General features: G+C 49.1%; 58 protein-coding genes (2 of these 58 cut by a window edge). 16 read left to right on the top strand and 42 right to left on the bottom strand.

The window, feature by feature from the left end; all coding sequences use genetic code 11:
• The 18 genes from C792_RS0101815 to kynU form a co-directional block, all read right to left on the bottom strand.
• On the bottom strand, positions 1-528 hold the 5' portion of the coding sequence (locus tag C792_RS0101815; protein ID WP_017547736.1) for a KinB-signaling pathway activation protein. It extends 252 nt beyond the left edge of the window; 528 of the gene's 780 nt are visible here — the first part of the coding sequence; it begins with the start codon at positions 526-528; its stop codon lies beyond the left edge, outside the window.
• A gap of 15 nt (positions 529-543) precedes the next feature.
• Positions 544-1,590, bottom strand: a complete 1,047-nt coding sequence (locus C792_RS0101810) for an Mrp/NBP35 family ATP-binding protein (RefSeq protein ID WP_017547735.1) — start codon at positions 1,588-1,590, stop codon at positions 544-546.
• A gap of 130 nt (positions 1,591-1,720) precedes the next feature.
• Positions 1,721-2,671 carry a mechanosensitive ion channel gene (locus C792_RS0101805; protein WP_017547734.1) on the bottom strand — a complete coding sequence of 317 codons (951 nt, stop codon included), beginning with the start codon at positions 2,669-2,671 and terminating at the stop codon, positions 1,721-1,723.
• Between the two features lie 690 nt (positions 2,672-3,361).
• The gene (locus tag C792_RS0101795; protein ID WP_017547733.1) at positions 3,362-4,456 is read right to left on the bottom strand and encodes an NAD/NADP octopine/nopaline dehydrogenase family protein; all 1,095 of its coding nucleotides are present in this window, start codon (positions 4,454-4,456) and stop codon (positions 3,362-3,364) included.
• 11 nt (positions 4,457-4,467) lie between these two features.
• Positions 4,468-6,024, bottom strand: coding sequence for an amidohydrolase (locus C792_RS0101790; RefSeq protein WP_017547732.1), 1,557 nt, complete (start codon positions 6,022-6,024; stop codon positions 4,468-4,470).
• Between the two features lie 67 nt (positions 6,025-6,091).
• Positions 6,092-6,907, bottom strand: coding sequence for a pyrroline-5-carboxylate reductase (gene proC / locus C792_RS0101785; protein WP_017547731.1), 816 nt, complete (start codon positions 6,905-6,907; stop codon positions 6,092-6,094).
• Positions 6,908-6,987: 80 nt separating this feature from the next.
• A complete protein-coding gene (gene trhA / locus C792_RS0101780) occupies positions 6,988-7,671 on the bottom strand; it encodes a PAQR family membrane homeostasis protein TrhA (RefSeq protein WP_017547730.1) in 684 nt (227 codons plus the stop codon).
• A 35-nt stretch (positions 7,672-7,706) separates the two neighbouring features.
• Positions 7,707-8,852 (bottom strand): UTP--glucose-1-phosphate uridylyltransferase, encoded by a 1,146-nt coding sequence (locus C792_RS0101775; protein ID WP_017547729.1) that lies wholly within the window; start codon positions 8,850-8,852, stop codon positions 7,707-7,709.
• A gap of 111 nt (positions 8,853-8,963) precedes the next feature.
• The gene (locus C792_RS0101770) at positions 8,964-10,265 is read right to left on the bottom strand and encodes a pyrimidine-nucleoside phosphorylase (protein ID WP_017547728.1); all 1,302 of its coding nucleotides are present in this window, start codon (positions 10,263-10,265) and stop codon (positions 8,964-8,966) included.
• A gap of 17 nt (positions 10,266-10,282) precedes the next feature.
• Entirely contained in the window at positions 10,283-11,419 is a 1,137-nt protein-coding gene (locus tag C792_RS0101765) for a glycosyltransferase family 4 protein (protein WP_017547727.1), read from the bottom strand.
• Positions 11,420-11,435: 16 nt separating this feature from the next.
• Positions 11,436-12,584 carry an NAD-dependent epimerase/dehydratase family protein gene (locus tag C792_RS0101760; RefSeq protein ID WP_017547726.1) on the bottom strand — a complete coding sequence of 383 codons (1,149 nt, stop codon included), beginning with the start codon at positions 12,582-12,584 and terminating at the stop codon, positions 11,436-11,438.
• Between the two features lie 185 nt (positions 12,585-12,769).
• Positions 12,770-14,989: a TRAP transporter permease gene (locus C792_RS0101755; RefSeq protein WP_017547725.1), complete on the bottom strand. Its 2,220-nt coding sequence runs from the start codon at positions 14,987-14,989 to the stop codon at positions 12,770-12,772.
• A complete protein-coding gene (locus tag C792_RS0101750) occupies positions 14,979-15,521 on the bottom strand; it encodes a DUF1850 domain-containing protein (RefSeq protein WP_017547724.1) in 543 nt (180 codons plus the stop codon). The genes C792_RS0101755 and C792_RS0101750 overlap by 11 nt, the downstream gene beginning before the upstream one ends.
• Positions 15,511-16,506, bottom strand: a complete 996-nt coding sequence (locus C792_RS0101745; protein WP_017547723.1) for a TAXI family TRAP transporter solute-binding subunit — start codon at positions 16,504-16,506, stop codon at positions 15,511-15,513. Before C792_RS0101745 ends, C792_RS0101750 begins: the two co-directional genes overlap by 11 nt.
• 137 nt (positions 16,507-16,643) lie before the next feature.
• The gene (locus C792_RS0101740; RefSeq protein ID WP_017547722.1) at positions 16,644-16,964 is read right to left on the bottom strand and encodes a hypothetical protein; all 321 of its coding nucleotides are present in this window, start codon (positions 16,962-16,964) and stop codon (positions 16,644-16,646) included.
• Positions 16,965-16,984: 20 nt separating this feature from the next.
• Positions 16,985-17,827 (bottom strand): tryptophan 2,3-dioxygenase, encoded by an 843-nt coding sequence (locus tag C792_RS0101735; protein WP_017547721.1) that lies wholly within the window; start codon positions 17,825-17,827, stop codon positions 16,985-16,987.
• The gene (kynB, locus tag C792_RS0101730; RefSeq protein ID WP_017547720.1) at positions 17,820-18,452 is read right to left on the bottom strand and encodes an arylformamidase; all 633 of its coding nucleotides are present in this window, start codon (positions 18,450-18,452) and stop codon (positions 17,820-17,822) included. Before kynB ends, C792_RS0101735 begins: the two co-directional genes overlap by 8 nt.
• A complete protein-coding gene (gene kynU / locus C792_RS0101725; protein ID WP_017547719.1) occupies positions 18,452-19,717 on the bottom strand; it encodes a kynureninase in 1,266 nt (421 codons plus the stop codon). Before kynU ends, kynB begins: the two co-directional genes overlap by 1 nt.
• A gap of 147 nt (positions 19,718-19,864) precedes the next feature.
• On the opposite strand from kynU, the gene C792_RS0101720 reads away from it, so the two are divergent.
• Entirely contained in the window at positions 19,865-20,587 is a 723-nt protein-coding gene (locus C792_RS0101720) for a 3-ketoacyl-ACP reductase (protein ID WP_017547718.1), read from the top strand.
• A gap of 30 nt (positions 20,588-20,617) precedes the next feature.
• The gene (locus tag C792_RS0101715) at positions 20,618-21,049 is read left to right on the top strand and encodes a hemerythrin domain-containing protein (protein ID WP_017547717.1); all 432 of its coding nucleotides are present in this window, start codon (positions 20,618-20,620) and stop codon (positions 21,047-21,049) included.
• 67 nt (positions 21,050-21,116) lie between these two features.
• Here the strand turns inward: C792_RS0101715 and C792_RS0101710 are convergent, their stop codons facing one another.
• Positions 21,117-23,468, bottom strand: a complete 2,352-nt coding sequence (locus tag C792_RS0101710) for a glycogen/starch/alpha-glucan phosphorylase (RefSeq protein ID WP_017547716.1) — start codon at positions 23,466-23,468, stop codon at positions 21,117-21,119.
• Entirely contained in the window at positions 23,465-24,949 is a 1,485-nt protein-coding gene (gene malQ / locus C792_RS0101705) for a 4-alpha-glucanotransferase (RefSeq protein ID WP_017547715.1), read from the bottom strand. The genes C792_RS0101710 and malQ overlap by 4 nt, the downstream gene beginning before the upstream one ends.
• Before the next feature lie 126 nt (positions 24,950-25,075).
• Here malQ and C792_RS0101700 point away from each other — a divergent pair, with 126 nt between their 5' ends.
• From C792_RS0101700 to C792_RS0101675, 6 genes are all read left to right on the top strand, one after another.
• Positions 25,076-25,768, top strand: coding sequence for a YjjG family noncanonical pyrimidine nucleotidase (locus C792_RS0101700; RefSeq protein ID WP_017547714.1), 693 nt, complete (start codon positions 25,076-25,078; stop codon positions 25,766-25,768).
• Positions 25,769-25,850: 82 nt separating this feature from the next.
• Positions 25,851-26,777, top strand: a complete 927-nt coding sequence (locus C792_RS0101695; protein WP_017547713.1) for a metal ABC transporter solute-binding protein, Zn/Mn family — start codon at positions 25,851-25,853, stop codon at positions 26,775-26,777.
• Between the two features lie 13 nt (positions 26,778-26,790).
• Positions 26,791-27,516, top strand: coding sequence for a metal ABC transporter ATP-binding protein (locus C792_RS0101690; RefSeq protein ID WP_017547712.1), 726 nt, complete (start codon positions 26,791-26,793; stop codon positions 27,514-27,516).
• Entirely contained in the window at positions 27,513-28,391 is an 879-nt protein-coding gene (locus tag C792_RS0101685) for a metal ABC transporter permease (RefSeq protein WP_017547711.1), read from the top strand. The genes C792_RS0101690 and C792_RS0101685 overlap by 4 nt, the downstream gene beginning before the upstream one ends.
• A complete protein-coding gene (locus C792_RS0101680) occupies positions 28,388-29,479 on the top strand; it encodes a metal ABC transporter permease (protein WP_017547710.1) in 1,092 nt (363 codons plus the stop codon). The genes C792_RS0101685 and C792_RS0101680 overlap by 4 nt, the downstream gene beginning before the upstream one ends.
• 46 nt (positions 29,480-29,525) lie before the next feature.
• Positions 29,526-30,179, top strand: coding sequence for a metal-dependent transcriptional regulator (locus C792_RS0101675; RefSeq protein WP_017547709.1), 654 nt, complete (start codon positions 29,526-29,528; stop codon positions 30,177-30,179).
• A gap of 73 nt (positions 30,180-30,252) precedes the next feature.
• On the opposite strand, the gene C792_RS0101670 is transcribed toward C792_RS0101675, so the two are convergent.
• On the bottom strand, positions 30,253-30,693 hold the full coding sequence (locus tag C792_RS0101670) for a MarR family winged helix-turn-helix transcriptional regulator (RefSeq protein ID WP_017547708.1): 441 nt from the start codon (positions 30,691-30,693) through the stop codon (positions 30,253-30,255).
• 172 nt (positions 30,694-30,865) lie between these two features.
• On the opposite strand from C792_RS0101670, the gene C792_RS0101665 reads away from it, so the two are divergent.
• Positions 30,866-32,428 (top strand): BCCT family transporter, encoded by a 1,563-nt coding sequence (locus C792_RS0101665; RefSeq protein WP_017547707.1) that lies wholly within the window; start codon positions 30,866-30,868, stop codon positions 32,426-32,428.
• A 55-nt stretch (positions 32,429-32,483) separates the two neighbouring features.
• Here C792_RS0101665 and C792_RS0101660 read toward each other — a convergent pair whose 3' ends face one another.
• From C792_RS0101660 to C792_RS0101615, 10 genes are all read right to left on the bottom strand, one after another.
• A complete protein-coding gene (locus C792_RS0101660) occupies positions 32,484-32,963 on the bottom strand; it encodes a Dps family protein (RefSeq protein ID WP_017547706.1) in 480 nt (159 codons plus the stop codon).
• A gap of 90 nt (positions 32,964-33,053) precedes the next feature.
• A complete protein-coding gene (locus tag C792_RS0101655; RefSeq protein WP_017547705.1) occupies positions 33,054-33,716 on the bottom strand; it encodes a Crp/Fnr family transcriptional regulator in 663 nt (220 codons plus the stop codon).
• Positions 33,717-33,740: 24 nt separating this feature from the next.
• On the bottom strand, positions 33,741-35,636 hold the full coding sequence (locus C792_RS0101650; RefSeq protein ID WP_017547704.1) for a heavy metal translocating P-type ATPase: 1,896 nt from the start codon (positions 35,634-35,636) through the stop codon (positions 33,741-33,743).
• A gap of 29 nt (positions 35,637-35,665) precedes the next feature.
• On the bottom strand, positions 35,666-35,884 hold the full coding sequence (locus C792_RS0101645) for a heavy-metal-associated domain-containing protein (RefSeq protein ID WP_017547703.1): 219 nt from the start codon (positions 35,882-35,884) through the stop codon (positions 35,666-35,668).
• A gap of 150 nt (positions 35,885-36,034) precedes the next feature.
• Positions 36,035-36,817: a Cof-type HAD-IIB family hydrolase gene (locus C792_RS0101640; protein ID WP_017547702.1), complete on the bottom strand. Its 783-nt coding sequence runs from the start codon at positions 36,815-36,817 to the stop codon at positions 36,035-36,037.
• Positions 36,818-36,896: 79 nt separating this feature from the next.
• On the bottom strand, positions 36,897-37,619 hold the full coding sequence (locus C792_RS0101635) for a hypothetical protein (protein WP_017547701.1): 723 nt from the start codon (positions 37,617-37,619) through the stop codon (positions 36,897-36,899).
• Between the two features lie 57 nt (positions 37,620-37,676).
• Entirely contained in the window at positions 37,677-38,384 is a 708-nt protein-coding gene (locus tag C792_RS0101630; protein WP_017547700.1) for a TMEM164-related integral membrane acyltransferase, read from the bottom strand.
• A gap of 211 nt (positions 38,385-38,595) precedes the next feature.
• On the bottom strand, positions 38,596-38,715 hold the full coding sequence (locus C792_RS15145) for a YrhK family protein (protein WP_425413712.1): 120 nt from the start codon (positions 38,713-38,715) through the stop codon (positions 38,596-38,598).
• A 75-nt stretch (positions 38,716-38,790) separates the two neighbouring features.
• Positions 38,791-39,783 (bottom strand): zinc-binding dehydrogenase, encoded by a 993-nt coding sequence (locus C792_RS0101620; protein ID WP_017547699.1) that lies wholly within the window; start codon positions 39,781-39,783, stop codon positions 38,791-38,793.
• 96 nt (positions 39,784-39,879) lie between these two features.
• On the bottom strand, positions 39,880-40,287 hold the full coding sequence (locus C792_RS0101615) for a hypothetical protein (RefSeq protein ID WP_017547698.1): 408 nt from the start codon (positions 40,285-40,287) through the stop codon (positions 39,880-39,882).
• A 154-nt stretch (positions 40,288-40,441) separates the two neighbouring features.
• Between C792_RS0101615 and C792_RS0101610 the strand changes: the two genes are divergently transcribed.
• Complete coding sequence (locus C792_RS0101610; protein WP_017547697.1) at positions 40,442-41,401, top strand: threonine ammonia-lyase; 960 nt, start codon at positions 40,442-40,444, stop codon at positions 41,399-41,401.
• A 109-nt stretch (positions 41,402-41,510) separates the two neighbouring features.
• On the opposite strand, the gene C792_RS0101605 is transcribed toward C792_RS0101610, so the two are convergent.
• Both C792_RS0101605 and C792_RS0101600 read right to left on the bottom strand, forming a co-directional pair.
• A complete protein-coding gene (locus C792_RS0101605; protein ID WP_017547696.1) occupies positions 41,511-42,506 on the bottom strand; it encodes an LLM class flavin-dependent oxidoreductase in 996 nt (331 codons plus the stop codon).
• Between the two features lie 15 nt (positions 42,507-42,521).
• Complete coding sequence (locus tag C792_RS0101600) at positions 42,522-42,803, bottom strand: DUF3219 family protein (protein ID WP_017547695.1); 282 nt, start codon at positions 42,801-42,803, stop codon at positions 42,522-42,524.
• A 191-nt stretch (positions 42,804-42,994) separates the two neighbouring features.
• On the opposite strand from C792_RS0101600, the gene C792_RS14835 reads away from it, so the two are divergent.
• Positions 42,995-43,174 carry a hypothetical protein gene (locus C792_RS14835; protein WP_156811610.1) on the top strand — a complete coding sequence of 60 codons (180 nt, stop codon included), beginning with the start codon at positions 42,995-42,997 and terminating at the stop codon, positions 43,172-43,174.
• Between the two features lie 24 nt (positions 43,175-43,198).
• On the opposite strand, the gene C792_RS0101590 is transcribed toward C792_RS14835, so the two are convergent.
• Positions 43,199-43,636: a VOC family protein gene (locus C792_RS0101590; RefSeq protein WP_017547693.1), complete on the bottom strand. Its 438-nt coding sequence runs from the start codon at positions 43,634-43,636 to the stop codon at positions 43,199-43,201.
• Between the two features lie 114 nt (positions 43,637-43,750).
• Positions 43,751-45,601, bottom strand: a complete 1,851-nt coding sequence (locus tag C792_RS0101585; RefSeq protein ID WP_017547692.1) for a purple acid phosphatase family protein — start codon at positions 45,599-45,601, stop codon at positions 43,751-43,753.
• 417 nt (positions 45,602-46,018) lie between these two features.
• Between C792_RS0101585 and C792_RS0101580 the strand changes: the two genes are divergently transcribed.
• From C792_RS0101580 to C792_RS0101560, 5 genes are all read left to right on the top strand, one after another.
• Complete coding sequence (locus C792_RS0101580) at positions 46,019-47,656, top strand: peptide ABC transporter substrate-binding protein (RefSeq protein ID WP_026090176.1); 1,638 nt, start codon at positions 46,019-46,021, stop codon at positions 47,654-47,656.
• 65 nt (positions 47,657-47,721) lie between these two features.
• A complete protein-coding gene (locus tag C792_RS0101575) occupies positions 47,722-48,660 on the top strand; it encodes an ABC transporter permease (RefSeq protein WP_017547690.1) in 939 nt (312 codons plus the stop codon).
• Positions 48,650-49,579 carry an ABC transporter permease gene (locus tag C792_RS0101570; protein WP_017547689.1) on the top strand — a complete coding sequence of 310 codons (930 nt, stop codon included), beginning with the start codon at positions 48,650-48,652 and terminating at the stop codon, positions 49,577-49,579. The genes C792_RS0101575 and C792_RS0101570 overlap by 11 nt, the downstream gene beginning before the upstream one ends.
• 5 nt (positions 49,580-49,584) lie before the next feature.
• Positions 49,585-50,628, top strand: coding sequence for an ABC transporter ATP-binding protein (locus tag C792_RS0101565; RefSeq protein WP_017547688.1), 1,044 nt, complete (start codon positions 49,585-49,587; stop codon positions 50,626-50,628).
• Complete coding sequence (locus C792_RS0101560) at positions 50,628-51,545, top strand: ABC transporter ATP-binding protein (RefSeq protein ID WP_017547687.1); 918 nt, start codon at positions 50,628-50,630, stop codon at positions 51,543-51,545. The genes C792_RS0101565 and C792_RS0101560 overlap by 1 nt, the downstream gene beginning before the upstream one ends.
• A gap of 32 nt (positions 51,546-51,577) precedes the next feature.
• Here C792_RS0101560 and C792_RS14105 read toward each other — a convergent pair whose 3' ends face one another.
• From C792_RS14105 to C792_RS0101525, 7 genes are all read right to left on the bottom strand, one after another.
• Positions 51,578-52,363: a YhfC family intramembrane metalloprotease gene (locus C792_RS14105; RefSeq protein ID WP_017547686.1), complete on the bottom strand. Its 786-nt coding sequence runs from the start codon at positions 52,361-52,363 to the stop codon at positions 51,578-51,580.
• Positions 52,364-52,443: 80 nt separating this feature from the next.
• Positions 52,444-54,492 (bottom strand): heavy metal translocating P-type ATPase, encoded by a 2,049-nt coding sequence (locus tag C792_RS0101550; protein WP_017547685.1) that lies wholly within the window; start codon positions 54,490-54,492, stop codon positions 52,444-52,446.
• A 30-nt stretch (positions 54,493-54,522) separates the two neighbouring features.
• The gene (locus C792_RS0101545; protein ID WP_017547684.1) at positions 54,523-55,071 is read right to left on the bottom strand and encodes a YdhK family protein; all 549 of its coding nucleotides are present in this window, start codon (positions 55,069-55,071) and stop codon (positions 54,523-54,525) included.
• 166 nt (positions 55,072-55,237) lie between these two features.
• Complete coding sequence (locus tag C792_RS0101540; protein ID WP_017547683.1) at positions 55,238-55,747, bottom strand: YfiT family bacillithiol transferase; 510 nt, start codon at positions 55,745-55,747, stop codon at positions 55,238-55,240.
• 85 nt (positions 55,748-55,832) lie between these two features.
• On the bottom strand, positions 55,833-56,279 hold the full coding sequence (locus C792_RS0101535) for a YaiI/YqxD family protein (protein ID WP_017547682.1): 447 nt from the start codon (positions 56,277-56,279) through the stop codon (positions 55,833-55,835).
• 84 nt (positions 56,280-56,363) lie between these two features.
• A complete protein-coding gene (locus C792_RS0101530) occupies positions 56,364-56,798 on the bottom strand; it encodes a DUF3995 domain-containing protein (protein WP_017547681.1) in 435 nt (144 codons plus the stop codon).
• A gap of 51 nt (positions 56,799-56,849) precedes the next feature.
• Positions 56,850-57,671 carry the 3' portion of an SDR family oxidoreductase gene (locus C792_RS0101525; RefSeq protein ID WP_017547680.1) on the bottom strand. Its footprint extends 48 nt past the window's final position, so only the last 822 of its 870 coding nucleotides appear in the window; its start codon lies off the right edge, out of view — the gene reads right to left on this strand; its stop codon occupies positions 56,850-56,852.

The following is a 57,671-nucleotide window of genomic DNA, read 5'->3' as shown; positions in this document are numbered from 1 at the left end:
TGATCTGTATATCCATGACGTATCTTCCACACTCAAAAACGGAATGAGTGTTATTGAAGTCATAAATATCATATAGAAGAGAGCCGGGATGAAGATGTTCGTACCTTCCGAGTATTTGTTCTTCATTCCCGCTACAATAAAGCCCGCTGCAACGACAAGGACCGGAATCCAGATGAAGCTCCAGACCTGACCGGATTCAAGGCCAAACCTGTAGAATCTCAAATAGAAAAGGTCGAAGATTGCGTACATCACAAGCAGGAGCTGGACATACGGCCATATTCTCCCGAATATCCCCATGCCGAGTGGATGGAGGAACAAGTATATGAAGAAAGCAACCTGGCTGACTGTTGCAATGAGCAGTCCGTAGCCGAGGAACCATACAAGTCCTGCCAGGAATTCGCCGATCTGTCCTTCGAACAGATACCGTGTGACATTCTGGTACTCAGTGATCAGGCTGACTGCTGCAGTGATGATCATCCCGAGCAGGAGTGTCCTGAAGTAAAACTTAACTAGATATTTTGATGTCATGTTCTACTTCCCCGCCTATTCACTTTCCCGGATTACATTTTCTGCAATGCTCTGATACACTTTTCCGATTTCATCATCTCCATAGACAGAAGGTGCGAAATCAGATTCATCCCATTCCGGCTGACCGAGAGGAAGCTGTCCGAGCATCGGTACACCCAGTTCCCTGGCGAGCTTCTCGCCACCGCCTTTGCCAAAGATGAATTCTTTCTCACCGGTATTTTTGCTTTCGAAATAACTCATATTTTCTATGACTCCGATGATTTCATGATCTGTATGCTGTGCCATCGCCCCGGCCCTTGCAGCTACAAAGGCAGCCGTCGGGTGCGGTGTGGTAACGATGATTTCCTTACTGTGCGGCAGCAGCTGATGGACATCCAATGCCACATCTCCCGTACCCGGAGGCAGGTCGAGAAGCAAATAGTCGAGCTCCCCCCACCTCACTTCGTCAAAGAAGCTGTTGATCATCTTGCCGAGCATCGGCCCTCTCCATATGACAGGCGTGTTTTCCTCTACAAAAAAAGCCATTGAAATCACTTTGACCCCAAAGCGTTCCACGGGGATGAGTGTTTTATCCTCGATTGCCGGTTTGTCAGTGATGCCCATCATGTCCGGAACACTGAAACCATATATATCTGCATCGATCAGGCCGACTTTCTTCCCTTGATTGGCAAGCGCAACTGCAAGGTTTACCGCAACTGTCGATTTTCCGACCCCGCCTTTACCGGAGGCGATGGAGATGAATTCCGTATCGCTTTCCTTGAAACGGTTCTCAACTTCGCTGCCTGCAGTCCCGCGGTGGCGTTCGATCGTTTCTTCATCCAGTTCTCCGAACCTGAGCCCGACTGAATCAGCCCCCGCTTCTTTGACAGCATTTACAATCTTCATCTGAAGGTCCAGCTGCTCCTGCCCTCCCAGACGGCCGATTGCAACCTTGATGCTTACGTGGTTCTTTTCTTCTTTGATGCTGATCTCCTGAATGCCTTCTGTCTCTGCAATCGGTACATTCAGTATCGGATCATTTATATTTCCAACGATTTCTTCAACTTGATCTCTGGTGATCATTCAAAAATTCTCCTTTACGCCTATGGTTAATATATTCATGATAACACAACATACTATTTATATAATCAAAAAAATCCAAACACTTTATGTATAAAGTGTTTGGATTCGAATTAAATTCAATCACATTCTGTTACTGGTTGCCACGGTCTTCTTTTTGTACTTTGTCTTCAAATTTATGCAGCTGTTTTTCGGCGAATGTTCTGCCACCGATGCCAAAACTGATTGCAAAGGCGATGGCCGCTGCGCCCAGGATGAACAGGAAGGCGAGGTTGACAATGCTTTGTGCAAAATTCAGCTGATCGAGTGTCATGAATACTGCCACGATGATGATAAGGTATTTTGCGATTTCACCAACGAATGCATTTCCTGTACTTTTAGTGATGACAGTGGACAGCAGGTTGCCCCCGATAAAACCGAGTGCGAGGATTATGAGTGCCGAAATCACCAATGGAATATAGGCGATGATTGCCGTTCCAATCGTATTGAACACTTCAAGGTTAAGTACACTCAGCGCCTGCACCACGAAGAACAGGCCGATCAGTACTGCAACAACCCATCCAAGAGCGCTTGGAATATCTATGCCCTCTTTGGATTTGTCGCCGAAATTCACATAGGAATTGAATTTGCCTGCGTTCAGGCTCTTAAGCAGATTCGTGACAAGTTTCCCCAGTATTTTAGCCAGGTACAGCCCGAGCAGAACCAGCACGGCTGCAACAAAGAACCTCGGAATGAAGTTCAGCACTGCAGTCATCATTTCCCTTATGGGATCTGAAACGGACTGCATGTTCAGAGCATCAAATACCGGCGGAAGGAACAGAATGAAGACTAGGAAGTAGGCAAGTTTGCCAAGCGTCGCTATCAGTCCTTCCGACTCCCGCTTCGCTTCATCCGGGCTGCTCAGCCCTTTCTTCTCAAGCCATTTGTCGAAACCGACTGCTTTGAGTCCTTTCACGATAATGTTCTTGACGATTACTGCGATGATCCATGCTAAAAGTAAGAACAGAATTGCACTGATAAGATTTGGAATAAAGTTAATAATACTGTTCAACACGGACATGAATTGGTCTCCGATGCTATTCATGTATAACTCCTCCTTATTTGTAGTCTATTTTCTTATAACCTAAGTACAATTGCGATAAACAGGATATCATAATTTTTTTCTGTATGATGTCAAAAATTTTCATCCGTGCGGAGGGGAGAAGGTTAAATAGTCTGATAACGGATATACATAGCATAATAATTTCAGAAGGACCGATGTCAGGCTCCATTATAATTTCTACACAGCGGGGCTTGGGAAAGCAGCATTCGGTCTGCCACATATATTCGACCGGTCAATGGTCGCGTAAAACCCGTGGAATTCTGTGACATTCGTGGATAATACGAAGACTGCCACGGCATTAACGGTGAACATAAGATTGACGGAAAAAAGATGAACTCGGTGTTCTGCCCGGCGCCCGGAAAAATCTTGCTTACGGCAATCAGGAAGATTATTTTGACCACCCGGATACAATCGGCTGGGTCCGTTTCGGCACTGAGGACATCCCAGGTTCGGGATGTGCCGTTGTCATCTCCACTGGATTGGAGGAAGGGTATAAAAAGATGCATGTCGGCGAAACACATACGGGGGAAATACGGGTGGATCACACCGAAAATCGTCCTGACGAAATTATAATCGACGAAGAGGGGAGCGGAGTATTTTATGCACACAGCCCGCCTGTGAGCGTATACGGGAAAAAGATGGTTTTAAAAAACGGGCCATGCGGCCCGTGCCCTATTTGGTATGATCATATTCCATCAATGCATTGAGCCGGGCAGCATCCGCATCTTCAATGCCCAGTTTCTTGAGCGTGACGCCTTCGCTGAAATAATCCCTTCCGAGCAGTACACCGGCCAGTGTGATGACAGCATCCATCACAGGGGTCTCCACACCGGATGCATCACCGATGCTCGCCCAGAGGACGAGCCCGTTGGACACATCTTCAGTCACATATCTGCTTTCAAGATCTCCCGGTCCTTTTATATCCGCGAGCACCGGGGAATGATTATACTGTTCCCGAAGCAGTCCTGACTTTTCGAAGTAGCCGCTCCTCACGCTGCGCTCCGATTTTGACATCGCTTCAAAACCCAGCATCCTGCATATCTGCTGCCGCTCCGCATCGATTTTGTGTATGACGTTCACTGTATGCTCGGTAATCCCCTCTTTATACAGATAGAAGTCATCACCGGCAGCGTCGATGCGGCCGGCATTGAGAATAGACGGTCCGGGATGGCTTTCCGGATTGCCGTTGTTCAGTGTCGTTTCTATGATACTTTTCGCCGGCTTCAGATGATCATACATCCGTCCCAGGACCTCCAGCATTTCTTCTGTGAACCGTGAAGGATATGCCGCAAAAAGGTTGTGTTCATTGTATGAGAGCAGCGTCGCTTCATTCGTCTCCTGATCATATCTGGATGCATATGTGAGTGACATCGTTTCACCGACTTTGACATCGATATCCCTTTTCATATTATTCAGCACACGTTTGAATCTCAGGCTGCTCATTGCACTCGCACTGTTTATAAATACATACTGGCCATCTTCAAGATAAGGGGCGAGTTTTTCGGCAATCGGCTCAACGGCTGTTGCCGGTATCGTCAGCATGATGACATCTCTGCCGCGCACCGCTTCCTCCACCTCTCTGGTAAACTTATGGATTTTGACCGGTTTGCCGTTGAATTTGATTATGCCGGTCTCCGCAATGCTGGTGAGGTCCCTCTGTGAATTCCCCGACTGGTGCAAAGTGACCTCATGTCCTTTTGCCGTCATATCAGCAGCTGCAGTAATACCACCGTTTCCGGCTCCGAAAATACTGATTTTAAGTGCCATACTTGATCCCCCTATTCATTGATCTGATATACTGTATCACCATCTATTACAGTCCTTGTCACCCGTGCATCAAGCAGTTCGTCAGCGTCAATCTGCATGACATCCCTGTCGAAGACGGCAAAGTCCGCATAATACCCGGCACTTATCCTGCCGGCCCTGTCTGTTTTATAGGCAATCTCCGCAGGGTTTACCGTATACATTTTAAATGCTTCGAAACGGTTTACCCGTTCAGCTTCATTGTACACTCCGCTGCTGCCCTTGCGCGTTACCAGTGTATGGATGCCAAGCAGAGGGTTGACGTCTTCTATTGGCGCATCCGACGAGCCGCCAAGGATAAGCCCGTTATCCTGCATCGTTTTGAAGGCGTACAGATATTGTGCACGTCCCTCTCCAAGATGTTCCATTACCCATGGCATATCCGAAGTCAGGAAGGTGGGCTGGATATCACATATGACATCCAGCGCCTTCATGCGCTGAATGAGCCCTGCATCAAGCAGGCTGCAGTGAATCAGCCGGTCATGCTTCCCTTCGGGTGCCGGATATTCCTCAATCGCATCGAGCACCAGTTCGCATGCCTTATCGCCGATCATGTGGACCGCAATCGCATCATTGTTTTCCCTTGCACGCTTCACCATTGTCAAAAGTGCTTCCCTGGAATGGATCTGCAGCCCGCAGTCCTCCGTGCCAACATAAGGTGCTTTGAGAAGGGCCGTGCTGCCACCGAAAGCACCGTCCATGAAAATCTTCATTGCATCCTTTTCAATCCAGTCTTCGAGATAGTCAGGGTCGTCCCGGACCATCTGAGGGTACACTTTTTCATTTCTCAGCAGATTGACCCTGAATTTCTTCCTGTCCGGGCCGATGGTCTCAAGATAGGCCTTGAACGGCATTTCATAAGGTCCGTAGTTGGACATATCCTCCGTGTGTGCGCCGGCGATGCCGTAACTGTACATATGATCAATGGCTGTGGCGAGGTCACTCGACAATGACCTGACATCATCATCCACCGTCCGATCCCTTATGAGGTCAAACGCTGTATCATACACCCAGCCGGTGAGTTCCCCGTTCCCGTCCCTTTCAAAATAGCCGCCTTCCGGATCTTTTACGCTTTGGTCGATGCCCAGAAATTCCAGGGCCATTGTATTCACGAATCCGGCGTGATGGCAGACACGTGTGACAAGTGTCGGCTTATCCGTCAGACGGTCGAGTTCAAAACGGTCCATGCGGTATTTATCCGAGAGATTGTTTTCATCATATCCAAGAATCAGATTCCATTGCTGATCCGTCCTGAATTCACCGATCAGGCGCTTCATCTCGGTGATATCATCTGTATGATGCAGCGCCAGGGATTTCAGCTTCTTGCCGAGCATGATGAGATGGATATGTGCATCCGTGAGGGCGGGCAGCATCGTCTGACCATCGAGATCGATTTTAAAATCAGCCTCCGCCTCCAGTTCGCCGTGGCCGCCGGTCCTGACAATCCGTCCCTTATCCGCCAGAACCGCTTCTGCCGTCTCCCCTTCGCGGTTCATCGTATATATGATGCCGTTATAATACAGTGTTTTCACAAGACCCCTCCTAGAAAAAAATACTTCATATATAGCTTATATGAAGTACCACTATTCCTTAACTCTTTTATTCGTCCGCGTCGTCTTTGCTGAGTTCCTGACTCCGGGTTGCAGCTGCATTGAGCGTCCTGGACAGGATTTCCTTGATCCCTTCTCCGTCCAGTGCATCAAGCCCCGCTTCTGTCGTACCCCGTTTTGAAGTGATGTTCCTGCGGAGCTGGCTGAATGGCAATTCGGAATCCTCAACCATCTTACCTGCGCCGATCACGAGGTTCGTTGTCAGGAACATTGCTTCCTCTTCGCTGAATCCGAGATCCATGAGGCTTTCCGCATATTTTTCATATATATAATAAAGGAACGCAGAACCCGACCCCGTCGCTGCAGTGATGTTGTGCATCTCCTCTTCCTCTTCGACCACAACTGTCGTACCGAAGCTTTTCATCAATTCGACCAATTCATCCTTATTCGGGAAATTTTCAGAATAGGTGATTCCGCTGACGGAATGCTGCACCATGGCATTCGTGTTCGGCATGATCCTGGCGATCGGATTTTCAGTCTTAAGTTCGCGTCTGATCGTCTTTATCTGGGTGCCGGCCATAACAGATACGATCTTTGTCTTTTCCTCAAGGTGCGGCCGGATCCTTTTCGCAACATCCGGGAAACTTTGCGGCTTGCTGGCAAGAATGACATAGTCCGCCCCCTCGAGCAGTTCCATATCATCATATGAAATATTCACACCGAGGTTTTCCTTGAAGAACATGATCTTCTCTTTCTGGCTTCTGCTCGTAAGGTAAATCTGTTCCGGCTTGACGACGCGATTTTCAATCATTCCGATAAAGATGGCACTCGCCATGTTCCCCGCACCATAAAAGACAATTTTCATCGAATCAACTCCATTTATTTTTTTGCGCAACAGTTCCTATCATAACAAACTGAATAAAAAAATCAAAAATCGATAAATATTCAGGCATGGATGAAAAATACAATGCCGATATAATGCAATGTGCTTCCGGCGATTATGAAGAAATGCCATATCATATGGAAGTACCTGCGGTTTTTCTGCGCATAGAACCAGGCGCCCACTGTGTATGCCACCCCTCCCAGGGCGAGCATAAGCAGGAACATCCAGTGTGTATTGACAATGATGGCCGGGAAGAAAATCACTGCCATCCACCCCATTACAAGATAGAAGGTCAGGCTGACCTTCGAATTCACTTTCGGGCTCAGCACTTTGTACAGGATACCGAGGACTGCTGCAGCCCACTGCACTATGAGGGTGATGATCCCCCATGTGCCGCCGATAACGGAAAGTGCCACGGGAGTGTATGTACCGGCGATCGCTATATATATCAGGCTGTGGTCAAGCAGCCTCATGATGTATTTATGCTGGGTGTTATGCGCCATCGAATGGTAGAGCGTCGACGTAAGGAACATCAGCAGGATGCTGATGACGAACACCGAACCTCCCAATGCATGGAGCGCGCCGCCGTCTGCATACATATATACGGCGGTGAATGGCAGCATGAAGATGAACAGGAGTGCGGCCACACCGTGGCTGACACTGTTACCGACTTCTTCTCCGAAAGAGAGGGGGACGATATTTCTCAGAGACCCTTCCAGTTTCCTGGTCATCTTTTCCTTTTCCATGAGGATGTCTCCTCTATACCGGTGTTTTTTCTCCGTCATACAATCCCTTCGTCTTTCAGATCATTGTATGCTGTTTCGATGCTGTCTTTACCCACTTTGTTCTTAAGAGGCGAGAATTCACCTTTACGGTCCACCTGCAATGTCTTGTGTTTACGCGCGTGACGGAATGCGTCGAAGTAGAACTTCTCGAATTTCAGCACCTCATCTTTGACGAGCAGCAGATTTTCATTCATATGCTCCAGTTTTTTCACAGCAAGATGATAAGGCACTTTCGCCGCAGCCGCTCTGTCGAGATAGTCCATGCCGAACACGTGGATGCCGATGTTGCCGTTCTGGAATTTTTCCCCGATACCTTCGGGCAGTTCTGTATATTCTACGACACTCTTTTCTCCGTTGACGAGACTCAGACGGCCGACACTCTCACCTGGTTTCGGGAGAATCGATTTTGAAGTCACATCGTTGTCCTCCCTGACATGCAGTCCGACAAGAATCGGATCAAGCACTTTGACCACTGCATTGTCCACGTTGTTCATGAACACATGCCTGATGCCACGGTCCTTCATGTCTTCAAGCATGCCGCTTTTTTTGAGCGCGCTGAAGATGCCTCCGTTGCCGTTTGGAGTAAGCATGATATCCTTGTTTTCCGTCAGAAGCAGCCCGCCGTCTTTGGACAGGGCCGGGAAATGCTCCTGTCGGAAGAAATGGATATTGTCCTCTTCAAATCCGAAGTTGTTGTGTTCCCGGAAAAAATCAAGTGTCTCTGTATGATTGATATCACTTGTCATGATGTACCAGTGGACAGGCCGTCCATAAGCATGTCCGGCCGCTTTGATCTGTTTCGCCTGCAATTCAAAAAGAGAAAGCCCGTCAAAGGAAAACGTGCCTTTCGGCCCGGGATGTTCAAGACGTGTGCCCTGGCCGCCCGCCATGAGGAGCACAGCCACTTCACCGTTTTTAATCGCTTCTTTTGCCGTATCTGTCAGGTGCTCTGTATCCAGTTCCTCCCTTCTTACAAAAGGAACTTCTTCTACGGTCGTCATGTCCACCGGCTCCGGATTCACATATACCTCTTCATATGCCTCACGGATTTCATCAAGCGGCAGTGTTCCAAACTGCTCCTCCACTTTCTGCTGGTAGTTTTCCGCCAGCCTGTCAAACTGGGGTATCCATTCTGTTATCATTGCTCTGCCTCCATACTTCTATTTCTTTCATTATAATCCAATTGTGCACGCCCTGTAAAAAATAAGCCGCATTAAAAAAGTACCGGAAATTCCGGTACTTCACACGCCTCTCTATTCAGTGATCACCTGTTTGATGAGTGAGATGTTCACTTCTTTATCGCCTATTTTGTAGTTATCGAGGATTTTATCTTTGACATCCCCTACATTTTCCCGGTTTGAGTGGATAACAGCCAGTGTCTCGCCTTCCTCCACACGGTCGCCGACTTTCTTCTCGAGCATCAGACCGACCGCAAGGTCGATGACATCATCTTTTGTCTGCCGTCCGGCACCAAGCATCGCCGAAGCAACACCAAGCTCCTCAGCGGCAATCTCTTCGACGTATCCTGAATACTCCGCCTTCACTTCAATTTTATACTGTGCCTGCGGCAGTTTTGAAACATCATCCGCAACAGATGCGTCACCGCCCTGGTTGGACAGGAACACTTTGAATTTTTCAAGCGCACTGCCGTCATCGATGACCTGATGCAGCTTTTCTTTCGCTTCGTCGAGCGTTTCCGCCTTGCCGCCGAGCACCGTCATCTGGGCGCCGAGCTCCATGCAGAGGGCAGTCAGATCTTCAGGCCCTTCCCCGCGGAGCGTTTCAATCGCCTCTTTCACTTCAAGGGCGTTACCGATGGCATGGCCGAGCGGTTCCGCCATGCTTGAAATGATCGCCATCGTCTTTCTGCCCACGTTGTTGCCGATGGATACCATCGCCCTGGCAAGTTCAACAGCATCCTCTTCGCTCTTCATGAATGCACCGTCGCCTGTTTTGACGTCGAGGACGATTGCATCGGCCCCGGCAGCGATCTTCTTGCTCATGATCGAGCTTGCAATCAGTGGGATAGAGTTAACCGTCGCCGTCACATCACGCAGGGCATAAAGTTTTTTGTCGGCTGGTGTCAGATTGCCGGACTGGCCGATCACCGCCACCTTGTCCCGGTTGACGATATCTGCGAATTCCTTCTCAGTAATCTCGACATGGAACCCCTCCACTGCCTCGAGCTTGTCGATGGTACCGCCGGTATGACCGAGTCCGCGGCCGCTCATTTTCGCAACAGGCACATCGAGTGCCGCCACGAGCGGGGCCAGGACGAGTGTGGTTGTATCACCTACACCGCCCGTGGAATGCTTGTCCACTTTTATACCTTCAATTGATGAAAGGTCGATTTCATCCCCCGATCTGACCATTGCCATCGTCAGATCCGCCCGCTCATCCTCGGTCATATCCCGGAAGAATAAAGCCATCATCAGACTGGATACCTGGTAATCAGGTATATCCCCAGCCGTGTAGCCTTTGATGAAGAAATCGATCTCCTCTTTCGTCAAAACTCCGCCATCGCGCTTCTTTGCTATCAAATCCACCATTCTCATCACTTACACATCCTTTATCAAGCCTTTTTGTCACCCGTCGAATGCCTGTCTCTCGCATCCATGTAAAAATCAATCAGTCTCTGGGACGTCTTGTCCCAGGCGTAGCCCATCGCTTCCCTGCGGGCGTTCTGTTTCATCTCGGCAAGCTTATCTTCATCTTCCAATACTTCCACGGCTCTGATCATGCTCTTCAGGTCCTCGTTCTCAAAAAGCATGCCGTTCACTCCATCAGTGACCTGTTCGTTTGTCGGTCCGCTCTTGGCGGCGATGACAGGCAGGCCTGAAGCCATGGATTCAAGTATGACAAGTCCCAGCGTCTCCGACACGGACGGGAATATGAAAGCATCGCCGGAGGCGAATGCCTTCGACAGTTCTTCACCGTGCATGAAACCGGTGAACACGGTATTCGTGCCTTCAAACTTCTTCTCGATTTCATTACGTGCGGGGCCATCGCCGACAATTGCCAGGCTGATATCCTCCCGGGCATCGAGTAGCGGCAGAAGCTTATGGATTTCTTTTTCCACGGCAAGCCTTCCTATGAACACAAGCAGTTTGTTTTCCGGTTTGCCGCCGCTCAGCCTGTTGCGCATCTCATTGTCCCTGAAACCGGGATGACGGTTTATCACATCCACTCCGCGGGGAATGATATCCAGGCGTTTTATACCTTCGGCATCCAGTTCATCCCTGATTGCGCGGGAGGTGACCAGATTGAGGTCTGCATTTTTATGGTTGCGTCTGATGTACCACCAGAGCAGAGGTTTAGCGGGTTTATAGACTGTATAGTAATCCAGGTACTTCGGCAGGTGCGTATGGTATGAAGAAACGAGCGGTATATTGAGCTTCTGTGCTGCCCTGACAGCACTTGTCGCAAGCAGGACAGGATTGACTGCATGCACGACATCCGGTTCAAAATCTTTCAGTATATGATATACCCTGCGGGAAGGAAAACCCCATTTGCGGTATCTGTAAAAAGGGAAAGTGACCGGTTTGATACCGACCACTCTTGCCCCCTTATAATCATGCACGCCGAGGTCAGGCGCGATGACCAGGACCTCATGCCCCTCCCGCATGAAGTAGTCAATGGCTTTTGTCAATCTTGTAACAATACCGTCTGTCGACGGCAAAAATGTTTCGGTGACAATCGCAATCTTCATGCCATTACCTCTTTCTTTACTTCCACGTAACTGTCGGCAGCACATTGTCCACGATGATGCGGTCCTTATGTTCGATTGCTTCCTGAAGAATTTCCTTCAGGACGTCCTGGGTCAGGAGATGCGGCTCAAGACCAAGATCGATCAGGTTGGTGTTGACCGCATTATAGTAATGGTCTTCATTTTCAACACGCGGATTTTCGATATTCGCAACGTTGGCATCGATGCCGAGCTCCTTTGCGGCATCCCTTGTCTTTTCAGCGAGATCCTGTACAGAGAAGGATTCCGTGAATTGGTTGAACACGCGGAATTCGCCCTGATCGGCGGGGTTTTCCGCTGCGATCTCAATGCAGCGCACTGTGTCTTTGATGTGCAGGAATGCACGCGTCTGGCCGCCTGAACCATACACTGTCATATCGTGGCCGATTGCTGCCTGGATGAGGAAACGGTTGAGTGCGGTTCCAAATACGCCGTCATAGTCCAGCCTGTTCGCAAGCGCAGGGTCTTTTTTCGTTTCTTCGGTGTTGAGTCCGTAAACGATGCCCTGGTTCAGGTCCGTTGCACGGATGCCCCAAATCTTACATGCGAACATGATATTGTGCGTATCATGCACTTTCGTCAGGTGATAGAAGGAACCCGGCTGTTTAGGGAACGGCAGCGTATCTTTCCGTCCTTTATGTTCAATTTCAATGTAACCTTCTTCGATGTCGATATTCGGCTGACCGTACTCACCCATCGTACCGAGCTTGATCAGATGACAGTCAGGTTCGAATTCCTTGATTGCATATAGAACGTTGAGGTTGCCCAATACGTTGTTCTGCTGCGTATAGACCGCATGTTCACGATCGATCATGGAATAAGGTGCTGAACGCTGTTCTGCGAAATGCACGAATGCTTCCGGGCGTTCGTTTTTGAATACGAGACTCAGGAAGTCATAGTGGTTGAGGTCGCCTTCATAGATTTTAATCTCTTTTCCTGTCAATTCCTTCCATTTCTCTACACGATCCTCCAAAGAGGCAATCGGCGTAACAGAGTTGGAATGCAATTCATTATCTATTTTACGACGTACCATGTTATCCAGGATAGTCACTTCGTGACCCTTTTCAGATAGATAGAGTGCAGTCGGCCATCCGCAGAAACCGTCTCCCCCAGCTACAATAATTCTCATTTGAACATCCTCCGCTTCAGTATTAGTTAATTTATACATAGTATACCGCTAGTATACATATAACATTATAAAGATGTTTACTGAATGTCACAAATTTTTATGATTTTATACCAGATAAATTGTGGCAGGAATGTAAAGGATTCAAATCAAAACCGGCACCTGATTTTACAGGTGCCGGCAGTTCACTATGCAGCCTGAGCTGCTCCCTTTTTCTTTTTGTACATTTGAAAAAGGACAATAATGATGAACAGGCTGAATGCCACCGCATCAGTGACAAAATCACTCTGTATGAACAATAGTGCCGTAACAACTGTGGCCACCCTCTCAACTATATTCAGCCTGGCGAACATATATCCCTGGATGAATGCCGCAAAAGTTGCCATGCCGATACCAGCCGTAACAACTGACCAGACCATCTCAAATGCCGAGGCTTCGGTGATTAGCAGTATGGTCGGATTGATTGCGAACATGAAAGGGAGCAGCAGTGCCGCAGAGTCATATTTGAACCCCTGAACCCCGGTCCGTATCGGTCCAGCGTTGGCTATGCCGGCCGTGGCGTAGGCAGGCAGATTGATCGGCGGTGTATCATCAGCCAGCACCCCGTAGTACAGAACAAACAGATGTGCGACAATGACCGGCAGGCCAAGGCCTGTAAGTACCGGTGCGATTACCGCTGCAAGAACTACGTATGTGGCAGTCGTCGGCAGTCCCATTCCCAGAAACAGACAGGCAAACACTGTCAGGACAAGTGCAATATAAACCTGGGTGTTATCCGTAATCATGAAGCCCGGCAGCCACGACTCAATCCTGCCTGAAAAATCAATGACTATGCGCGTAAATTTAGTGGAAAGACCGCTTGTTGTGATAACACCGATCAGTATACCGGCCGTGGCACAGGCAACGATGATACTGAGTGCATTGCGGGAGGCATTATCCAGACCTGACACCAGCTCTTTCATGCCGTATTTCTCAGCATCCGAGCCATAATTGGCGGATTTTCTGAAAACGGCGAATATGAGGGAGACAATGATTCCTCCAAGAACCATCGTAAAGATCGGGTCGCGCCAGCGTATCATCTCTGGGCTGAAGAGACTGATTCCAATCAGATCATTCAACCCCATGAGTCCCTGATTGACAAGCCCTATCAGGAACTGCATCGACAATGTGACTGCCAGCAGGATTGCTGCATACAGCAACCCCCTGCCCAGACTCTTTTTGAACTGGTAGGCAAAAAGCGCGATTACGATCATCGCTGTGATGGAATAGAAAGCGGCGGCGTTGACCGAAGTCCTTTCAATAACCAGATAATACAGCAGGATGAAGACCGGAATCATGAGATACCCCTGGTTGATGAGCAGTTTCCTGCCGGAAGACATCTCCGACCTGTCTATACCTTTGATGTTGCGCTTGCTCGCTTCAAAATGCACCATGAACAGTATGCCGACATAGGCAAGCAATGCCGGTATGAAAGCACTGGTAATGATTTCATAATAAGGAATTCCGGTGAATTCCACCATGATGAAGGCTGCTGCGCCCATAACCGGCGGCAGGAACTGGCCGCTCGATGATGAAGCGACTTCAACACCGCCCGATACATGCGGAGGGTAACCAACTTTTTTCATCAGAGGGATTGTGAAGGTGCCCGTCGTCACTGCATTTGCCGTGGAACTCCCTGAAATACTGCCCATCATACCGCTTGCAACAACACTGGCTTTCGCCGGTCCCCCTTTATATTTCCCCACTGCACGCATAGCTAGGTTGATGAACATCTTTCCTGCCCCCGTCGATTCCAATATGGCTCCGAAAAGTATGAAGATGAAGACGAATTGGGCAGATGCATATATCGGCGTACCAAAAATTCCATTACTGCGATACACTATTTCATATATGAACCGTGAAAAATCACCACGATTATGATAAAACTGGCCGGGCATGAATTCACCGACGAAAAAATAGAGGATGAAGAAACCTGCAATGATCACCAGAGGAAGACCGACTACCCTCCGGGTCGCTTCAATCACCAGAATTATAAAAAGCGTGCCGACCACAAGGTCTATTTCAGTCGGGCGGGCAGAAAGTATGGCTTCCGCCTCCTGCCTTTCTATGAGATATACCCCAGCTGCAAATGTTATCGCAGCTATCAGGAAGTCATACCAGGGTATCGTTCTCTGCTTTAACCCTTTCCTGATCGGAAAAATAAGAAAAACCAGTGTCATGCCAAGTATCAGGTGTATGATCAGGAATGTCCTGGACCCGATTCCCGGAAGACCGAAACCGGCTACATACAGATGGAACAGCGCCAGACCTATGGCCACAGTGCTTACAAGCAGAGCCAGGTTTCTGCCAAGCTCCCTGTCACTTCCTTCCAATTCCTGTATCATCTTCTGCTGCGCTTTATCGTCCAATATTTCCTCCCCCCTTAAAATAGCCCCTGACTATTCTAATTTCGAGATTTTTTTCTGCATACGGCGGCTCCGATATTGTGATTACCTCCCCGCCGACTCTTACATGATGGGGAAATACTGATGACGGCCTCACTTTGAGACTGCCGCCATGCACTTTGCGATCGATATTCCGGATGATGAATTTCCCGTCCTCGATTTCCACATCATCCCCTTCATAAGGCATTCCCGCGCCGAAGGATTCAGTATGACTTTCCATCGTGTAGACTGCCTCACCCCTGACTTCGAAAATTTCCTTTACCGGAGACCGTTCCACGGAATGTATATAGGTGACGGCAAAGCGCTCACCATCCTCCACCCTTGTCCGGTGGAGTATCTCTCCTGATTCCAGCTCCGCCAGGATCAGATATGTGGGCCTGCAGACATAAAGGGCCACCACAATTCCGATGACTGTGCCCCCGATAAGGGCTAAAAAGACATTGCGTGAAAACAATGTCTTTTTACTGCCCGTTCCCTGCAAATTTTTATTGTTCATCGTAGTACGCTGCTGCACCCGGGTGAAGATCGATGGACATGCCATCCTGCGCAGTATCCACTGACAGTTCTTCCCCCCTTACATGCGCATTGGCGATTTCATCCAGGTTATCGAAAATAGCACTGGTAATCTCCTGCATCTGGTCTTCAGGAATATCATTGGAAGCGATGAGCATCGCCTGTACTGCAACTGTTGTCGCCGTACTGTCAAAATTGTCATAGGCATCGGATGGGATATCCTCCTGGACATAATATGTGTATTCCTCCATCAGAGAATCGATGGCATCCTGATCCAGACTGACAATCCTTACATCCGCACTCGCACTCAGCTCCTGAATCGCCCCGGTTGGTGTACCGGCTGTAACGAATGCCGCATCCACATTACCGTCCTGAAGGTTGGTTGAAGCGTCTGCAAAATCCAGCGCCTGGGCGTTGATATCATCCACACTCAACCCGTGCGCTTCCAGAATCTGTGTCGCATTCGCCTCTGTGCCTGAGCCTACATCACCGATTGCAACCCTTTTGCCCTCCAGGTCCGCAACAGATTCGATACCTGAATCAGCAAGTGTTACCAGTTGGATCGTCTCATTGTAAATAGTGAATACACCGCCGTAATTATCCAATGTTTCCTCGAACATGTTCATCCCTTCTGCACCATAATAGGCGATATCATTCTGCACAAGCGCCAACTGCGCCTCACCGTTATTCAGCTGCTCAGCATTCGAAACCGATGCCCCCGAGGACACTCCGGTCGCAGTAACCCCGTCCACATTGGCATCGATGACATCAGCAAGTGCAACCCCGAGCGGAAAGTAGACACCTGCTTCACCGCCGGTAAGCAGCGTTATGTTCTCCACCCATCCTTCATTGGAAGCTGCATCTTCGGATTCTTCCGAGGAACCTGAATCTCCCCCGCCTCCTCCACATGCTGCCAAGAACATAGCCATCGCGAACACAAGTACTAAAAACCAAGAGAGTTTCTTCATTTACAAGTCCCCTTTCAATTTTTTTCCTTACTTACACCATATTGTAACATATAAACGCTCCCAATAAACGGAATTTTCTGATTTATTTTAAGTTCTTCTACATCAAAAAGCACCTGGAATTCCAGGTGCTTCCTCTGTCATTTTGCAGTTGTGGTCCATTCTTTGCTGTTCCGGTATCTTTTTACATGGGCGTATATATTTTCCGCCGCATAGTCCTCATTCGTATATACTGTGAGATCGAAGTATTTACCCCTGTCGGAAAAATTTTCCGACAGGTAGACATCCTTCAGATGTTCAAACAGGTTCCTCATACCTTCCATCTGCAGGCCGGGATATTCCCTGAGCACCCGCTTCTGGAGCTGTCCCGCCTGTTCAGTCACTTCCTGCACGACGATGACGAAGGATTCGTCCTCCTTCATTACATCATCAAATATGTTCGTCTGACCGTAATCCCTCATGCCACACCTCTCCTGTCCCATTATAGTTCTGTGCGCAGCTCCCAAAGCTCCCTGAAGAAATAGTCATCAATCACCCGCTTCAGATAATTGACGCCCGAGCTGCCGCCGGTCCCCTTCTTGAAGCCGATGATGCGTTCAACCGTCTTCATGTGCCTGAAACGCCACTGGCTGTACAGATCTTCAACATCAACAAGTTTTTCAAGCATCTCGTACAGTTCAAAATACTCCTCCGTATTGAGGTAAATCTGCCTGAATGCTTCCTTGACCGATTCGTTCGGCACATAGTTTTCAGTTACATCGCGCGATAACACTTCCCGATCGATATGGAAGCCCTGTCTCGCAACGGCACGGATGGCCTCGTCATAAATACTCGGTGTCCCGAGCTGTGCTTTGAGCCGGCTGTGGATGCCCGGATCCTTTTCATAGATGCTCAGGGCATGCGTGGTCTTATAACCCAGGCAGTACTCCATCATGCGGTTCTGATAGGACTGGAATCCGGATGCATTGCCGAGTTCGTCCCGGAAATTGAGATAGTCGCTCGGTGTCATCGTTGCCAGCACACTCCAGGAGTTGATCAGCTGGTTCTGGATGTTCGTCACCCGTGCAAGCTTCTTGAAAGCCAGCCTGAAATCATCGTGTTTTATATCCTCCATGGCGGAATTCAGTTCATGGATGATCAGCTTCATCCACAGTTCCGAAACCTGATGGATGATGATGAACAGTTTTTCATCATGCTGGTCCGTCAACGGACTCTGTGCCGTAAGTATCTGATCCAGATTCAGGTATTCACTGTACGTCATGTCCTTCAGAAAATCCGTTTTGACATTCTCACCGGCCAGCGTATGATCCTGATATTCATTCATGGTCCATCTCCTCCTTTACCCTGAGTACAGCACGCACCGGAGAGCCGTCAGCGCCCCTGATTTTCAGAGGCAGTGCTATGAAGTCGTAATAGCCTCCGCCGACCGCTTCAAGCACCGTGTTTTCAATGATCATTATATCGTTCTCATGCAGCTTATGGTGGATGTCTAACGTCTTCGAGTCCACCGGATCGACCGATGTTACATCCACACCGAAAAGACGGACTCCCTTTCCGGCAATATATTCTACCGCCTCCTCATCAAGCACGGGTACGGTCTCCGGAAAAACATCCTGCTCCGCACGCTCTTTTGTCTTTACAAGCAGTACCGTGCCCCTGATGTCAAAACTCTCAAGTTCCTCTTTCGTGATGATTTCCCTGTTCCTCACTTCTATGACTGTTGCATCACCGATATACCGGTTAATATCCAGTTCATCCACTTTCGCGCCGGCGTCATCGAAATGGAAAGGCGCATCGATATGGGTGCCGATATGAGTGCTCGTCTCAATCTTGCCGATATTGACGGAGCCGCTCTGTGCTTTCGTCACAGGTGTCGTGTAACTGAACGGTGTATCTTCCGGCCAATGGGCGATGGAGCATTCAAGTGTCTGAGAAATATCAATCCACATCAGGCAACGACTCCCCGTCTGTTATCAAATTTATCGTACAGCCGGTCATCCATTATCTCTTTGAGGATCATGACTGCGTGATATACATCTTCGAATGAATTATACAGTGCCACCGGGGCAATTCTGACATAACTCGGTGCCCTGAAGTCAGGTATCACCCCTTTGGATTTCAGGGCTTGATTGATGCCGGCGGCCTTCTCATGTCCGATCAGGATGTGTCCGCCGCGTGATTCATGCGCTTTCGGCGTAACGATATCAATATCATAGCCGGCGAGCACGTCTTCAATCATCGCAATCATGAAATCGGTCAGACCGAGGGACTTTTCACGGACGTTTCCAATGCCCGCCTCCCCGAATATCTCCAGGGCACCATAAAGCGGCGCCATGGAGAGGATGTGAGGTGTCCCCACCTGGTACTGGCTGATATCCGCCGCCTGATCAAAATCGTGTGCCATATCGAACTGCGTTTCCTTGTTGTTGCCGAACCAGCCTTTGAGACTCACACTCTTATGATGGTGCCTTTCATGAACATATAATCCCGCAACCGACCCCGGCCCACCGCTTAAATGTTTATATGTGCACCAGACGGCGAAATCCACGTCCCATTCTTTCAGCTGATGCTGGAGTGCACCAATGGAGTGGCACAGGTCAAATCCGACAATGATTCCTTTTTCATGGGCGGCCTCCGTAATCTTCTGCATCTCCAGCACCTGCCCGCTCCGGTAGAGGACGGATGGAAGCAGCATGAGTGCGATGCTTTCATCCATCATGCTGATGATCGTTTCAGTATCAAGGAGATGCCCGTCTTCTGACGACACCTTCACCATCCCATCGCTGTAACCATGATCATCCAGGACGGACTGGAGGGCATATATATCTGACGGGAAGTTCAAGTCATCCGCCATGATCCTGTAACGCTCCCCTGCCGGCTCGTAAAGTGTCCTCACGGTCTGATGTATATTGTTCGTAGTCGAGTTCGTCGCCAGTACTTCATGGGCACCGGCACCGACAAGCTGAGCCATCTTCTCCCCGATGGCCTCACTCATGTAGAACCATGGCCGCTCTCCTTTTACCCAGCCGTCTATGCCATGGTGCTTCCAGTCATCCATCACTTCAAGGAGTGACTGCTCCGCCCGCTTGGACATCAGCCCCAGGGAATTGCCGTCCATATAATAGACACCCTCTCCGATATAAAACTCGTCCCTGAAGTGTCCGAGCACATCCGCACCATCTTTTCTTTTCGCTTCCTGCAACCATTTCTCCATCAAATACCTCCTATGTTAACATCACGATTGTAAGCCTTTTCTATTTTCATTATACAACGATTCCCGCAAATAAAAAGCATCATCGATGATACTATCCGCCTCTCTTGCTACAATGAATATAACATCATAAAAAGAGGAGCGCTAATTATGCAGAATATCAAAGGCAAGAATGCAGTCATCACAGGCGGCACACGGGGGATCGGCCTTGCAACAGCCCATGCACTGGCAAATGAAGGCGTCAATGTAGCCATCATCGGCCGCAACCGGGAAACACTTGATAACGCCGTGGAGGAACTGGGCAAATACAGCGTACAGGTCATCGGGGCGAACGGTGATGTATCCAGCCGTGAAGAGGTCGGGAGCATGATCGCCTCCATCAATGAGACATTCCCCACCATCGACATCCTGATCAACAACGCCGGCATCATGGGACATACACCTTTCCTTGAATCCAGCGAAGATGAATTCAGAAAGATGATGGATGTCAACGTCTTCGGCCCCTACTACACGATGCAGTCTGTGCTGCCGCAGATGACAGCACAGAAGAAAGGGGACGTCATCAACATCTCCTCCATGTCCGGACTCAAAGGGACCCCCGGATCGTCACTTTATTCAGCCACTAAATTTGCAGTCATCGGCATGACTGAGGGCATCATGCAGGAGATGCGGAAACATAACATCAGAGTGTCCTATCTCACCCCTTCGGCAGTGCTGACAGATCTGATTGGTGAGGCAAAACTCGAGGAAGATTCGATGACACACGCAGAGGATATCGCCGACATCATCGTGAGCCAGCTGAAGCTGAATCATAGAACATTCATCAAAACGAGCCAGATGTGGGCGACTAATCCGATTCCGAAAGAAAAATGACAGCTTTGATGTAAGGAGGCGGTGAATCAGATGGACAACCTGCCGCTCGATGATTATTCCGCACACGGGAATTTGCATGACGAAATACTGGGAGGTGCAGAGGAACAGCTCGAATCTATGAAAACCCTGCTCAACAAACTGGAACACAATGAACTTGCAGATGAGATGGAATCCTTCATTGAATATGTCGAGGAGCGCGTCCTCGGCCATTTCGATGAAGAGGAAACAAGCAGTGGCCTGTACGACAGGGTCGTCGGGCGCGAACCCGCCCTGCACGATAAAGTGCAGGGACTGAAGCGGGATCATGAACTCATCAGAATGATGATCGACCGCATGAAAGAGGAACTCTCGAAAGATGAAGTCGACTTCCAGAAGCTCATCGATCACTCCGTCTCCATAATCCTCGTGGATGAACTCCACTCGAGAGATGAAGAAAATCTCCTGCTCGGCGGCAGTGAGTAATAATGATATGCACACTCAAACAACAGCCGTTACGGGGCGATATCGCCCCGTAACGGCTGTTTTCCTGTCATTGTCTTCTACTGATATGCCAGATTTCCTCGGCATATTCTTCGATTGTTCTGTCTGAGGAGAATATGCCTGCGTTCGCCATGTTCATATAACCTTTTTTATAGAAGGTTTTTTTGTCCCTGTAGTCATGTGCAATTCTGTCCTGCGTTTCTCTGTAGGAGGCAAAGTCCTCCAGCACAAAGTACTCGTCCCTCCCGACAATGCTGTCATACAGATCACGCAGCATCCCGGTGCCGTTATCCTGATAGGTGCCGTCAACAAGTGATGCAACAACTGCTCCGAGTCCCTCTGTTTCCCGCATCGGTATTTCCGGGTCATATTCCCCCCGTTTTGCCGCGACCTCGCCGACCTCCATACCAAAGATATAGTTATTTTCTCTCCCCGCTTCTTCGACAATCTCAACATTTGCGCCGTCCATCGTACCGACCGTCACTGCACCGTTCAGCATGAATTTCATATTGCCCGTCCCGGAGGCTTCTTTGCCGGCAGTTGAAATCTGTTCCGATACATCGGCCGCCGGGAAGAGTTTTTCTGCATATGATACTCCGTAGTTTTCAACAAACACCACCTTGATGATGTCTTTCGTATCGTCATCCGTATTTACCCGGCCGGCGAGTTCATTGATGAATTTGATGATCGCTTTCGCCATGTAGTATCCCGGCGCCGCCTTGGCTCCGAAGATGAATGTGCGCTTTGCCCACTCCGCCCCGGGATTTTCTTTTATACGGTTGAACAGGTCGGCGATGTAAAATGTCATCATCAGCTGCCTCTTGTACTCATGCAGCCTTTTGATCTGTATGTCGAAAATCGATTCCGGATCGATATCCACATCTTCATGGAACCGGATATACTCTGCAAGTTCCTGCTTCTTCTCATTTTTGATGCCGATGAACCGCTCGATTATCCCATCATCCTCACACCTGCCCTCAAGATTTTTGAGCAGGCCCAGATCTGTGATCCATTCATCACCACCGAGCAGTTCTGTAATCATGTTGCTGAGCCCGGGGTTGGCCTGGAGCAGCCATCTCCGCTGGGTGATGCCGTTGGTCTTATTGACGATCCGTCCCGGGAACAGCTCATCCCACTCACGGATCACTTCCGATTTCAGCAGATTGGTATGGATTGCAGCCACACCGTTCACCGCACGTGATACATAGATTGACATGAATGCCATATGCACGGATTCATTCTGGAGGATGAGGAACTTATCCCACAGGGATTTGTCCACCTTCCATTCCTCAAGTTCCCCGATGAGCCTTTCGTTGATTTTTTTGATATACGGCATCAGGTTCGGAAGCACGGATATGAAAAGTTCTTCATTCCATACTTCCAGTGCCTCAGCCATGAGTGTATGGTTTGTATACGCCATCGTCTTCTGCACAATATCAAATGCCCTCTCAAATTCCACACCTTCCATTTCCAATAAACGGATGAGTTCCGGTATCGCAAGCGACGGATGGGTATCATTCAGCTGGATGGAGTGCAGCCTGGCAAAGTCGTCAAAGCTCTTATGCCCATCTTTCCTGAATTTCCGAATCAGGTCCTGAAGCGACGCTGATGTGAAGAAGTACTGCTGTTTGAGTCTGAGACGCTTCCCTTCATCCGTGGAGTCATTCGGGTACAGTATCCGTGAAATCGTCTCCGCTTCATTCTGGGCCTTTACGGAATCAATATAGTTCCCTTCATCAAAAGTTTTGAAATCGAATTTCTCTATCGCTTCGGCGCTCCAGAGCCTGAGCGTATTGATCGTTTGCCCTCTGTATCCGACTATCGGCATATCATATGGAACAGCCTCAACCTTGTCTTCTTCGCTGAATTCTACAATGACCGCATCATTGCTGTCCTTGACGAGCCAGGGGTTTTCGTATTCCAGCCATGGGTCACCCTCTTCAACCTGGAAGCCGTTGACGAAATTCTGTTTGAAAATGCCGTACTGGTACAGTATTCCGTATCCAGACAGCGGATAGTCGAGCGTTGCTCCGGAATCGAGGAAACAGGCAGCCAGACGGCCCAGTCCGCCATTCCCCAGACCGGCATCATCTTCGGCATCCTCCAGGGCATTGTAGTCGACACCCATTTCACTGAGTGTTTCCTTCACTTCTTTTTCTATTTCCAGATTGGCCAGGTTGTTACTTAACGCCCGCCCCAGCAAAAATTCAGCCGAAAAATAGTACGCCTGTTTCTGATCCCTGAACTTCTTTTTGGATTGTATCCATTCAGGTACAAGGTACTCCATCACTGCATTTCCCACTGCGACGAACTGTTCTTTTTCATGCAGCTCATAAAATGACCGGCCATAGCTTCTATGCGCCTGGGCTTCAATCCTTGTTTTCAAGTCAATTGATTTCATAGTGACCTCCCGTAAAGTCTGTTCAATCGTTTCAGCTTTTTTAGCGTGTGCTTTTTCAGAGCATCTTTGGGCATGCGCCACTCCCAGTTACCCCCGATGGTGGATGGTGTATTGAACCGCGCCTTCTCTCCCAGTCCGAGAAGATCCTGCATGGGAATGACGGCAAGGTACGAATGTGAGGCAAATACACCCCTGATGCATCCTTCAGTCAGCCCCTCCTCTTCTGTCAGGTTCAGGTATGCCTCCGCTTTTTTGTATGTCTCCCTGTCAGAGGAGTCGAGCCACCCCCGCATCGTCTGTGTATCATGATTCCCGGTATAGGCGATGGTATGCCGTCCGTAATTGTGAGGCAGATATTCCGAATCCTCCCCAGGGGCGAATCCGAACTGCAGTATTTTCATACCCGGGTACCCCGTATCCTCAATCAGCTTATACACTTTCTCCGTCAGGAATCCGAGGTCTTCAGCCACAATGTCCCGATCTCCAAGCACTTCCTTCACAGCACTGAAAAGATCCATGCCCGGACCTTTCACCCAGTTGCCGTTTTCGGCCGTCGGGCTCCCGGCGGGGATCTCCCAGTACGACTCAAACCCCCTGAAATGGTCGATTCTGACCGTATCATACAGATTGAAGCTTTCCTCTATCCTCCTGATCCACCATCGGTAGCCATCACGTGCCATCGCATCCCAGTCGTATATCGGGTTTCCCCACAGCTGCCCCGTGCCACTCATCATATCCGGCGGCACACCTGCGACGACCGTCGGCCTCAGATCCGCATCCAGCTTGTACAGCTCCGGCTGTGACCAGATATCCGCCCCGTCTTCCGCCACATAGATCGGGATATCCCCCATGATCCGTATGCCACGATCATTTGCATACTTCTTGAGCCTCCCCCATTGCCCGAAAAACAGGTACTGGGTAAACACCCAGAAGAAAAATTCGTTTTTATGCTTCTCATAAAATGCATCAAGGGCACCTCTCTCCCTCAGCCTGTACTCATCAGGCCACTCCATCCAGGAATCACCGCCATGCACCTTTTTTATCGACATGTACAACGCAAAATCATGGAGCCACCCACTGTGCCTGGCGAGAAAAACCTCCAATTCACTGCCAATCTCTTTTGCCGCGCGGCGGTATGCTGATTCAAGCAGCGGCATCTTATGCGTATAAAGTTTTGAAAAATCCACTTTTTCAGGATCATCACCCAGATCCGCTCCCGCAGCCTCCTCTTCTGACAGCCATCCCTTCTCAATCAGTTCATCCAGATCGATGAGATACGGATTGCCGGCAAATGCGGAAAAATTCTGATATGGTGAATCTCCAAAACCGGTGACGCCGAGCGGCAGTATCTGCCAGTACTTAGTATTGGAGCGTGCAAGCAGCCTGACAAACTTATAGGCCTTTTTTCCAAAATCCCCGATGCCGTATTTCCCTGGCAATGAAGAAACATGCAGAAGCACTCCGCTGGACCGCTTTTTCATAGACATCCTCCCCTTTGGTGCAAACGTTTGCACTGATACGCTTTCATTATATCATATTCCCTCTCCATGTCAGAATGATATGATAGGTCCATGAGTATTTGCAGTATCAGGAAAGAGGTTTGATCCATGAAAAATTACAAGTACCTGCTGTTTGATCTTGATGACACCATCCTTGACTTCGGTGCTGCTGAAAACAGGGCGCTCGAATTTGTCCTTGAGAGCCAGAGTGTTGACAATTCCCCGGAACTCTATGACCGGTATAAGACAATCAACCAGGCGCACTGGGAAATGCTTGAAAGGAATGAACTGACAAAAGAGCGTGCGCTGGCAAAGAGGCATGAAGTCTTCTTCGATGAACTTGGACACAGTGTGGATGGTGCGCTTATCAATGAAATGTATATGGCACAGATCGCAGAACACGGACACCGGATGTTTGACGGCGCCCTTGATGTCCTTCGCATCCTGTCTGAAGCCTTTCCTTTGTATATCATTACAAACGGCGTGAAGGCAACTCAGGAAATGAGACTCGAAAATGCCGGGATAAATCCTTATTTTCAGGATGTCTTCATCAGCGAAGACACAGGGTTCCAGAAACCCATGAAGGAATTCTTCGAACATGTGGCCGCCTGTATCGACGGATTCACGCCCAATGATGCACTCATCATAGGAGATTCACTGACTTCAGACATACTCGGCGGTATCAATAGCGGAATTGATACGTGCTGGTACAACCCCGATGCCAAAGAGAACCCTTTTGGATTCAAAGCGGATTTTGAAATCAGGCAGCTGAATGAACTGTTCCGTATTCTAGACCGGTGACACCGGTCTTTTTTATTTGGGTTGACTAAATTTATATATTAGGGTAACCTAAATATCAACTTTCAACATCGGAGGACAGATTATGAAAAAGACCGCACTATTCTCCATCATGATGATATTCATGGTCACAGCCGCCGGGTGCTCGGGAAACGGCGGAGATGAGTCCGCCACCGACGACAAAAGGCAGGATGTCGCGGTTACGACGACATTCCTTCTGGATATGGTGGAAGTTCTGGATGAAGGTGCCGATGCCTTCGACACCGAACTGATCATACCCGCAGGCGTCGATCCACATACCTATCAGCCGAAGGCGAGCAATCTGACAACGATTTTGGAGTCGGATATTCTATTCTATCAGGGGCTCAACTTCGAAGGACGCATGGCTGATGTACTGACAGACGGCATCCCCGTTGCCGAGAGCTTTGACAGCGCCTCTCTTGAAACTGAAGAGGAAGGGGAGACGGATCCCCATTTCTGGTTCAACATCGAACTTTACAAGGAGGCGATGACAATTGTCAAAACGGAACTTTCCAAAGCGTCGCCCGACCACGAAGAGAAATTCCAGGCCAATATGGAAGCATACTTCAGAGAACTCGACGAGCTGGAGTCCTATGTCCGGGAGCGACTCTCTGAAGTCCCCGCCGAATCCAGGATTCTGATTACACCGCACGATGCATTCGGATATCTGAGCGCTTCATATGACCTGGATGTGCATGCACCCCAGGGCTTTTCCACTGCATCAGAAGTATCCAATAACACGATCAGCATGACCGCGGACATCATCATGGAACGTGATGTCAAATCTGTATTCGTGGAAACGACGACCAACCCCGATCAGATGCGGCGGCTTGAGGAGATCGTTTCGACCCGGGGCGGTACGGTGAATGTCATCGGCAGTGCCGACGAGGCACTCTACTCCGATTCCCTCGGAGAAGCGGGAGAGCCCGGGGACACTTATATCGGCATGTACCGGCACAATATCGACACGATCGTAGAAAACCTGAAATGAGGAGGTCCTGAAAATGGATGGCACTATCATTACAATCAAAGACCTGAATGTCGCATATCAGGATAAACCCGCCCTGTGGCACATCAATCTGGATATCAGAAAGAATAGCCGCACCGCCATCGTCGGACCCAACGGTGCCGGCAAGTCAACGATGATCAAGACGATGATGAAACTGATCCGCCCCGTATCCGGAAGTATTGAGATCGACGGCCGCACCGACAAGGGTGTGTTGAAGAACATTGCCTATGTTCCCCAGAAAGGGGAGGTGAACTGGGACTTCCCGGCAACGGTGCTGGATGTCGTCCTGATGGGACGGTATGTCCATAAGGGCTGGGTCAAACGCACTCAAAAAAAGGACAGGGATATTGCACTGGAAGCATTGAAAACCATGAAAATGGAGGCGTTTTGCGACCGGCAGATTTCAGAGTTGTCAGGCGGCCAGCGCCAGAGGGCATTCCTTGCCCGCGCAATTGCACAGGATGCAGATATATATGTAATGGATGAGCCGCTCCAGGGCATTGACATCACCACTGAAAATCTGATAATGGACGTCATCAGAAAACTGCAGGCGGAGGGCAAAACATTCATCGTCGTCCATCACCAGCTGAACACCGTCAAGGAGTATTTCGATCATGTTGTAATCATGAACAAAACCATCATTGCCGATGGCCCGACAGACGCAGTATTCACCGGGGACAACATAGAAAAAGCCTACCGGGAGAAAGGCGTCGGCGTATGATGGAAGTACTGACCAGCTTCACGTTCATCGTTGTCGCAGCAGGCACAATGATCCTTGCATTCGCCGGCGGCATGGTGGGGGCTATCAGTGTGATGAAAGGCCAGAGCCTGATAGGGGATGCCGTCGGACATGCCACTTTCCCCGGCATAGTACTCGCATTCATGCTCATCGGCGTAAAGGAAACGTATACGCTGGCACTTGGCGCTGTCCTGTTCGGCATCATCGCTTTCCTCACCATCCAGATGATAACGAATCATTCCAAGGTCACACTGGATGGTGCGCTCGCCCTGGTCCTCTCGTCATTTTTCGGACTTGGCATGGCCCTTATGAGTTTTGTACAGGGAAATCCGGATTTTGAAGGTACTCAGGGGCTCAATGACTATATATTCGGACAGGCTGCCTATATGTTGAGAAGCGATGTCTACCTTATCACTGCCGCCTCCGTCATCAGCCTGTTCATACTCGCAGCATTCTATATACAGATCAGAATCTATATATTCGACCCCGTCTTCAGCAGGACGGCGGGAATCAACAACACCCTGATGAATTTCATCATTCTCATCATCACCATACTGCTGATTTCAGTCGGTCTGAAGGCGGTCGGGGCGATACTTATCGTCAACCTTCTGATCGCCCCGGCCGTCATTGGACAGTTATGGTCCAGCCGTTTTTCCACCGTGCTTCTGATTGCCGGGTCTTCAGGTGCATTTGCCGCCTTTACCGGTACATATATCAGTACCGCAGGGGAAAACATAGCGACGGGGCCCGCCATCATCCTTACGCTCTCTTTCTTGATGGCACTCTCTTTATTCTGCGCGCCGAAAGGTATCATCAGGAGAAACATATATAAAAGAAGAATGGGTGGTGTATCATGATTGAAGTTCTGCTTGTCCTCATCGTGACAGCACTTGCCACGAGTGTACCCGGTGTATTCCTCGTACTCCGCGGGCTGTCGATGACAACTGACGCCATCAGCCATACGATCCTGCTCGGCATCGTCCTTGCCTTCTTCATGACGAATGATATACGCTCGCCATGGCTGATCATCGCAGCGAGCATCATCGGCATCGCCACTGTCTATATCATCGAACTGGTCTCAAGAACGCAGCTGGTGCGTCAGGATGCAGCCATCGGTCTGGTCTTCACTGCACTGTTTGCAGCTGCCATCGTACTGATTTCCAAATACTCGGGGAACGCCCACCTGGATATGGATGTTGTCCTGATGGGGGAAGTCCTCTTCGCACCATTCAACCGGATAGATGTCTTCGGCTTCAGCATCCCCGCCGCCCTGTGGCAGCTGTCGATCATAATGTTTGTGAACTTTGCTTTCATCGCACTGTTCTATAAAGAGCTCAAGCTTACGACCTTTGACCCGAAATTCGCGTTCATCGCAGGTTTTTCAGCCACCTTAATCTATTACGCGCTCATGACACTCGTTTCCGTCACTGCAGTGGCTGCATTTGATGCGGTCGGCTCCATACTTGTGATCAACTTCTTCGTGGCCCCCGCCCTCACGGCCTACCTGCTTGTGAGGCGACTCAGTGCGATGATCTGGCTGTCGATGCTTTTTGCAGTCTGGAACAGTGTGATCGGATATATAATCGGTTTCAGCTATGACCTGTCCATTGCCGGTGTCACTTCATTTACGGCGCTCGTCACTTTCATGGCAGTGTTCATATTCAGTCCCGATGGCTGGCTAAACGGCAAACTCAGGGCACTCAGGCAAAAGCGCACCTTCACCCGGGCGATGATACTGATGCTCATGAATGAACACGGGCATACGCGTCTTACAGCCGGCGAAATCACATCCCACTTCAACCTGAACCAAAAACAGTTCGATAATCATATGGAGCATCTGCTCATCAATGACTACATCGAAAAGAAGAATGGACAGTACACCCTTACAGAACGGGGCGAGGAATACACACATTACACCCGGAGCAAATATGAATTGCCGATATAGATGTTTTTCTTCATAATAGTAATTAATTCAAAATGGAGTGAGACCCATGAGCCCAACGAAGGAAGATTATTTAAAAATACTGTTTGAACTCGGCGGCCGGACCGAACAGGTGCCGAATAAGGAAATAGCCAACCGGCTGAGCATCTCCCCGCCCACCGTGACGGAAATGATGAACAGCCTGGTCAAAGCGGGATGGGTGGTTTATACGCCGTACAAAGGGAGCAAGCTGACCCAGGAGGGCACCGACTATGCAAAAAAACTGATCCGCAAGCACAGGTTGTGGGAAGTGTTCCTTGTGAAACATCTCGGCTTCAACATCAATGAAGTCCATCCTGAGGCGGAACTTCTGGAACACTCTACCAGTGCCGAACTCGCCGACAGGCTGGAGGCCTACCTGGAATTTCCGGAGTACTGTCCGCACGGAGGCGCCATATCCACCGATTTGATGGAGGAGCAGGAAGACATGACAGTGCACCTGACTGAAGCAGTGCTCGGGGTACCGGTTCGCATTTCCCGTATTGTTGATGAAGACAGGCTGCTCCGATATTTTGAAAACCATGACCTCAAAATCGGGGACCGGGTCACAGTGACCGGCAGGGATTCAGGCCTCGACCTCCTCACCTTGAATCACGGTACCACGGATAAGGAGATACAGATCAGCCAGACAATTGCCCAATACTTGTTCGTCGAGCATATATGATGTCAAAAAGCGTTTCCCGGGAAATTTCCCGGGAAACGCTTTTTGACATCGGCCTTCCATACTGCCATCCGTATCACTCAACATTCTTCCCCAGTTTTTTCAGAAGCTCTGTCAGCCTTCTCTTCTCTATTACAGTCAGTCCGCTCGTTATCCTCTCCATCTGTTCTGCATGCTGCGGGAAGATTTCATCCATCAGCTTCCTGCCTCTGGGCCTGAGCGACACATACGTTATCCGCCTGTCCATCTCGTAACGTTCCTTTACTGCATACCCTTCATTCACCAGTTTGTCCACAACGTACGTAATGGATCCGGAGGCAAGCAGCACCCGGCTGCCTATCTCCCGTATCTGCTGGGGGCCTTTATTGTAAAGCAGCTCCATCACAGCGAATTCAGTCGGGTTCAGCCCATACCTTTTCATGTCTTTGAACGACTGGTCCTGCATCGAATTGAAAGCATGGTGCATGACTATATACAGTTTCAGTGACAGCTGTCGGTCATCGTGTTCTTCCGACATCTTCATCCTCCTTCTGTTCTTTCCCATTATTCTTTTCCATCAAAATATACTTTTATTATACAATTACATTTTTAGATGAGTATATCATATTAACTTTTGGGTATATGTTAGACTGTCCGTATATTTAAAATTCCAGAACTTTTACTCAAATGTTGAAGGAGGAGATTTGATCATGGAAGAGAAACCGGGACGCGGAGGATTGAAAACTGTCGATCATAAAATATTCCTGCCCGCCGTCATCATCATAGTGCTGATCAGTATTCCTTTGGCACTGTATGAATCGGAATCCCTTGCAATCCTCAATAATATATTCGACCAGATCGTTGCCCAGTTCGGATGGGGATATATCTGGTATGCAAATATACTGCTGGCTGCAGGGCTTTACCTGTCCTTCTCAAAATACGGCAAGGTAGTTCTCGGAGCACCGGATGAAAGACCGCAGTTCACGCTGTTTGAATATGCATCGCTGCTGATTGCAATGGGTCTGGGCTCGACAATAATGAGAACCGGCATGGTACAGTGGGCGGGTGTTGCGGACAACCCGCCGCTCGGCGTGGAGGCGGGTTCCGCCGAAGCACTCCTCTGGGGCAATTCCTATGCGATGTATATATGGAGTTTCCAGGTATTCTCCGTTTTCGTAATGGCCGCACCCGCGATGGCTTATATCATTCATGTGAAGAAACGGCCGATGATGCGAATATCCGAAGCGACCCGCGTCATATTCGGCGATCGGTTCACAGATGGCGCGGGCGGCATCATACTGGACATATTGTTTCTCATGAGCATCCTTTCAGGAGCAGCAGTCACTCTCGGACTCGGTACGCCCATCATCACGACCAACCTTGCAGAACTTCTCAACACAGAAGTCACCTTTACAATGACCATGATTGTAACCGTCGTCTGGGTGGCGCTGTTCTCGCTGAGCGCCTACCGGGGTATCGAGAAGGGGATTAAGAAGCTCAGTGTCTTCAATATCTACATGGCAGCCTTTTTGGCACTGCTCATACTGGTCATCGGACCAGGTGTCTTTATAATGGACTTTTTCACCGAGACCATAGGCCATCTGCTCACAAACTATTTCACGTTCTCATTCTACACTGATTCAGTGGCCACAGAGCAGACGACTTTCATCAGAAACCACCTGATATTCTGGATGGCATACAATGCAACATGGGCGATGCTCCACAGTGTATTCGCCGCCAAAATTTCCAGGGGCCGGACCGTCAAGGAGATGATCCTGACATATCTGCTCGCACCGACGGCAATATCATGGGTTGCGACAGGAATCCTCGGAGGTGTTGGCGTAAATGCGCAGCTGAACGGCGGCACCGATGTCCTGGGGATGCTCGGGGATAACGAGGCCGTACAGCTCATACCGGCTATACTGCAGACACTGCCCCTGTCAGGGTTGATGATGGTGCTCTTCATCATCATTGCATTGATTTTCCTGACGACGACGCTCGACTCCACTACATTCACCATTGCCACCTACACGAGCAGAAATGACATGAGCAGGATGGAACCGTCAAAATTTCTCAGAATCTTTGTGGCTTTCGTCATAACGGCACTTGCCCTGGTACTCATGCAGATTGGCGGTCTTGCACCACTCGAAGTCGTTTCGGGCATCATGGGCATCCCGATCATTTTCATCCAGTTCCTCATGATCTATGCCGCCAAGAAAATGATGGATGAAGATGAAGCGTGGAAGTATAACATCAGAAAACCTGACAAATAAAAATACGTGAACCAAAAAAAGTGGCTGGTGTACCAGCCACTTTTTTCGCCCTCATCTATACATCCTTTCCGAGGAAGGATTTCAGCATCCAGTTGTTCTTCTCAACTTCCGTAATCATGCCGATGAAGATATCGGCCGTGCGATCATCCCCTGCATCCTCTGCTGCCTTCTTACCTTTATCAAGCTCTTTGATCACAGTACTGTAATCCTTGACCAGCTGCTTCACCATATCGTCGGCTTCTGTGTCATACTCCGCCTCTTTTACACTGGCTGCCTCAATGGCATCGGATTGTCTGCCGATCGGTTCACCGCCGATGGCGAGCAGCCTTTCCGCCAGTTCATCGACATAGGTGCCCGCAGTGGTGTAGAGTTCCTCGAATTTCTCATGCAGGGAAAAGAAATTGGGGCCCTTTACATACCAGTGATAGTTGTGGAGTTTCGTCCATAGCACGGTAAAGTTCGCCACCTGTTTGTTCAGTGACTTTTTGACCTCATTCTTCCTGTCCGTCTTCTTGCCGTCTTTCGTTTTAGCCATTCATTATCACCTCTCCCAATATAGTCAGTATCATTATGAATCTACCCGGTGCTGTCATGCATAAACCATACTGCTGAAACTCTCAGACACTCAGAGTATTGAATAGTTGCGCACCCTGTAGGTCTTATTGTCCAGTTTTTCAACATCCCCCCGGGCCTCGAGCTTTTTAAACAGGCGTGTCAGCGTCTCGGGCTGCATACTGAGGTATGATGACAGGTCTCTTTTGGTCATCTCAAGCTGCACATAGTCGTCCTGATCCACATGCCCCCTGATATATTCCAGCAGACGTTCTTCACTGCTGAGCAGGGATATGTTCGTCGTCTGCTGTTCCGCCGCTTCAAGACGTTCTGAAAATTCCTCAACTATCTTTATGCCGATATCAGGATATTCCTTCATCAACCCGTATATATCGTCTTTGGTGATTTCACAGACCTGTGATTTCTCCATCATTTCCGCATATGATTCATGCGGCTTGTCGGTCCCGAAGAGGGAAAGTTCCCCGGTGAACTCCCCGGGCTTCAGCACCCTTATCAGCTGTTCTCTGCCTTCATCAGTCAGCCTGTAGATCCTTATCTTGCCCTGGTGAAGAACATACAGCGACTGTTCAAGATCCCCGGCCATATAAAGATGTTCATTCTTTCTGTAATCTGTGGAATGGACCTTGCTGAACACTTCATTCATTTCCCCGTCTGTCAGATGATTGAAAATAGGAACGTTCCTTACACAAAGTTTCTGACCTGGATGATTTTTCACTTCTCTTCCCCCATACCCTGCTAATCAGCCCACTCCTTCCCGGAGCTCCGCCGCTATGGTCCGCCTGTCCTTCAGCCTGATCAGCCTCATGGCATTCACTATGACAAGGAGGACACTCACTTCATGAATCAGCATACCAGATGCGAGATGGATATATCCATATAATACTCCCGCAAGCAGCAATGCTACTGTGAGGAGTGCGATGGCAGTGTTCTGTAGCATCACCCGGTATGACGCTTTTGAAATGTTGAAACCATGGGCGAGCTGCTCCATACTCGATCCCATCAGTACTACATCAGCTGTTTCCATTGCGATATCCGTACCTCCGTGCCCCATCGCAATGCCCACATCAGCAAAGGCCAGCGCCGGCGCATCATTGATGCCATCCCCGACCATCATCACTCTCCGGCCGGCCGCTTTCTCTTCCTCGATGTACTTCATCTTGTCATCGGGCATGAGTTCTGCCTGGAAGCCGTCCAGTCCAAGTATGTCGCTCACTCTTTTTGCAGCATGTCTGTTGTCGCCTGTCAGCATGACCAGGTTTTTCACGCCCCTGCCGCGGAAAGCCCGTATGGTCGCGGCGGCATCGTTCCTGATCTTATCCATGATGGACACGATACCGGTAATTTTGCCGTTCTTCGCTACGAATATTGCCGTGTTGCCCTCTTTCTGCTCTCTTACATAACGCACGCGGATATCCCTTGATATGGCGATATCATAGTCATCCATCAGTTTCTGATTGCCGATGATGTAGTTGTCATTCCCAAGCGCACCGCTGACACCTTTACCTTTTATTGCTTCGGCGTCACTGACGTTCCCTTTGTCCGGATGCAGATTACGGCTTCCGGCTTCCGTGACGATGGTCTGACCAAGGTGATGCTCACTTACCATCTCGATTTCCGCGACATCCTTCATGAATTCATCTTCATCTGTATCATCGAAAATCTGGATGTTTGTTACAGACGGCCTGCCTTCTGTCAGTGTCCCTGTCTTGTCGAAGATCACAGTATCTATTTTTGCAAAGTTATCTACTATTTCCCCGCCCTTGATGAGCACACCTTTCCGGGCGCCGTTGCCGATACCTGCCACATATGCGACCGGTGCGCCGATTACCAGGGCACCAGGGCATGCGATGACAAGGAATGTAATCGCCAGGTGCAGGTTGCGTGTCAGCAAATACACAAGAATTGCAATCACTGCGATGGAAGGGGTATAGTAATTCGCAAATTTGTTCAGGAACTTTTCAGTACCGCTCTTTTTCTCCTGCGCATCCTCCACAAGTTCGATGATCTTCGCAAACGTCGTATCCTCGCCGACTTTTGTCGCTTCGAGTTCGATGTATCCACTGTCCAGCACGCTGCCGCTGAAGATTTCCGCTGCCGCTGTTTTGAATTTGAGGTTGGATTCACCGGTGATCGCCGCTTCATTTATATTCGCCCGGCCTTTGACGATGACCCCGTCAACCGGAACTTTGCCGCCCGGCCTGACAATGACACGGTCGCCTTCCTCAACGTCATCGATGTCGACTTCCAGTTCTGCTCCATCCCTCACGACCGAAGCGGCCGAAGGCGCCATATCCACCAGTGACTGGATGGAACTCCGTGTCTTCCTGAGCGTCCGTTTTTCAAGATATGCCCCGAACAAAAACAGGAATGTAACGATTGCCGCCTCTGTATACTCCTGAATGAACAGCGCACCGATTACTGCAATCGTAATCAACAGCTCTATGCTGAAGCTCTTCATGGAAAGCGCCATCCACGCCTTCTGCATGATCGGACCTATGGCAGCCAACGTTGCGAGTATGAATGTGACGTTCATGACTTCAGTGTATCCGGCAAACCTGAAAATGAGACCGGTGACAATCAGTATTCCCGATGTATACATCAGTGTGTTCAGATGACGGTTAAACCACTTGTTCATCTTCTTTCACCTCTCCCCATTCTATCTGATTATACGGATTTCATATCTAGTACCGGATAGCCCAGTTTTTCCACAATATCTTTGATTTCATCGGGACTGATCTCGCCTGCATCATGTTCCACTTTCACTTTGCTGGAATTGAACAGCACTTTTGCCGCCTCGATTCCTTCCCGCTTTTTCAGGTTATCTTCGATTTTTTTGATGCAGCTCGGACATGTGAACGTTTCTGTCTGAAGTTTCGTTTTCATATTGATTACCTCTTCCTTCGGTTTTTTTGGGCCTTAGCCCTTTCTTCACCTATTATTATATGATGGATTCCCAGACAAAAAATTGACCGGGATCAATATTACGGCAATAAAAAAGAACTGTGGCAGTACCACAGTTCCCAGCAGATATCCCTATTGAATCAGCCCGGCCATCCTCAGACCATGTTCGACACCATTGTCATTCACATGCTTCGTAATATGCCTGGCTTTTGACTTCACTTCATCCTTGGCGTTGCCCATGGCAAAGCTGTGGTGGACGGTGCTCAGCATCTCAAGATCGTTCGGGCCGTCGCCGAAGGCATACTGCCTTTCCGCAGGCAGACCCAGTTCATCGATTACCTTGGCAATGCCTTCGGCCTTTGATGCCCCTTTCGGAATGACGTCCATTGAAACCGGATGCCATCTGATAAAATCGAAGTTGTCATATTTATCGATGTACTGCCCCTCTTCCCCTTCGGGTACGAACAGCAGCGTCTGATACAGGTCGCGGCCGTGAAGATACTCGGGATCGTGGCCCGGCATAATTCCAAGTTTCAGCGAAGCGATGCCCTCATTAATGTACTCATGTTCCGGAACATTCGACATCATATCCTCTTCACTGAGATAGACGACCGGGTGGTCATTGCCGAGTGCCTCTTTGGTCAGTGCTACAAGATCCTCCTTGTGGAGCGGGTTCTGGTAGATCACTTCCCCTTCCAGCACGACGTACTGGCCATTACAGCTGACGAACGTATCGATGTCGAGTTCTTTGCGCAGCTCCTCGTACATGAAAGGTGCGCGGCCTGTGGCAATCGCCACGATATGCCCGTCCTCTTTCAGCCGGGCCACCGACTTTTTGGCGGACTCCGGAAGATTTTTATCCGTATCCAGCAGCGTACCGTCAATATCAAAGAAAATAATACTCTGTTCCTTCATTTCTCTGCACCTCTAGTCATATTTTTAAAGATTACAGCAAGTCTACCCTATGAAACGCCTTTCATGTCAACACTGATCATCACTCTGTCCGTGAAGACAGTTCTTCAAACCACGTCTCGGTCTTCCCGGCATCACTGTCGTTTATATAAATATCCATATGCACCGTCTTTATGTGGACGATCGGCTGGCCTTTATCTTCGATATCCAGCCTGGACATATTCGCTCCGCCTTCGATGAAAGTGCCGTGCAGGTGTCCGCCCGCACCCATTACAAGATGGTTGGACGGAATTTCAGGAACACCATCTGTCATCTCCACACTTTCAATATCGCCATATGGAATGCCATAGTCGAGTGATGCCAGAGTGAATTCATCCGCTTCAAAAGAGATGTCGCTGTCTTTGACACTTGCCATCGTCAGGAAACCGAATATGCCGATGATCATTGCCAGCCAGATGACAGCCATGATGATATGCGTCCTGTCATGGCCGATTGTATACAGCTTCAGATCGACAATCATGCTCAGCAGAAGGATGCAGGAGAAAAAAGCTCCCAGCAGCCATATGCTCAGGATCGGGTTCAGGAAAAGATGTGCCAGCAGAGCCGCCACATAGACGGCGAGCATTATATAGAGGAAAGTGCGCTCCAGCCTGTCGATATTCAAATCCTGGACCTTCAGGTAATCATCATCTGTAAACCGCCGGTCGTCAAAACTGAAATACTTCCGTTTTTCTGATATGTAATGCGTATAGAACGATTTGATAAGCTGCCCTGCGAAAAGTATGAAAGCAATCGTAATTATCATGCAGTTACCTCCTCCCGAAATTATGCCACACAAGTATAAAAAGCACAAAATCCGCCTTTACTCTGCAGGATAACTCTGTTTTTCAAATTTGAGCATTATTTTGGAAAGCATGAGTCCGATCATGAAAACACCGAACGTGCCTGCGATATTCAGTATAATATAAGGAAGGTCATCCATAAGATGCAGGAAAGGCCTGTCATCCATATAGAAATAGTTTCCGTCTACGAGTGCATTGACAGCCAGTATTACTGCGAAGTACACGAGGAATACCCCAAAGCAGCGTATCGCGCCTTTGAACGCAGGCACCCACCCCGTCATCCAGTGGATGATGAAGGGATAGATGATGATGACGGTATGCAGGAGCACAAATGTCCATCCCACGAAATGATGCGGGGGGTGGATGGCAATCGGCAGTGCAAAGGAACCGTAGGCATAGAGCCCGAAATAGAATATGAGATCATGCATCCAGCGCTGTCTGACGACACCCTGGAAGATGATGAACCAGACGACCACCCTGCAGATGTGGAGCGGCATGGCATCCCTCAGATCGTAGCCGGTCTCAAAAATGTACCAGCTGGTGATCATCAGCTGATGGAGCAGGCCGATGACGGCCAAAATCAGGTACACCCTGCTTTCCCTGCCGCTGAACTTCTCCCTGTTACAAAAGACGATGATGAAAACAATGATGAGAAGTATTATATATGTAATGTGTCCCGCTCCACCCGGCTGTATGTATGGAACAGCTTCATCCCAAAACCAATTCATCGGAACCCTCCGGCTCTGTATATGTCATATATGGATTCTATCACAAGTACAGACGGCAAACCGCTCTACTTTTGATATTTTCCGATATTGAAGCCCGATGCGGAATTTCTCCGCCCCGGGCTTTGTATGCTTCATCGTCCATCATGATCTGTCAGTTCACCCATGATTTTCGAAGGCCTGTCATCTTTCATTTCCCGCTCTGTCTCTTTCCTTATGAAGAATCATGAAGCAGTTTCAAAATCGGCCGGGCAAGCAGCTGCAGACTGCCCAGGATGAAGAAAATCGTACCGGCCATCATCGTCGAGTGAAAGAGAAAGAATACACTCCCTATTACAAACCAGATTACGATGACCTCTGCTCTGGAGCTTAATTCAATTACAGAGTCACATTTACACAGAAAGCCTCATCATTCGATATTGAATACTATCTTGCCCATCATCCCCGCATTCTCCAGGCGGTCGAATGCCTCTTTGAAATCGGAGAGCGGATAGGACTTATCCATGACGGGCCTGATTTCATGCCTTTCAATGAATTCAAGCATCTCTTCCAGCTCCTCTGCACTCGCCATGGTGGAGCCGAGAAGATTGTACTGCCCATAGAAGAATTTCCTCAGGTCGAAATCCACTGTATCCCCGGCCGATGCCCCGAATGCTGTGAGTGTGCCGCCGCGGCGCAATTGGCCGACCGATTTGTTGAATGTCGCCGCTCCGACACTTTCAATCACGACATCCACCTTTTCGCCGGAAAGCTCCTCGTTCCAGTCCGTTTCACTGTCTATCGCCTTGTGTGCTCCGACTTCCAGAGCCTGCCTGCGCTTGTCTTCGGACCTTGATGTCACATACACTCTCGCGCCGGCGGACTTTGCGAACTGGATCAGGAATGTGCCGGCGCCGCCTGTGGCGCCGGGGATGAGGACTGTCATCCCTTCTTTGACTTTTGCCCTTGTAAAGAGCGCCCGGTATGCAGTCATGGCTGACAGCGCCAGGACCCCGGCTTCTTCCCACGAGAGATACTCCGGCTTAGGCACGGCATTTTCAGCTGGGAGCGTGATATATTGGGCGAATGTGCCATCAAAGGGCATACCCACTATTTCAAAACCTTCCGGCGGCGCATCGCTGTTCTTCTGCCACCCGAGTGACGGGTTGATGATGACTTCATCCCCCGATTTTACATTCTCCACTCCCTCACCTGCAGCATCCACTATACCGGCGCCGTCAGAACCAGGGACCAGTGCCGGATCTTCTACGCTATGCCGGTGTGGTACGAAGAGGTCGCGGTGGTTCAGGCCCGCGATCTTCAGCCTGACTCTCACTTCTCCCGCCTTCGGCTCCGGTTTTTCCATTTCATCGTATTTCAAACCTTCCATTCCTGATACACCTTCATGAAGCACTGCTTTCATTGGATATACCTCCTGTAAGTTTTGTTTGGTATTATGCTGATACAGCCATCATAGATTGAAATCCATGCAAGCCGCAAACATTCGGCTCCTGATATTTTACCCGGCCGGTGCAATGATGACGCCTCTCCGGGACTTATCGATCTCCCAGTTCGTGGAAAGCAGATTGCCGAGTTCATCCGCCTCTTTGTCATCGAGCTCAAGCCCCGACACTTTAAACCCTTCGAGTCTGTAATCTTCATCTTCCTTCTTCCCGTATTTCATCCGGATGAGATTCGTCAGTCCGTTGATCGTCAGGAATTTCACCTGATACCCTTCCTCCAGTATATTTCCCAGGAAATTTTCTGATTCAAGCTCGCAGAGCCCGCTGTAATCCATGCTGCTGTCTGCAGATTTGAAATCCGCCATTTCATCATTTCTCACTTTTTCCAGAATTGTTTCATTGGTGTAGCCAGTGCTCCGCAGTGTTTCGATCGCATATGCCTGCATCAGTGTTATACGATGCATCACATTTCCTCCCCCTTTCATCTGATATGGATTCATTATACCTGAATCAAACAGTTATCTGTTCTATAATGAAACCACATCAACTTATGGAATGGACAACGGATGGACCGGGATTATCTGTGCCGTAAAGTTCATTATCAGGGAGGTTGCAATTATGACTTTGACATTGAATCGTATAGAAGAAGCCTCTGAAAGGATTGCTCCGTACATCCAGGAGACACCACTTCTGCGTATGAACAATCTGGACCCGTTTCTTGGCTGCGAAGTATATCTCAAAATGGAGAGCATGCAGAAGACGAACGCTTTCAAAATCCGCGGCGCGATGAACAAGATCCTCCAGCTGCCGGAAAGCGACCTGGAAAGGGGGATCATCACGACCTCCTCCGGCAACCACGGCCGGGCTGTTGCATTTGCCGCAAAGCAGCTCGGCATCCATGCCACAGTGGTCGTCCCGGAAAGCGGCTCCATATTCAAAGCCGATGCAATCGAAGCGCTTGGCGCCGATCTCATCCGCTGTGACGTAAGAGAAAGGTTCGAAGTGACCGAAGCGCTCGCTGAAAAATATGATTATACCTATATCCCGCCGTTCGATGATTACGGTGTCATGGCCGGCCAGGGGACAGTCGGCCTTGAAATCACATCACAAAACAAGCTGCTCGACCATGTCATCATGCCGGCAAGCGGTGGCGGACTGCTCTCAAGCAGTTCCACCGCAATCAAACTCACAGCACCTGACATGAAAGTATACGGCGCAGAACCCGCAAACCTTCCGAGATACACAAAAAGCCTGGCAAAAGGAGAGGTCACTGCAGTGACCAGAAAAGAAACGGTGGCGGATGCACTCGTCACCTCCCAGCCGGGGACAAGGAATTTCCCGATAGTTCAGGAATACGTGGATGGGATGATGACCGTCTCTGAGGAGTTCATCCTAAAGGGGATCAAGCTCCTGATGATGGAGGCGAAGATTGTTGCAGAACCCTCCTCGGCCATCACCGCCGGCGCCCTGCTGGAAGGTTCACTGGATGTCTCTCCCGAAGATAAGGTGTGCCTCGTTATCTCCGGCGGCAATGTCGGGCTGGATTTTCTGGAAAAACTGCAATATATCCACTATTAAAATATGTGGGTAAAACAACATAATTGCCGCAGGTGCATTTGAATACCTCCGCTTAATTAAAAATCGCATCTTTCCAATACTGTACACACAGCAGGAAAGATGCGTTTCTTTATATATCATACTGATCCAGATCGAACTGTTCTGCAATCAGTCTGTAGGATTCCCGTTTGTCCCTGGGCGAATGTGTGATGGTAACAATCATGATTTCATCCGCTCCTGTTTCTTCATGTATCTTTTCCAGTTCCTGTTTCACTGACGCCGGATCACCGATAATCATCTGAGCTTTCATGTCATCCATCTGTTTCTTCTCGTCCGGGGAAAAGGTCGCCGCTTCGGCCGTTTTCAAAGAAGGCAGATATTCAAATACATCTTCCCGGTCCTTCTTCACTTGCCAGACAAGATAGCTGTTTGCGAGTTGCGCCGCCTTTTCGGCCGTTTCCGCACAGATGACTGACAGTGTCACGATGGCATGCGGGACTTGTCCTTCGGAGCGGAGCTTGAAGGACTTTCGGTATTCGTCAATGGCACCTTTACCCTCTGCATCACTCATGAACTGTCCGAACGCATAATAAAGGCCGTTCTCAGCCGCTGCTTTTGCACTTTTTCCACTTGTGCCGAGCATCCATATATCAGGTTTCACAGGCGGCAACGGGCCGGCTTTTATCTTCTCGTCTGCATCATCGATATACCTGATCAGATTTTCGAGCAGATAAGGCATGCTGAATACACCCTGCAGGAAGTTGTCGGACAGCACTTCAGAAACCTCGGCGGGACCTCCCGGTGCCCTGCCGACACCGATATCCACACGGCCGGGAAACAGGGTGCCGAGCATATTATACGTCTCCGCCACTTTATAGGGTTTATAGTACGGCAAAAGAACTGCGCCGGATCCGATTCTTATTGTATCTGTATTGGCACCGATATAGCCGAGCATCACTTCAGGAACACTCGAAGCGAGTCCCGGGAGGCCATGGTGTTCAGCTATCCAGAAGCGTGTGTACCCCAGTGCTTCTGCCGTCTGTGCGAGTTTCATTGTGGCTTCCAGGGCTTCACGCGGTGTCTGGTCATCAGATATGGGGGACTGGTCCAATATACTCAATTTCATATTGTGATTCTCCAATTATTCAATTTCAGTGAACGTCACCTGATACTCCCCCACCTGACCTTCTTCATACAGGTTATCAAGGGATGTTAGATAGTTTGTGATGACACCTTTGAATCTCATATCTTTTTCGGGCACAGAGACATTGAAAACTTCCTCGTATAACAGCGTGGTCACATCATGATAATCTTCACTTGTCACATTGAATTTCACTGAAACAACCAGCCTGCCGTTCTCTTCCCTCTCCTCAAAACCGGTCAATTCAAACGTATGATCATTCAGCTTCATTTCCTTAACCACGAAATCATCCCTTTACACCAGATTTAAAACTCATGTAGCCCTGTTATAACATATTTCCAATCAAAACTAAAAAACACTGCCTGATGCTATTTATGCATCGGGCAGTGTTTACATCCATCATCCTTTTACGGGTCGCTAAATTGAACACCCCGATGTACCTGGCGATAAGACCTGTCACATAGGGGATGACGATGAATGCAATACTAGAAGACAGTGTGATAAAGGCGGTACTCGCCACTCTCTTCCCGGGAGAGAGCTCTGGCATGAGTGTCACTGCAAGCTGGAACAATCCCGGCTGTTCCGTGAAACAGGACTTTGCGTTCCTCTCCTCCCGCACTTTGCTTCCGTCCGGCTCGACCCCCACCATATAACTCAATACCTTCGGCTTCTGCAGATCATTCCGCACTCAGCATCCACGAAACCCCGTATGGATCAGTGATGCTTGCGAACAGCCCGGTCCATTCAGTGGGGCCGAGCTCCATATCAACGCGACACCCCGCTTCAACCGCCTGATCATAGAAAGCCCTCGCCTTCTGTACCGCTTCTGTATCTTTACCGTCAAAAACAAAGCAGACACTTGCGCCTTCGTTATCGATCTCTTTTTGCTTCCATGTAGAACTCGCCATGAATTTCTGGTCGAATATCTCGAATTCTGCATTCATCACAAAAGTCGCTGCTTCCGCTTCATTCATCCCCATATGTTCCAAAGAACCTTTGAACATATCATTATCTGCCATGACCTTTCCGGTCACTTCAGCACCGAAATTCCTTTCGTAAAACTCCAGAGCTTCCAGGGCATTGGAATAATTGAAATACTGGATTGCATTGAACATTGCAACATCCCCTTTGATTAATTGTTTTTACATTTACATTATACACTTTAATGTACAATTCAGTAATATTATCAATCAAAGAGCAGAGCGGATAAACAGACTCCCTCTTCCAGGCTATGCTGCCTCATCATCTTCCTGTGCATCTCCGTCCTCTGCATCTTTGGAGATGCCGAATTCATCGATGAGCTCCACAGTGCGTTCCTCACCGGATTCCAGATCTCCGCTGATCTGATACATGCGCACGGTCATTTCACCGCCGTCCACTTCATACACTGCAAAGTTCTGGGTGGATGAGTCGCGGTTATTGGAGTGGGATTCTTCAAACGCATCCGTTTCCTGCGGCTGCCCGCCGAATCCGAACAGGCTGTTGTAGTGATCCAAATCCCCCTGTGTCATCCAGTCGAGATCCGGCCTGACTTCATGCAGATGCTCGAGCCCTTTGGAATAAACATCATCATACTCTTTTGTACCGCCGGTATTCGGCAGAACATATACCGTGCCGTCCGGCTGTTCCATGTATTCGACACCGTTTTCCCCGACATGCGTTTCTACATCTTCAACTTCAGCGTTGGAAAAATTCTCATCTGTCGGGACATGGGTAAGAGAATGTGTCCTTGAAATGACATGATCATGTCCCTGCAGTGCAAGATCAATGTCCAGATCGTCTATCAATGCTGTAAGCTCTTCCCTTACTTTCTGGACATCCTCATCCTGAAGTGAATGATACGATTTGGAGTAGAGCGGCTTGTGATAGTTCAGTACAATCCATTCAGCACCATTTTCCCGCGCCTTTTTTACATCCTCTTTTATCCACTCCATCTGTTCCTCGCCGATCGCCTTTTCATCCGGGTTGTCTTCAGACTTCTTGTTGTCATTCGTATTCAATGTTACAAAGTGTACACCATTGTAGTCGAAGGAATAGTAGGAGCCCCCTGATACAGCTTCATTCGTTACCGGCACATTGGCGTGCTCATTGAATTTTTCAGTGAGCGGATCATCCCCGTATTCCAGTGCATACTCATCGTGGTTGCCCGGCGCCACAGCCATGGCCGTCTGCATGAAATAGGGACGCGACTGTTCGTACAGATCCACCCATTCATCCTCTACTTCAGCAACTTCCACAACATCACCTGTGTGGAGGGTGAAATCGGCATCCTCGGCCGTTTCAAGGGCCTGCTTCAATGTATCCGCGCCATATGCCGCTTCATTTCTCACGTTTTCATTCCAGAACGCATTTTGTGTGTCTGTATAATGGACAAACTTGAACGGCTCACCCTTTTCACCTGACGTTTTAAATTGCCCGCTCTCGCTCACTTCACCCGATTCACTCCCCACTTTATAATGGTAGGTCGTGTCAGGCTCCAGGTCAGTTGCCTTCGCCTTATATGAATACTCTGTGACATCCGTCAGTTCTATATGTCCGTAGTCGCCGGACATCCACTCATCTCCATGTGCCTGGGCATCCGTGTAGTATCCGTTAATGACAGGATCGCCATTCTCATCTTCGACAGGCTCACCTTCACTGTCTTCCTCCACTTCGCCAAATATGTAGTTTCCATTTTCATCACGTTCCCCATAGCTGGAAGTCACTTCTTTTGCTTCAGCATCAAATTCAATGGCGTCATCAAATTCACCCGTTTTTGAAACCCATACTTTGGAATCTTCAAAATGGTCGGTCGTATACCAGCTGAATCCCATTTCACCTGAACTGTCCCCATTGATTGTTGTAATGATACGGTTCGGCTGGTTATTGGCCTGAACCTCCGCAACTTCCGGCTTTGCCTCTGACAGGACAGGATCGAACTCTGATTCTTCGGAAGCCTCCGCAGACGGACCGCCGGCCGGACCCCCGCCGCCTGCTGCAGAAACCGGCAGACTCAGAAGCATGGATGCGATTATTGCAAGGATCATAGTTGTAATGATCACCGTTGTAAACCTTTTTTTGTTCAGTAGATTAAAACCCATTCTCGTAATGCCTCCTATTTTTTTCACAATAATATGATTGCATTTATATCGTAAAACATGAATGTATACGCAGTTTTAAGTTTATGTAAAGAAAGGTTTACTTTAAATGTCTCTGCATAGCACCATACCCGCTATGACCAATTCGCGACCGATGAAATCAAATTACACAAAAGGTTGTTTTTCTGTAATTCATATATGCATGGTAAATACATTTTCCATACCGGTAAAGGGCTCCATTTTTTCAAATATCATCAAAATATTAAAAATAATATTGACTTTTCTGTGAATATTGTAGATAATTTAAAGTCGAAAGCGTTTTCATTTTATAAGGGGTATGTTTTTCAATAAGAACAAAGGGATGTAATTCTGCATAAAACGGAATTACATTACAAAAGGGAGAAAGAAGTGACTTGCTTTATGAAAAGTTTTAGAATTTTATTGACCCTCTCTGTCCTCGTTTTTGCTCTTGCAGCCTGTAATTTCGGCGGAGACTCAGGCGGCGGCGAAGCCGACAGCGCAGGAGAAGAGGGAGAACCGGAAAAATCCATCAATCTGTCCATAACATCAGATCCGCCGTCATTCCACCCGGCGCTGGCAACCGATACGACATCCGGCGCAATCATGGCCAGTGTATTTGAGGGGCTGACACGCCTCGATCCGGAAGGCAACCCCGAACCGGCAATGGCAGAGAACATTGAAGTGAGTGAAGATGAGCTTACTTATACTTACACTTTGCGGGATGCTGAATGGTCGAATGGAGACCCGGTCACAGCACAGGATTTCGAATTTGCATGGAAATGGGCGCTTAACCCCGAAAACGCTTCCGACTATGCCTACCAGCTTTACTACATTCAAGGAGCCGAAGCTTATAACACGGGTGAAGGCAGTGCAGAGGATGTAGCTGTCACAGCAGTGGATGAAAAGACTCTGGAAGTGACCCTGAACAACCCGACGCCATTTTTTGATGAGCTCACAGCATTCTATACCTACTACCCTGTGAATTCCAAAGTGGCTGAAGAAAATCCGGACTGGCACACAGATCCAAACGGAGAGAACTACGTTGGAAACGGCCCGTTCACTCTTGACAGTTTCACGAGCTCGGATTCAATCGTACTTAAGAAGAATGACTCATACTGGGATGCAGACAATGTCGCACTCAACACAGTAAACGTCGACATGGTTGAAAGTGAAGCGACTGCTTTGAAGATGTATCAGGCCGGGGACCTGGATTACCTTGGCTCTCCGTTCAACACGATCGACCTCAACGCCCTGAACCAGTTCAAAGAAGACGGTACACTTAATGTCCGCGACCAGGCGGGAACCTACATGTACGTGTTCAACGTGGAAGATGAAATAATGCAGAATGAAAATATCCGTAAAGCGCTGACTATTGCAATCGACCGCGAAGGACTGATCGAGAACGTTACCAAAGGTGAACAGAAGCCGGGTACCGGGCTTGTTCCGCTGACAATGGAAGGTTTCGAGGAGCCGACGGAATATTTCCCTTCCAACGATATCGAAGCAGCGAAGGAAGCACTGGATAAGGGGCTCGATGAACTTGGCCTGAGCGATCCATCCGAACTCAAAATCAGCCTTTCCTATAACACTAGTGAGGCACATGCCGCCATCGCACAGTTCATACAGCAGGGCTGGAAAGAAGACCTGGGCATCGATGTATCGATGAACAATTCCGAATGGCAGGTCTACCTTGAAGAACTTGATGCCGGGAACCACCAGGTGGGCCGTTACGGCTGGCTCGGCGACTTCAACGACCCGGTAAACTTCCTTGAAATCTACAAAGCCAAAGGCGGCAACAACAACACCAACTGGACAAATGAAGAGTATACTCAGCTGCTGAATGACGCAGCCAAGGAAACAGATCCAGCAGCACGGACGCAGATGCTGAAAGATGCAGAAGAGATATTCATGAGTGAGTTCCCGATTGCACCAATCTACTTCTACACGAATCTCTCAGTCCATGATGAGAAGGTTAAAAACATGAAATCCGATCCACTTGGAAATGTACAGCTGAAATATGTAGATATCGAACAATAGGAAATTCTTTTGTCAGGTGAGTATATAATACTCACCTGTCATTTTTGAAAAAGGAGCATACAACCATGATCAAATATCTTGGTCAGCGTCTGATCTATATCGTCATTGCATTATTCCTGATCATTACAGCAACATTTTTCCTGATGCGCATGGCTCCGGGAAACCCTTTCGCTTCCGAAAGGGCACTGCCGCCTGCGATACAGGAAAGTCTCAATGAAAAATACGGGCTCGACAACCCGTGGTATATACAGTACAAAGACTATCTCATAAACAGTGCGACAGGCGACTTCGGAACCTCGATGAAGTATAAATACAGGGAAACGAACGACATGATCGCCGAAGGTTTCCCGATCTCGATGACGCTCGGCCTCGAAGCGATGTTCATCGCCGTCGGCTTCGGTGTGCTGATCGGCACCATCGCTGCGCTGTTCCACAATAAATGGCCGGACTACCTGATGAGCGTGCTGGCAGTCATAGGAATATCAGTACCGTCATTCGTCATGGCGGCAGTACTGCAGTACTATCTCGCCCTGCAGGCAGGATGGTTTCCGATTGCCGGATGGAACGGCTTCATCTACAGCATACTGCCGGCAGTCGCCCTCGCTTCGACACCGATGGCATTCATTGCGAAGCTGACCCGTTCCAGCATGCTGGAAGAGACAAACAGTGAATATGTCAAAATGGCAAAAGCCAAAGGGATTTCCCGCTGGGTTGTGGTATTCAAGCATGCCCTGAGAAATGCCCTGCTTCCGGTGGTCACATATCTTGCTCCGCTGACTGCCGGAATCATTACCGGCAGCTTCGTAATCGAAGAGATATTCGCCATCCCCGGCATAGGCAAATATTTTGTTACGAGTATTTCAAACCGGGATTACACAGTCATCATGGGAACCACCGTATTCTATTCTGTAATCCTGCTGCTGGCTGTTCTGATCGTGGATATTCTCTACAGCTTCATCGATCCGCGCATCAGCCTGAAGGGAGGGAAATCAAATGGCAGATAAGAACGTATCCGAACTTCAACCTTCCGATTTTGAAATCGTTGGAAACAAGACGTCAGAGACGGAAACCCTTGCCAGGAAATCAATTTCCTTCTGGGGAGAAGTGTCCCGCAGGTTCATAAAGAACAAACTGGCGCTCATCGGCTTCATTACACTCGCGATCATCATCATCGGTGCAATATGCGGTCCATGGATTTCCGAATTCACGTACCGGCAGCAGAACGGTGATTATAACATGGCACCGAACGGTACATACTGGTTCGGCACCGACGATCTTGGAAGGGACATTTTCACGCGAGTCTGGATAGGTGCACGCATTTCCATCTTCATCGGTTTTGCCGCAGCCATCATTGACCTGATCATCGGTGTCGCCTGGGGTGCGGTGGCCGGCCTTACCGGCGGGCGTACAGATGAGATCATGATGCGCATCGCCGATATACTGACCGCCATCCCGTACCTTCTCGTTGTCATCATACTGCTTGTTGTGATGCAGCCGGGACTGTTCCCGATGATCATTGCGCTGTCACTCACGGGCTGGGTCAACATGGCGAGGATTACACGCTCTGAAATACTGAAGCTGAAAAACCAGGAATACGTCCTTGCAGCAAGAACACTGGGGGCGAACAATCTCCATCTGATCAAACGGCACCTTCTGCCGAATGCACTCGGTGCAATTCTCGTCACCATGACACTGACGATTCCTACCGCAATATTCACGGAAGCATTCCTGAGCTACCTGGGGCTTGGTGTCCCTGCACCGCTCGCCAGCTGGGGAACGATGGCCAATGACGGCTATCCGGCACTGGCTAATGCGCCGTGGCGGCTTTTCTTCCCCGGAGTACTGATCTGTCTGACTATTTTTGCATTCAATGCTGTCGGTGACGGCTTGAGAGATGCACTGGACCCTAAGTTAAGGAAGTGACTATGATGAATGAACCGATACTGCAGATGAAAAACCTTGAAATTGATTTTAAGACTTATGCCGGCACTGTGAAAGCGGTCCGCAAGGTCAGTTTTGATGTATTTGAAGGAGAAACACTCGCTATCGTGGGTGAATCCGGGTCAGGCAAAAGTGTGACCAACCAGGCCATCATGAAGCTGCTTCCCCAGCCGCCTGCGATCTATGCCGGCGGGGAAATCCTCTTTGGAGGAAGCAATATTCTTGAGAAATCGGAAAAACAGATGGAAAGAATACGGGGCAATGAAATCAGCATGATATTCCAGGATCCGATGACATCGCTGAACCCGACCATGAAAATCGGTAAACAAATTACAGAAGTCATGCTGAAACATAAGAAAATATCATCCGGTGATGCAAAAAAACGTGCACTGGAACTCATGGATCTGGTAGGCATACCCAATCCAAAAAAACGTCTTAATCAGTATCCACATGAATTTTCGGGAGGCATGAGGCAGAGGGTTGTCATCGCAATTGCACTGGCTGCTGATCCCAGGCTGCTGATCGCGGATGAACCCACGACCGCCCTTGATGTGACCATCCAGGCACAGATACTTGAAGTCATGAAAGATGTACAGAAAAACTCCCGTACATCGATCATCTTCATCACACACGACCTCGGTGTGGTAGCGAACGTGGCTGACCGTGTGGCAGTCATGTATGCGGGTGAAATAGTCGAGATCGGCTCGGTCGATGATATCTTCTACAACCCGCAGCACCCTTATACATGGGGGCTGCTCGGTTCAATGCCTGATATGAATGCAGATAAAAAAGAAGAATTGAGAACGATCCCGGGCTCTCCGCCAAATCTGGTCGATCCGCCCCGTGGTGATGCTTTCGCTGCGAGGAATCCCCGTGCGATGAAGATCGATTTCGAGAAGAGCCCCCCAATGTTCGAAGCGGGCAAAGACCACTATGCAAAAACATGGCGCCTGCATCCGGCCGCTCCGAAAACTGAAGTCCCTGAAATCATCAGGAACAGATATATGCAATACAACGGCGGTGATCAGTGATGGCAGAACCGATTTTGACAGTGAAGAACCTGCAGAAGCATTTTGGCGCCAAAAATAATCCGCTCAAAGCTGTTGATGATATCTCCTTCCATGTCATGCCGGGTGAAACGCTCGGTCTGGTGGGGGAATCAGGGTGCGGAAAATCCACGACGGGACGTACTATCATAAACCTTTATGACAAGACGGGCGGAGAGGTGGAATTCGACGGCAGAAACAATGACAGACTGTCCAGGAAGGAACAAAAGCAGTTCCACCAGAAACTGCAGATGATCTTCCAGGATCCATATGCGTCACTCAATCCGAGAATGACTGTCTTTGAAATACTCGAAGAAGGGTATGACATCCATAAACTTTATAAAAAGAAAAAAGAAAGACGGGAGAGGATATACGGACTGCTCGAGTCCGTCGGCCTGAACAGAGAACATGCAAACCGCTATCCGCACGAATTCTCTGGCGGACAGCGGCAGAGGATAGGCATTGCGCGGGCACTCAGTTTCGATCCGAAGCTGATTATTGCCGACGAACCGATTTCAGCACTGGATGTTTCAATCCAGGCACAGGTCGTAAACATGATGAAGAATATTCAGAAGGAACGCGGGCTCGCGTATCTCTTCATCGCCCACGACCTTTCGATGGTCAAATACATTTCCGACAGGATTGCCGTCATGTATAAAGGCAAGATCATGGAAATTGGGGACGCGGCCGATTTATATGAGCGGCCGGTCCATCCATATACCAAATCACTGCTTTCAGCCGTTCCACAGCCGGACCCTCATTCCGAGAAGGATCGCCGCAGGATCAGTTACGATGCAGACATGCATGAGTATACTGAAGACGAAGAACTGGAACTCAGGGATTTCGGCAACAATCATCTTGTGTACTGTTCCAAAAAAGAATATGACAGCTGGAAAGCATGAGAAAAGCGCTGCAGACATTTCTGCAGCGCTTTTCAAGTTTCCATATCCCCATCGATTCTTCTGTTTCTGATGCCGACATTATAGGCAACCCACAATGTCACCAGGGTCATTGCTATGAACCCGGCATACATCACCCACATGCTTGTGATGAGGCCGGCCTGCATCATTGCGGCTGTCATGTTCGTCAATGCATGAAGGACGATCGCCAGCGGAAACAGCCGCCACCGTCCCTTCATTACCGCAGCAAAGACGATGACGGACAGACCGAGATGTACACCGATCGCAAAGATGCGTTCAACAATACCGAGTGCGTATGCAACGGCCGGTGTTCCGACAATCGACTCGACTGTCGCTTGGGGCAGGGTGTCCACGATGCTGCTGCCGCTGTTGATCATGAAACTGAAAATGATCGTATTCAGCATGCCGAGACCCAGGACGATGACCGCTTCGATGCCGCCGTGACCGATGCCGTAGGAGATGGCCGAGTCCACCTGCCTGTATTTCTTTTTCATCAGCAGGAAAGCCGTCAGCCGCCCCGTCTCTTCAAATATTCCCGCAGCCAGCACACCATAGAGTACATACAGCCACGGCGAGTCGACCAGCGTATGCACTTCTCCTCCCTCCCCAGGCCTCAGGACAAGGAGGTGGGAAATCTGTTCCAGGACCATCGCAAAGATGATGAACGTCGCCGCACCGATAAGGATCGGGATCCACCGGATACTGAACCGCCGGCGCAGAATCAGTATGAAGATGAAAGGCAACAGTATCGAAAACAATCCCGATATACCCATGAGCACTATACTCGTTGTTGATATCATGAATTTACACCTGCGCTTTTCTTTTTATTATAACAATAAAATGAAGGATGCACCGGTCCGGCACATCCTTTCGCGCATCATCAATCCAATTTGAGCGTCATTGCATTCAAGGCGACGATTATTGTGCTTAGAGACATCAGCACAGCTCCCACAGCCGGTGACAGCAGTATGCCGATGGAAGCGAGGATTCCTGCCGCAAGAGGCACTGCCAGAATGTTGTAGCCGGCGCCCCACCATAGGTTCTGCACCGTCTTTTTCATCGTGTTCTCTGACAATGAAAGGAAGTGGATGATGTCGGACGGTTCACTTTTGACGAGTATGACATCCCCGGACTCCACCGCAACGTCTGTACCGGCACCGATGGCAACACCTATATCCGCCCTCACAAGGCTCGGTGCATCGTTGATTCCGTCACCCACCATCATCACTTTGCTGCCTTCCTCCTGATACTCCCTGATGATGCGTTCCTTGTCTTCAGGCATCAGCTGACCGTGCACATCCTTGATGCCGAGCTCCGATGCGACGGACTCTGCAACCTGTCTGTTGTCCCCCGTCAGCATGACAGGCGTGATATCACGTTCAAGCAGCCCCTCAATCATCTTTTGGGAACCCGGTTTGATCTGGTCGCCCTGGGCAACTATGCCGCTGTTTTCACCTTCTATGATAAGGAAACTGACGGAGTTGCCCTGGCCTGCCAGGGTCTCGAACTCTTTTTTGTCATAGGAAATGCCATTATCTTCAAGGTAGGAGACGCTTGTAACTTTCATATCCTTGCCTGCAACCTGCGCTTCGAGACCAACACCAGGTATGTTGTTGACGTCTTCGGCCTTTGCAGCTTCCACCTTATCAGCACGGGCCTTATCAAGTATGCCGGCTGCCAGGGGATGGCTGGAACTCTGTTCGATTCCCGCCATGAAGCCGAGCACTTCATCATCAGTATATTCGTCGGTGAAGCTTTTGTAATGATTCACCGCAAAATTCCCTTCAGTCAATGTACCTGTCTTGTCCATCATGACCACATCCAGATGACGGGCCGTCTCGAGAGATTCCCGGTTTTTGACGATGAGGCCATTTTTCGCACCGAGTGATGTCGACCTTGCAGTAACCAGCGGAATTGCAAGTCCGAGTGCATGTGGACAGGCGATGATGAGCACTGTCACCAGGCGTTCAAGCGCAAAGTCCATTGTCCCTGAAACCATCAGCCAGATGATGAATGCCAGCAGTCCGGTGATCAGGGCAAAGTAGAATAAATATCCCGCAATCCGGTTAGACAGGAGTTCCGACCGCGATTTATCACTCTGTGCCTCGCTGACCAGATCCATCACCTGCGTGAGATAGCTGCTTTCACCGGTCCCGGTAACTTTCACATCAATCGTCCCCGACCCGTTCACCGAGCCGCCGATCACGTCATCGTCCGGAACCTTTTCGATATTGCGCGACTCCCCTGTAACGAGCGCTTCGTCCACAGTCGTACGGCCGGATATGATTACACCATCCACCGGTATATTGTCCCCGGCTTTAACCTGTACAGTGTCGCCCTCGCCCACTTCAGAAAGTTCAACTTCCCTGCCTTCTCCATTTTCATCCAGGACAACCGCAGTGCTCGGCAGCAATTCCGCCATCTTCTCGAGGGCATCTCCGGCATTGCCAACCGCCTTCATCTCAATCCAGTGTCCAAGCAGCATGACGACAATCAGTGTAGCCAGTTCCCAGAAGAAATCCATCGTGTGTGCATCAGGCGCCCCGAAATGATTCATATAAAATGCATAGAGGCTGTAGAAATACGCAACCGATATCCCCAGTGAAATCAGCGTCATCATCCCTGGTTTGCGTGCCTTAATCTCACCCTTCGCTCCGCCCAGGAAAGGCTGGCCGCCATAAATATAAAGTACAGTGGCAAGAACCAGCACAAGCCAGCTGGAACCCGGGAAAGTGAACTGGAAGGGCAGGTCGATCCCCATCATCGGAGAAAGGAAGATGATAGGTACCGCAAGGATCAGGGATATGAAAAACTTCTTCCTGAAATCCCCGTGATGATGGTGCCCTTCATGTCCCGCGCCATCATGCTGATGCGTATTGTGACCATCATGACCGTCGTGATCATGATGATTATGGTCATGTTCTGCCATGATTCATCCCTCTTTCCTGTTCAAATTGTGTTATTCCGCCGGCGTCAATTCCTCTTCGGTCACCCATTTATGGTTTTCGACCTCATCACCACTTTCCGTATCTGTATAACTCACCATATAGACAGTCGTATCTTCTGCTGAATCGACTGTCGCCCCGGCGCCTTCCATGCCTTCCATATGCGCAGCTTCCAGCACGACTTCATCACCGGCTTCAAAAGGTGCATCAGCCGCATCCTCTATTTCCTCGTGAATGACCCATTTATGATCCTCGACAGGCTCACCGCCAGTCGTCGGTGTATAGGTCACACTGTAGGCTGTGGTATCGAAGGCTCCCGTGACAGTTGCCTCCGCACCGTCCATTCCCTTCATATGCTCTGCGTTGATTACGGCCTGACTGTCCACAGGATATTCAGGATTCTCCGCTCGTGAAAGGTCGTCCGGGACTTCACCTGAACTGGAATGGTCCATTTCGGCATGATCCATCTCACCGCCGTCTTCTGAACTTCCGTCATCCGTACCGCACGCTGCCAACACAAGACCGACTGCTGTAAGTAATACCGCTAAAATTCTGAATCTCATCTCTAATACCTCCAAAGTTTTCTATTATCCCAACACACATTTAATATACCCTATAGGGGTATATTAAAACAAATATAATGCCTCGGAAGTAAAGAAATATGTGACAGAACGATGAAAAGCCGGCCCCATAGGGAAACCGGCTTCATCATATCACTCTCTAATTCAATTAGTTGGATAGCGCAATCTTTATATGCTCCAGGTGATGCTCTTCATGCCAGGCCAGTTTGGCAATCTTTGTGGCCACTGTAATCCTGCCATTGGCTTCATGCACGAAATATCTGTCCAGCTGACTTTCCGTCAGAGTTTTTCCCAAAGCCACAATGCGTTCATTGATGCCTTCCAGCATTTTCACTGAACTTTCCACAGGGGTTTCCGCATCCGGCAGCTGAGCCCATTCGTCCTGGACGAAACCGGGCACTGTCGGCGCATCATCCGTCAGGGCGAGTTTCAGCCGCTGGTACATGTTCAGCTGTGAGTCTGCAATATGATGGACAAGCTGGCGGACATTGAAACTGCCCCCGCGGTATGTTTTCGCCAATTCCTCGTCACTCAGTGAATCAACAGCCGCCCTCAACCTGAGAGTGTATGTTTCAATCCGGTCCAGCCATTCCTCAATGTCAGCAAGCGTTACATTTTCAGGGACATCCAATTGACCGATAGGAAATTTCACATCCATTGTCATGCTCCTTTTCTATACTAGATTATTTTCTGTGCCACCATTCAACATATCCGATAAGCACGGAGATGTAAAATGTTTGGATCTATATACCCGCGTCAAGTTTCCGGCGGAACAGTGCTGAAAAAGCCCGGTGGTCTTCTCTGGAAAAAGGTTTCGGCCCCTTCGTCCGTCCGCCGCCTTTACGTATCATACTGCCCATGTATCTCGTCTCAAGAAGATGGTTGATGTTTTCATTACTGTACTCGAAGCCCTTATGATGGATGACCGTGCACCCTTTCGGCAGAAGCAGTGAAGCGAGACCATAGTCCTGGGTGACAACAACATCACCCTTTTTGGCCAGCTTGACGACCCTGAAATCCGCCGCATCCGCTCCCGCCTCGACAAAGACCGTCTCCACATGCAGCGGCAGCTCCCTGCCGGAATAGTGTGACAGACTCGAGACCAGTACCAGAGAGACGCCCTTATGCTTTGTTTCTTCTATAATGATATCCTTCACCGGACATGCATCCGCATCCACTATGACCTTCATACCAATTCCCCCTCCACTGCCTGCTATGCGAATAACAGAAATGTGTGCGGCAGGACATCGAACAGCGTCCGCCATGATTCCTGTTCATTCCCTGTTCACTAAGAATACAATCAGCCCCGCTCCCCACAACAAAAATAGAGGATCCCAGATAAAAGCCTGGCCGATTTCGCTGAGGGCGTATTGCCTCGGAAGTACACCCAAGATTTTCAACCAGCCGGCCACAGTATTGACCCCGCCGTGGATAACCAGTATACCGCCACCAACATACGATATGATTTCCAGCAGTTTATTATCATTATTGTATAAAATGAATGGCATCCATGCTGCAGCCAGTTTGAACAGACCCAATACGAACAAGCCCGCCAATACTGTATAGCCATACCGCTCCTTCATCCCGAGAGTCCATTGCCCGACTGTCAGCAAACCGATCTCCCCTCCGAACGACCAGTAAAAAGTGGCGATTGAATGGAGTGTTCCGGCAATCAGGAAAACTGTGCATGACACTTTTTTCGTATTCATAATAATGATTCCCTTACCGTTAAAGATTTCCGGGCAACAGAACATGTCTTTCTAACTGATGTGATGAAATATCTCCCGAACCTTATGTTTCCCGTACATCGGTGCGGTCACATCATGAGTCATTACGTTTATAAAGAAGCGGAGTATTCCATAATTATGTCTACTGATCACTTTCATCACCATGGAGACGGAGCTTATTAAACCGGCCGGAATGTGTGTGATGTGTTCTTCCTCACCCAGTACATCAAATGCCGTCTGGGCAATTTGTCTATATGTGAGTGTTTCGGGACCGCCAACATCCAATGTGCTGTTCACCTCTGAGAGGGACTTGACGCAAAATTGCGCAAGATCTTCACCATGAATCGGATTCATGCTCGCCCTGCCGTTTCCGATCAAGTAAACCCTCCCTTTTCTCGCCATTTTCATAAACTGAGTTAAATCGGAAAAGTACCCGGTCGGCCTGATGATGATATGATCGACATTTGATGTTCGCAGAACTTTCACAAAGCGGTTCTTTGCTTCGATCAAAGGTCCGGGATCTTTCCAATCATCATTCGCATACACATGAATATACATGAATTTGGCCACATCACTATATTCCGCCTCTTTCAATAAGTTGAGATTACCCTTGTAATCAACATCGTTGAAGGTGAGACCATTACTTTTCCGGGTAATTCCAACAGATGAGAAAACGTAATCTACATCATCACAAACATGCTTTAAAGTATCCGGTTTTGTAATATCACCTTCGACAACTTCATCAACGTCCCGACCAATTACAGGGTCAGAGAATTCCCCGGCACGGTTCAGCTTCTGCGGACTCCGAACCAGAGCCTTAATATGGAAACCCTGCCTCTTCAGTTCCTTTACAAC

The sequence above is a fragment of the Salinicoccus carnicancri Crm genome (genome assembly GCF_000330705.1).
GTDB lineage: Bacteria > Bacillota > Bacilli > Staphylococcales > Salinicoccaceae > Salinicoccus > Salinicoccus carnicancri.
Note: the sequence above shows the minus strand (reverse complement) of the source record. Positions and strands in the feature narration are given on the sequence as shown.

Coding starts and splice junctions, on each gene's coding strand:
- C792_RS0101765 (WP_017547727.1), bottom strand. CDS start 11,419: ATGAAGATTGCGATTGTCACCGAAACATTTTTGCCGTCGACAGACGGT.
- C792_RS0101610 (WP_017547697.1), top strand. CDS start 40,442: ATGACTTTGACATTGAATCGTATAGAAGAAGCCTCTGAAAGGATTGCT.
- C792_RS0101665 (WP_017547707.1), top strand. CDS start 30,866: ATGGAAGAGAAACCGGGACGCGGAGGATTGAAAACTGTCGATCATAAA.
- C792_RS0101745 (WP_017547723.1), bottom strand. CDS start 16,506: ATGAAGAAACTCTCTTGGTTTTTAGTACTTGTGTTCGCGATGGCTATG.
- C792_RS0101670 (WP_017547708.1), bottom strand. CDS start 30,693: ATGTCGGAAGAACACGATGACCGACAGCTGTCACTGAAACTGTATATA.
- C792_RS0101660 (WP_017547706.1), bottom strand. CDS start 32,963: ATGGCTAAAACGAAAGACGGCAAGAAGACGGACAGGAAGAATGAGGTC.
- C792_RS0101630 (WP_017547700.1), bottom strand. CDS start 38,384: ATGAATTGGTTTTGGGATGAAGCTGTTCCATACATACAGCCGGGTGGA.
- C792_RS0101590 (WP_017547693.1), bottom strand. CDS start 43,636: ATGTTCAATGCAATCCAGTATTTCAATTATTCCAATGCCCTGGAAGCT.
- C792_RS0101750 (WP_017547724.1), bottom strand. CDS start 15,521: ATGAACAATAAAAATTTGCAGGGAACGGGCAGTAAAAAGACATTGTTT.
- C792_RS0101805 (WP_017547734.1), bottom strand. CDS start 2,671: ATGAATAGCATCGGAGACCAATTCATGTCCGTGTTGAACAGTATTATT.
- C792_RS0101620 (WP_017547699.1), bottom strand. CDS start 39,783: ATGAAAGCAGTGCTTCATGAAGGTGTATCAGGAATGGAAGGTTTGAAA.
- C792_RS0101535 (WP_017547682.1), bottom strand. CDS start 56,279: ATGAAGGTCATAGTGGATGCGGATGCATGTCCGGTGAAGGATATCATT.
- C792_RS0101580 (WP_026090176.1), top strand. CDS start 46,019: ATGAAAAGTTTTAGAATTTTATTGACCCTCTCTGTCCTCGTTTTTGCT.
- C792_RS0101810 (WP_017547735.1), bottom strand. CDS start 1,590: ATGATCACCAGAGATCAAGTTGAAGAAATCGTTGGAAATATAAATGAT.
- C792_RS14105 (WP_017547686.1), bottom strand. CDS start 52,363: ATGATATCAACAACGAGTATAGTGCTCATGGGTATATCGGGATTGTTT.
- C792_RS0101770 (WP_017547728.1), bottom strand. CDS start 10,265: ATGAGAATGGTGGATTTGATAGCAAAGAAGCGCGATGGCGGAGTTTTG.
- proC (WP_017547731.1), bottom strand. CDS start 6,907: ATGAAAATTGTCTTTTATGGTGCGGGGAACATGGCGAGTGCCATCTTT.
- C792_RS0101740 (WP_017547722.1), bottom strand. CDS start 16,964: ATGAGGGATTACGGTCAGACGAACATATTTGATGATGTAATGAAGGAG.
- C792_RS0101795 (WP_017547733.1), bottom strand. CDS start 4,456: ATGGCACTTAAAATCAGTATTTTCGGAGCCGGAAACGGTGGTATTACT.
- C792_RS0101685 (WP_017547711.1), top strand. CDS start 27,513: ATGATGGAAGTACTGACCAGCTTCACGTTCATCGTTGTCGCAGCAGGC.
- C792_RS0101715 (WP_017547717.1), top strand. CDS start 20,618: ATGGACAACCTGCCGCTCGATGATTATTCCGCACACGGGAATTTGCAT.
- C792_RS0101695 (WP_017547713.1), top strand. CDS start 25,851: ATGAAAAAGACCGCACTATTCTCCATCATGATGATATTCATGGTCACA.
- C792_RS0101775 (WP_017547729.1), bottom strand. CDS start 8,852: ATGATAACAGAATGGATACCCCAGTTTGACAGGCTGGCGGAAAACTAC.
- C792_RS0101545 (WP_017547684.1), bottom strand. CDS start 55,071: ATGAGATTCAGAATTTTAGCGGTATTACTTACAGCAGTCGGTCTTGTG.
- kynB (WP_017547720.1), bottom strand. CDS start 18,452: ATGTGGATTGATATTTCTCAGACACTTGAATGCTCCATCGCCCATTGG.
- C792_RS0101615 (WP_017547698.1), bottom strand. CDS start 40,287: ATGCATCGTATAACACTGATGCAGGCATATGCGATCGAAACACTGCGG.
- kynU (WP_017547719.1), bottom strand. CDS start 19,717: ATGGAGAAATGGTTGCAGGAAGCGAAAAGAAAAGATGGTGCGGATGTG.
- trhA (WP_017547730.1), bottom strand. CDS start 7,671: ATGGAAAAGGAAAAGATGACCAGGAAACTGGAAGGGTCTCTGAGAAAT.
- C792_RS0101760 (WP_017547726.1), bottom strand. CDS start 12,584: ATGAGAATTATTGTAGCTGGGGGAGACGGTTTCTGCGGATGGCCGACT.
- C792_RS0101575 (WP_017547690.1), top strand. CDS start 47,722: ATGATCAAATATCTTGGTCAGCGTCTGATCTATATCGTCATTGCATTA.
- C792_RS0101605 (WP_017547696.1), bottom strand. CDS start 42,506: ATGAAATTGAGTATATTGGACCAGTCCCCCATATCTGATGACCAGACA.
- C792_RS0101690 (WP_017547712.1), top strand. CDS start 26,791: ATGGATGGCACTATCATTACAATCAAAGACCTGAATGTCGCATATCAG.
- C792_RS0101635 (WP_017547701.1), bottom strand. CDS start 37,619: ATGATAATTACGATTGCTTTCATACTTTTCGCAGGGCAGCTTATCAAA.
- C792_RS0101640 (WP_017547702.1), bottom strand. CDS start 36,817: ATGAAGGAACAGAGTATTATTTTCTTTGATATTGACGGTACGCTGCTG.
- C792_RS0101570 (WP_017547689.1), top strand. CDS start 48,650: ATGGCAGATAAGAACGTATCCGAACTTCAACCTTCCGATTTTGAAATC.
- C792_RS0101710 (WP_017547716.1), bottom strand. CDS start 23,468: ATGAAATCAATTGACTTGAAAACAAGGATTGAAGCCCAGGCGCATAGA.
- C792_RS0101530 (WP_017547681.1), bottom strand. CDS start 56,798: ATGAATACGAAAAAAGTGTCATGCACAGTTTTCCTGATTGCCGGAACA.
- C792_RS0101735 (WP_017547721.1), bottom strand. CDS start 17,827: ATGAATGAATATCAGGATCATACGCTGGCCGGTGAGAATGTCAAAACG.
- malQ (WP_017547715.1), bottom strand. CDS start 24,949: ATGAAAAAGCGGTCCAGCGGAGTGCTTCTGCATGTTTCTTCATTGCCA.
- C792_RS0101560 (WP_017547687.1), top strand. CDS start 50,628: ATGGCAGAACCGATTTTGACAGTGAAGAACCTGCAGAAGCATTTTGGC.
- C792_RS0101550 (WP_017547685.1), bottom strand. CDS start 54,492: ATGGCAGAACATGACCATAATCATCATGATCACGACGGTCATGATGGT.
- C792_RS0101680 (WP_017547710.1), top strand. CDS start 28,388: ATGATTGAAGTTCTGCTTGTCCTCATCGTGACAGCACTTGCCACGAGT.
- C792_RS0101720 (WP_017547718.1), top strand. CDS start 19,865: ATGCAGAATATCAAAGGCAAGAATGCAGTCATCACAGGCGGCACACGG.
- C792_RS0101645 (WP_017547703.1), bottom strand. CDS start 35,884: ATGAAAACGAAACTTCAGACAGAAACGTTCACATGTCCGAGCTGCATC.
- C792_RS0101700 (WP_017547714.1), top strand. CDS start 25,076: ATGAAAAATTACAAGTACCTGCTGTTTGATCTTGATGACACCATCCTT.
- C792_RS0101675 (WP_017547709.1), top strand. CDS start 29,526: ATGAGCCCAACGAAGGAAGATTATTTAAAAATACTGTTTGAACTCGGC.
- C792_RS0101565 (WP_017547688.1), top strand. CDS start 49,585: ATGAATGAACCGATACTGCAGATGAAAAACCTTGAAATTGATTTTAAG.
- C792_RS0101650 (WP_017547704.1), bottom strand. CDS start 35,636: ATGAACAAGTGGTTTAACCGTCATCTGAACACACTGATGTATACATCG.
- C792_RS0101540 (WP_017547683.1), bottom strand. CDS start 55,747: ATGGATGTGAAATTTCCTATCGGTCAATTGGATGTCCCTGAAAATGTA.
- C792_RS14835 (WP_156811610.1), top strand. CDS start 42,995: ATGAATGCAATACTAGAAGACAGTGTGATAAAGGCGGTACTCGCCACT.
- C792_RS0101585 (WP_017547692.1), bottom strand. CDS start 45,601: ATGGGTTTTAATCTACTGAACAAAAAAAGGTTTACAACGGTGATCATT.